At 38.5% G+C, this 57,671-nt stretch carries 50 protein-coding genes and 1 pseudogene (2 of these 51 cut by a window edge); 23 read left to right on the top strand and 28 right to left on the bottom strand.

All coding sequences use genetic code 11. The annotated features are described in order from the left end of the window. The 4 genes in view from F8M47_RS07820 to F8M47_RS12290 are tightly spaced (at most 38 nt apart) and all read left to right on the top strand, a layout consistent with a single transcriptional unit that may run on beyond the window. Window positions 1–420: the 3' portion of a YchE family NAAT transporter gene (locus tag F8M47_RS07820; RefSeq protein WP_150539556.1), read on the top strand. Its footprint begins 234 nt before the window's first position; only the last 420 of its 654 coding nucleotides appear in the window; the start codon falls outside the window, past its left edge; it ends in the stop codon at window positions 418–420. A 14-nt stretch (window positions 421–434) separates the two neighbouring features. Next, window positions 435–1,985 (top strand): peptide ABC transporter substrate-binding protein, encoded by a 1,551-nt coding sequence (locus F8M47_RS07815; protein WP_150539555.1) that lies wholly within the window; start codon window positions 435–437, stop codon window positions 1,983–1,985. Between the two features lie 3 nt (window positions 1,986–1,988). Further along, window positions 1,989–3,086: an iron-sulfur cluster carrier protein ApbC gene (apbC, locus tag F8M47_RS07810; protein WP_150539554.1), complete on the top strand. Its 1,098-nt coding sequence runs from the start codon at window positions 1,989–1,991 to the stop codon at window positions 3,084–3,086. A 38-nt stretch (window positions 3,087–3,124) separates the two neighbouring features. After that, on the top strand, window positions 3,125–3,691 hold the full coding sequence (locus F8M47_RS12290) for a hypothetical protein (protein WP_244298099.1): 567 nt from the start codon (window positions 3,125–3,127) through the stop codon (window positions 3,689–3,691). A gap of 109 nt (window positions 3,692–3,800) precedes the next feature. Here the strand turns inward: F8M47_RS12290 and F8M47_RS07800 are convergent, their stop codons facing one another. The 4 genes from F8M47_RS07800 to galT are packed head-to-tail and all read right to left on the bottom strand — an operon-like array spanning window position 3,801 to window position 10,089. Then, window positions 3,801–6,815, bottom strand: a complete 3,015-nt coding sequence (locus F8M47_RS07800; RefSeq protein WP_150539553.1) for a glycoside hydrolase family 2 TIM barrel-domain containing protein — start codon at window positions 6,813–6,815, stop codon at window positions 3,801–3,803. A gap of 24 nt (window positions 6,816–6,839) precedes the next feature. Next, window positions 6,840–7,808, bottom strand: a complete 969-nt coding sequence (locus F8M47_RS07795) for a galactose-1-epimerase (RefSeq protein WP_150539552.1) — start codon at window positions 7,806–7,808, stop codon at window positions 6,840–6,842. Window positions 7,809–7,864: 56 nt separating this feature from the next. Beyond that, complete coding sequence (galK, locus tag F8M47_RS07790) at window positions 7,865–9,019, bottom strand: galactokinase (protein WP_150539551.1); 1,155 nt, start codon at window positions 9,017–9,019, stop codon at window positions 7,865–7,867. A 20-nt stretch (window positions 9,020–9,039) separates the two neighbouring features. Further along, complete coding sequence (gene galT, locus F8M47_RS07785; RefSeq protein WP_150539550.1) at window positions 9,040–10,089, bottom strand: galactose-1-phosphate uridylyltransferase; 1,050 nt, start codon at window positions 10,087–10,089, stop codon at window positions 9,040–9,042. 323 nt (window positions 10,090–10,412) lie between these two features. Here galT and F8M47_RS07780 point away from each other — a divergent pair, with 323 nt between their 5' ends. Beyond that, window positions 10,413–11,564, top strand: a complete 1,152-nt coding sequence (locus tag F8M47_RS07780) for a calcium-binding protein (RefSeq protein WP_150539549.1) — start codon at window positions 10,413–10,415, stop codon at window positions 11,562–11,564. A 100-nt stretch (window positions 11,565–11,664) separates the two neighbouring features. Here the strand turns inward: F8M47_RS07780 and F8M47_RS07775 are convergent, their stop codons facing one another. The 5 genes from F8M47_RS07775 to tnpA all read right to left on the bottom strand — a co-directional run bounded on the left by F8M47_RS07775 (window position 11,665) and on the right by tnpA (window position 15,216). Next, window positions 11,665–13,059, bottom strand: coding sequence for an ATP-binding protein (locus tag F8M47_RS07775; protein WP_150539548.1), 1,395 nt, complete (start codon window positions 13,057–13,059; stop codon window positions 11,665–11,667). Further along, a complete protein-coding gene (locus F8M47_RS07770; protein ID WP_150539547.1) occupies window positions 13,052–13,717 on the bottom strand; it encodes a response regulator in 666 nt (221 codons plus the stop codon). The genes F8M47_RS07775 and F8M47_RS07770 overlap by 8 nt, the downstream gene beginning before the upstream one ends. 82 nt (window positions 13,718–13,799) lie before the next feature. Beyond that, complete coding sequence (locus F8M47_RS07765; RefSeq protein WP_150539546.1) at window positions 13,800–14,159, bottom strand: YgiW/YdeI family stress tolerance OB fold protein; 360 nt, start codon at window positions 14,157–14,159, stop codon at window positions 13,800–13,802. A 23-nt stretch (window positions 14,160–14,182) separates the two neighbouring features. After that, window positions 14,183–14,557, bottom strand: coding sequence for a YgiW/YdeI family stress tolerance OB fold protein (locus F8M47_RS07760; RefSeq protein WP_150539545.1), 375 nt, complete (start codon window positions 14,555–14,557; stop codon window positions 14,183–14,185). A 242-nt stretch (window positions 14,558–14,799) separates the two neighbouring features. Further along, window positions 14,800–15,216, bottom strand: coding sequence for an IS200/IS605 family transposase (gene tnpA / locus F8M47_RS07755; RefSeq protein ID WP_150539544.1), 417 nt, complete (start codon window positions 15,214–15,216; stop codon window positions 14,800–14,802). Window positions 15,217–15,260: 44 nt separating this feature from the next. Here tnpA and F8M47_RS07750 point away from each other — a divergent pair, with 44 nt between their 5' ends. After that, window positions 15,261–16,466 (top strand): RNA-guided endonuclease InsQ/TnpB family protein, encoded by a 1,206-nt coding sequence (locus F8M47_RS07750; RefSeq protein ID WP_150539543.1) that lies wholly within the window; start codon window positions 15,261–15,263, stop codon window positions 16,464–16,466. 33 nt (window positions 16,467–16,499) lie between these two features. Here F8M47_RS07750 and glyA read toward each other — a convergent pair whose 3' ends face one another. The 4 genes and pseudogenes from glyA to cas1f form a co-directional block, all read right to left on the bottom strand. Then, window positions 16,500–17,765, bottom strand: coding sequence for a serine hydroxymethyltransferase (gene glyA, locus F8M47_RS07745; protein ID WP_150539542.1), 1,266 nt, complete (start codon window positions 17,763–17,765; stop codon window positions 16,500–16,502). A gap of 220 nt (window positions 17,766–17,985) precedes the next feature. Next, window positions 17,986–18,873, bottom strand: coding sequence for an NAD(+) kinase (locus F8M47_RS07740; protein ID WP_150539541.1), 888 nt, complete (start codon window positions 18,871–18,873; stop codon window positions 17,986–17,988). An 88-nt stretch (window positions 18,874–18,961) separates the two neighbouring features. Beyond that, window positions 18,962–22,318, bottom strand: a pseudogene (cas3f, locus tag F8M47_RS07735) (type I-F CRISPR-associated helicase Cas3f). Beyond that, complete coding sequence (gene cas1f / locus F8M47_RS07730; protein ID WP_150539540.1) at window positions 22,315–23,271, bottom strand: type I-F CRISPR-associated endonuclease Cas1f; 957 nt, start codon at window positions 23,269–23,271, stop codon at window positions 22,315–22,317. The pseudogene cas3f and the gene cas1f overlap by 4 nt, the downstream one beginning before the upstream one ends. A gap of 327 nt (window positions 23,272–23,598) precedes the next feature. Here cas1f and thrS point away from each other — a divergent pair, with 327 nt between their 5' ends. The 9 genes from thrS (at window position 23,599) to F8M47_RS07685 (ending at window position 29,902) form a co-directional block, all read left to right on the top strand. Then, window positions 23,599–25,530: a threonine--tRNA ligase gene (gene thrS / locus F8M47_RS07725; RefSeq protein ID WP_150539539.1), complete on the top strand. Its 1,932-nt coding sequence runs from the start codon at window positions 23,599–23,601 to the stop codon at window positions 25,528–25,530. Window positions 25,531–25,664: 134 nt separating this feature from the next. Continuing rightward, window positions 25,665–26,339, top strand: a complete 675-nt coding sequence (locus tag F8M47_RS07720; RefSeq protein ID WP_150539538.1) for a CsgG/HfaB family protein — start codon at window positions 25,665–25,667, stop codon at window positions 26,337–26,339. A gap of 9 nt (window positions 26,340–26,348) precedes the next feature. Continuing rightward, window positions 26,349–26,696 (top strand): DUF4810 domain-containing protein, encoded by a 348-nt coding sequence (locus F8M47_RS07715; RefSeq protein ID WP_244298097.1) that lies wholly within the window; start codon window positions 26,349–26,351, stop codon window positions 26,694–26,696. Between the two features lie 11 nt (window positions 26,697–26,707). Then, entirely contained in the window at window positions 26,708–27,367 is a 660-nt protein-coding gene (locus F8M47_RS07710) for a DUF799 domain-containing protein (RefSeq protein ID WP_150539537.1), read from the top strand. 208 nt (window positions 27,368–27,575) lie between these two features. After that, window positions 27,576–28,118, top strand: a complete 543-nt coding sequence (gene infC, locus F8M47_RS07705) for a translation initiation factor IF-3 (protein ID WP_150539536.1) — start codon at window positions 27,576–27,578, stop codon at window positions 28,116–28,118. A 246-nt stretch (window positions 28,119–28,364) separates the two neighbouring features. After that, window positions 28,365–28,562 (top strand): 50S ribosomal protein L35, encoded by a 198-nt coding sequence (rpmI, locus tag F8M47_RS07700; RefSeq protein WP_005596065.1) that lies wholly within the window; start codon window positions 28,365–28,367, stop codon window positions 28,560–28,562. A gap of 69 nt (window positions 28,563–28,631) precedes the next feature. Beyond that, window positions 28,632–28,985, top strand: a complete 354-nt coding sequence (gene rplT / locus F8M47_RS07695; protein ID WP_005596075.1) for a 50S ribosomal protein L20 — start codon at window positions 28,632–28,634, stop codon at window positions 28,983–28,985. Window positions 28,986–29,030: 45 nt separating this feature from the next. Beyond that, the gene (locus tag F8M47_RS07690) at window positions 29,031–29,570 is read left to right on the top strand and encodes a recombinase RecA (RefSeq protein ID WP_244298095.1); all 540 of its coding nucleotides are present in this window, start codon (window positions 29,031–29,033) and stop codon (window positions 29,568–29,570) included. Window positions 29,571–29,602: 32 nt separating this feature from the next. Beyond that, the gene (locus tag F8M47_RS07685) at window positions 29,603–29,902 is read left to right on the top strand and encodes a hypothetical protein (protein ID WP_150539535.1); all 300 of its coding nucleotides are present in this window, start codon (window positions 29,603–29,605) and stop codon (window positions 29,900–29,902) included. 39 nt (window positions 29,903–29,941) lie between these two features. Here F8M47_RS07685 and paeA read toward each other — a convergent pair whose 3' ends face one another. Together paeA and F8M47_RS07675 are read right to left on the bottom strand one after the other, a co-directional pair. Beyond that, a complete protein-coding gene (gene paeA, locus F8M47_RS07680) occupies window positions 29,942–31,237 on the bottom strand; it encodes a polyamine export protein PaeA (protein WP_150539534.1) in 1,296 nt (431 codons plus the stop codon). A 24-nt stretch (window positions 31,238–31,261) separates the two neighbouring features. Continuing rightward, window positions 31,262–31,903: a TIGR01621 family pseudouridine synthase gene (locus tag F8M47_RS07675; protein ID WP_150539533.1), complete on the bottom strand. Its 642-nt coding sequence runs from the start codon at window positions 31,901–31,903 to the stop codon at window positions 31,262–31,264. Window positions 31,904–31,952: 49 nt separating this feature from the next. On the opposite strand from F8M47_RS07675, the gene F8M47_RS07670 reads away from it, so the two are divergent. After that, complete coding sequence (locus F8M47_RS07670) at window positions 31,953–32,585, top strand: histidine phosphatase family protein (RefSeq protein ID WP_150539532.1); 633 nt, start codon at window positions 31,953–31,955, stop codon at window positions 32,583–32,585. Window positions 32,586–32,636: 51 nt separating this feature from the next. On the opposite strand, the gene ruvX is transcribed toward F8M47_RS07670, so the two are convergent. The 3 genes from ruvX to rsmE are packed head-to-tail and all read right to left on the bottom strand — an operon-like array spanning window position 32,637 to window position 34,384. Next, window positions 32,637–33,050, bottom strand: coding sequence for a Holliday junction resolvase RuvX (gene ruvX / locus F8M47_RS07665; RefSeq protein ID WP_150539531.1), 414 nt, complete (start codon window positions 33,048–33,050; stop codon window positions 32,637–32,639). 41 nt (window positions 33,051–33,091) lie between these two features. Beyond that, window positions 33,092–33,652 carry a YqgE/AlgH family protein gene (locus tag F8M47_RS07660; protein ID WP_150539530.1) on the bottom strand — a complete coding sequence of 187 codons (561 nt, stop codon included), beginning with the start codon at window positions 33,650–33,652 and terminating at the stop codon, window positions 33,092–33,094. Then, window positions 33,653–34,384 carry a 16S rRNA (uracil(1498)-N(3))-methyltransferase gene (gene rsmE / locus F8M47_RS07655; RefSeq protein ID WP_150539529.1) on the bottom strand — a complete coding sequence of 244 codons (732 nt, stop codon included), beginning with the start codon at window positions 34,382–34,384 and terminating at the stop codon, window positions 33,653–33,655. It abuts the gene before it with no gap. A 141-nt stretch (window positions 34,385–34,525) separates the two neighbouring features. Here rsmE and F8M47_RS07650 point away from each other — a divergent pair, with 141 nt between their 5' ends. Then, window positions 34,526–35,959 (top strand): SPFH domain-containing protein, encoded by a 1,434-nt coding sequence (locus F8M47_RS07650; RefSeq protein WP_150539528.1) that lies wholly within the window; start codon window positions 34,526–34,528, stop codon window positions 35,957–35,959. A 342-nt stretch (window positions 35,960–36,301) separates the two neighbouring features. On the opposite strand, the gene F8M47_RS07645 is transcribed toward F8M47_RS07650, so the two are convergent. The 5 genes from F8M47_RS07645 to F8M47_RS07625 all read right to left on the bottom strand — a co-directional run bounded on the left by F8M47_RS07645 (window position 36,302) and on the right by F8M47_RS07625 (window position 44,126). Beyond that, complete coding sequence (locus F8M47_RS07645; RefSeq protein WP_244298093.1) at window positions 36,302–37,417, bottom strand: MBL fold metallo-hydrolase; 1,116 nt, start codon at window positions 37,415–37,417, stop codon at window positions 36,302–36,304. Window positions 37,418–37,599: 182 nt separating this feature from the next. After that, window positions 37,600–38,730, bottom strand: coding sequence for a class Ia ribonucleoside-diphosphate reductase subunit beta (gene nrdB / locus F8M47_RS07640; protein WP_150539527.1), 1,131 nt, complete (start codon window positions 38,728–38,730; stop codon window positions 37,600–37,602). Window positions 38,731–38,820: 90 nt separating this feature from the next. After that, the gene (nrdA, locus tag F8M47_RS07635; RefSeq protein ID WP_150539526.1) at window positions 38,821–41,091 is read right to left on the bottom strand and encodes a class 1a ribonucleoside-diphosphate reductase subunit alpha; all 2,271 of its coding nucleotides are present in this window, start codon (window positions 41,089–41,091) and stop codon (window positions 38,821–38,823) included. Between the two features lie 217 nt (window positions 41,092–41,308). Further along, a complete protein-coding gene (locus F8M47_RS07630; protein ID WP_150539525.1) occupies window positions 41,309–42,388 on the bottom strand; it encodes a metallophosphoesterase in 1,080 nt (359 codons plus the stop codon). 205 nt (window positions 42,389–42,593) lie between these two features. After that, on the bottom strand, window positions 42,594–44,126 hold the full coding sequence (locus F8M47_RS07625; protein ID WP_150539524.1) for a catalase: 1,533 nt from the start codon (window positions 44,124–44,126) through the stop codon (window positions 42,594–42,596). Between the two features lie 235 nt (window positions 44,127–44,361). On the opposite strand from F8M47_RS07625, the gene htpG reads away from it, so the two are divergent. Beyond that, the gene (htpG, locus tag F8M47_RS07620; RefSeq protein WP_150539523.1) at window positions 44,362–46,239 is read left to right on the top strand and encodes a molecular chaperone HtpG; all 1,878 of its coding nucleotides are present in this window, start codon (window positions 44,362–44,364) and stop codon (window positions 46,237–46,239) included. A gap of 128 nt (window positions 46,240–46,367) precedes the next feature. Here the strand turns inward: htpG and metC are convergent, their stop codons facing one another. The 3 genes from metC to nhaB form a co-directional block, all read right to left on the bottom strand. Further along, window positions 46,368–47,558 (bottom strand): cystathionine beta-lyase, encoded by a 1,191-nt coding sequence (metC, locus tag F8M47_RS07615; protein WP_150539522.1) that lies wholly within the window; start codon window positions 47,556–47,558, stop codon window positions 46,368–46,370. Between the two features lie 75 nt (window positions 47,559–47,633). Further along, a complete protein-coding gene (gene dsbB / locus F8M47_RS07610; protein WP_150539521.1) occupies window positions 47,634–48,173 on the bottom strand; it encodes a disulfide bond formation protein DsbB in 540 nt (179 codons plus the stop codon). Window positions 48,174–48,286: 113 nt separating this feature from the next. Further along, window positions 48,287–49,828 (bottom strand): sodium/proton antiporter NhaB, encoded by a 1,542-nt coding sequence (gene nhaB, locus F8M47_RS07605; RefSeq protein ID WP_150539520.1) that lies wholly within the window; start codon window positions 49,826–49,828, stop codon window positions 48,287–48,289. 173 nt (window positions 49,829–50,001) lie between these two features. Here nhaB and fadR point away from each other — a divergent pair, with 173 nt between their 5' ends. Together fadR and F8M47_RS07595 are read left to right on the top strand one after the other, a co-directional pair. Beyond that, on the top strand, window positions 50,002–50,730 hold the full coding sequence (gene fadR, locus F8M47_RS07600) for a fatty acid metabolism transcriptional regulator FadR (protein WP_150539613.1): 729 nt from the start codon (window positions 50,002–50,004) through the stop codon (window positions 50,728–50,730). Window positions 50,731–50,738: 8 nt separating this feature from the next. After that, entirely contained in the window at window positions 50,739–51,809 is a 1,071-nt protein-coding gene (locus tag F8M47_RS07595; RefSeq protein ID WP_150539519.1) for a PhoH family protein, read from the top strand. A 101-nt stretch (window positions 51,810–51,910) separates the two neighbouring features. Here F8M47_RS07595 and tkt read toward each other — a convergent pair whose 3' ends face one another. Next, the gene (gene tkt, locus F8M47_RS07590; RefSeq protein ID WP_150539518.1) at window positions 51,911–53,917 is read right to left on the bottom strand and encodes a transketolase; all 2,007 of its coding nucleotides are present in this window, start codon (window positions 53,915–53,917) and stop codon (window positions 51,911–51,913) included. Window positions 53,918–54,306: 389 nt separating this feature from the next. On the opposite strand from tkt, the gene rpmE reads away from it, so the two are divergent. Next, window positions 54,307–54,519, top strand: coding sequence for a 50S ribosomal protein L31 (gene rpmE / locus F8M47_RS07585; protein ID WP_005597698.1), 213 nt, complete (start codon window positions 54,307–54,309; stop codon window positions 54,517–54,519). A gap of 276 nt (window positions 54,520–54,795) precedes the next feature. On the opposite strand, the gene F8M47_RS07580 is transcribed toward rpmE, so the two are convergent. Beyond that, complete coding sequence (locus F8M47_RS07580; RefSeq protein WP_150539517.1) at window positions 54,796–55,827, bottom strand: glycosyltransferase family 9 protein; 1,032 nt, start codon at window positions 55,825–55,827, stop codon at window positions 54,796–54,798. Between the two features lie 55 nt (window positions 55,828–55,882). Between F8M47_RS07580 and F8M47_RS07575 the strand changes: the two genes are divergently transcribed. Both F8M47_RS07575 and ilvY read left to right on the top strand, forming a co-directional pair. Beyond that, window positions 55,883–56,920 carry a glycosyltransferase family 9 protein gene (locus F8M47_RS07575; RefSeq protein WP_150539516.1) on the top strand — a complete coding sequence of 346 codons (1,038 nt, stop codon included), beginning with the start codon at window positions 55,883–55,885 and terminating at the stop codon, window positions 56,918–56,920. Continuing rightward, a protein-coding gene (ilvY, locus tag F8M47_RS07570; protein ID WP_150539515.1) for an HTH-type transcriptional activator IlvY crosses the window boundary here: on the top strand, window positions 56,921–57,671 show its 5' portion. Its footprint extends 134 nt past the window's final position; the window shows 751 of its 885 coding nt (coding positions 1–751); its start codon is at window positions 56,921–56,923; its stop codon lies off the right edge, out of view.

Here is a 57,671-nt window from a genome sequence, read left to right as displayed (position 1 = left end):
CGAGTGGCGGGCGGTTTTTTGATTGTGAGTATCGCAATGACGATGATTAGCGGTAAATTGGGTGAACATAAGCAAAATAAAGAAGAGAAAAACGCTGATGTCAGTGAATATGAAAATATCGCAGTAGTGCCGTTGGCAATGCCAATTATGGCGGGTCCTGGTGCAATAGGTTCAACGATTGTTTGGGGAACGCGTTACAATCACTGGATTGATTACCTTGGATTTAGTCTTGCCATCGTCGCATTTGCAGCGGTTTGTTATATTTTATTCCGTTTCTCTGCACCATTAGTAAAAAGATTAGGTAAAACAGGCTCTAATGTGGTAACACGTATTATGGGCTTGATTTTAATGGCATTAGGGATTGAAATCATTGTGGCAGGTTTAAGTAATCTATTTCCTGGTTTAACATCAATTCATTAATTAAGGTTATACAGATGCTTTTTCTTAAACAAGCGGTCAAATTTGGGCGATTTTTTGCAATTTGTGCAGTAGGCGTAGGCTTACTGTCTGCTTGTGATCAAAAAAAGACACACATATCATCCGCAAAAAATGCACCATTAGAAATACCTATTATTGATAAGAGCGTATTAAAGCGAGCGGTATATAGTAAACAATTAAATGTAGATACGCACTTTATTCAAACTGCCGAAGAAGCCGCGCTAGCACGTGATATCTTTGCGGGATTAGTTGAGTTTAATGAAAAAGGTCAGATTGTGCCTGCACTTGCCAAAAGCTGGTTTAGTGAAAATAATCAGGATTGGTTATTTATCTTAGATGATAATGCCAAATGGTCAAACGGTGAAAGTGTAACTGCAGAGGACGTGGTTGCAAGCTGGCAACGCTTAGCTGATCCCAAAAATGCTTCGCCTTTAGCGCCTTATCTAACTTATATGGCAATCGAGAATGTGAAAGAGATTGCCGAAGGCAAAAAGCCAGTGAGTGAGCTTGGGGTTAAAGCGTTAAACCCGCATACCTTACAAATTAGGTTAACTAAAAACAATTCGCAGTTTGTGAAAATGCTTGGACATTCAGCCTTGTTACCAAGCTTTAAAGGCGAAGTTCCAAGTCTTAGCAATTTGATTAGCAGTGGTGAATATCGAGTGGTAAGTGCGAATGATAAGTTAGTTAAACTAGAAGCGGTCAAAAATGGCTTAGATTTTGCAAATGTAGAACACCACGCGATAGAAGAATTACAAGCGATCAAACAATTTGATGTGTTGGAAAATCCGCTACAAAGCCAACAGCATAACATTTGGGAATTTCCACGTTTGTGCACCTATTACTATGAGTTTAATTTTGCCGATCCGCAGTTAAAGAAAAAAGAAGTGCGTCAGGCGCTTAAAGCGATTGTGCTTTCGGCGCGTATTCCACATTTATATGGTGTAGCCAATTTTTCGGTGTTACCGATAAATATGCAAACAGAAGTGACACGCCAATGGGCGCCAGTGGTGGTAGAACCATTACTGGCAAAAGCGGGGATTAATTTACAAAACCCACTGAAGCTTAGCTTGCTATATGATGATCATGGCAGACATAGTGTGATTGCTAACCAAATGGTACGCACGTTAGGGGAATCAGATTTACTACAAATCCAACCAAGAGGGGTAAACTGGGAGCAATTTCTTGCCCTGCGTGAGCAAAAAGATTTCCAATTAAGCCGTGCTGGTTGGTGTGCGGAATATGCAGATCCGCTACCGTTCTTATTACATTTCCATTCACAAAGCCCTGATAATAAAAGCAATTATGTGAATACAATGGTGGATAAGCAATTAGAACAATTGCAAGCAGAAAATTTATCGGAGACGCAGCGTAAGCAATTAATTCAAAATATCGTTCAGCAACTAGAGCAGGATGTGGCAATTTTGCCAATGTTCCAATATCATCGCAAAATTGCGTTAGACTCCACCATTTTAGGTATTGATCTAAATAACGATAGCGAAGTAATTTATAGTAAACATTTATATCGAATGAAGCCCAAGGATTAATCGATGAATCAACTTAACGAACAGCAATTAAGTGAAATTAAATTTGTACTTCAAAATTTCACTCACCCTACTTTACAAAAAGATTTAATCGCCCTGAATACCCTTAAAAAGGCCGAGCTAGGTGCGGGTATTTTGCGTTTAGAACTCACTATGCCTTTCGCTTGGAATAGTGGTTTTGAAGCGCTAAAAGCAGAAACTGAGGCAAAACTCAAACAAGTGACTGGCGCAAGCGAAGTGAAGTGGGTATTAAATTACCAAATTGCGACTTTAAAACGTGCCAATAATCACCCTGCAGTAAACGGCGTGAAAAATATTATTGCGGTAACTTCAGGCAAAGGTGGGGTAGGTAAATCCACTACTTCGGTAAACCTTGCTTTAGCATTAAAAGCGCAAGGTGCGAAAGTGGGGATTTTAGATGCGGATATTTATGGTCCTTCTATTCCACATATGTTAGGTGCACAAGATCAGCGTCCAACGTCGCCTGATAATAAACACATTACTCCGATTGAAGTTTATGGTATTCAATCAAATTCTATCGGCTATTTAATGGCGGAAGATAATGCAACCATTTGGCGTGGTCCAATGGCAAGTTCTGCATTAAGCCAACTATTGAACGAAACATGGTGGACGGAATTAGATTATCTTGTGATCGATATGCCACCAGGTACAGGTGATATTCAGCTTACCCTTTCACAGCAAATTCCTGTAACAGGAGCGGTAGTGGTGACTACTCCGCAAGATATTGCGTTATTAGATGCGATCAAAGGGATTTCTATGTTCCAAAAAGTATCGGTGCCGGTATTGGGCATTATTGAAAATATGAGCGTGCATATTTGCCAAAATTGTGGTCATCATGAGGATATTTTTGGCACAGGTGGAGCAGATAAAGTGGCGAAAAAATATGGTACAAAAGTGTTAGGACAAATGCCATTACATATTCGTTTACGCCAAGATTTGGATGCAGGTACACCAACAGTGGTTGCCGCACCTGAGCATGAAACCAGCCAAGCCTATATCGAATTAGCGGCAAAAGTGGCTTCGGAATTATATTGGCAAGGTTCGGTTATCCCGTCTGAAATTATGATTCGTGAAGTGAAATAAGAGGGGCTTACCAACAACTACATAAAATAAAACAAGCGGTGGGATTTGCGAAAAAATTTGCAAATCCTACCGCTTTTTTATTCGTACTATTTAATATTGGACAGATATCTGATATTGTCAGATATTTTTTTATAGCAAAAGATTCATTAATTAATTTAAGTCCTCAAGCTCGTATCTTAGTAGATTTAAAACCGGGTAAATATTCTAAAGCGCAGATATTAGAAATACTAGGTTATACTAAAAACGGTGCAAATATAAAATTTGCAGGTGAGATACAAGCTTTAGGCTTTTATGATGATAATAAAGGTGACTTATTGGCACAGGCTTACCTTTGGAATACTACAGGGTTTAAAATTCGGGATAATGTAAAGGGGCAATCTGGACGAGATTTATATTTTGTCATTGAAAAATCAGGAAAACGCTATATTGAGAATTTTGGAATTGAACCGCTCAACAAAGAGGAAGATTTTGATTTTAAAGGTGGTTTTTGGTCAAACCTAGTTAATTTAGGCTTGGAAAGTATTATTGATCCGTCTGGAATTGGTAAAACAGTAGGTATTGATTTTATTGGTGAGGTCGATACTTATACTTTAGATGAAGTTTAGTTAGAATAAACTGGCACAATTTTAATAGATTGTGCCAGTTTATTTTTTTTACAAGAATTTGTTATTTAGAAAATCTACACATTTTGTATATGTGAATAATATAAACAGGTTAAATATGATAACCCATCACCAAATCAAATCTCACGCTAAATTTCTCTTCCATTAAACGATATTGATCTTTTAGATTTGGACCACATGAATTAGAGCCGATACCACTCATTTTGTAATCGACACACAATACGTTGTAAGTGGATTCTTGTAAGTCGTAGCAATGTGTTTTTTCGGTCAATTCTTCTTGGGTATATGGCGAAAAATTAAAGCTGAATGGCTGATTTGCTCGCACAAATAAATTTTCCAATTTCAAATATTCACAACCGAAATGGCTACCATTTTCCTGCGGTTTAACATATTCCACATGGTTTTGGTGGGCAGTGGTGTGGTAAATGCCCAATTTAGCGAGGTTATGTTTATCTACATAGCTTTCCTGTTCGCCATAACCAAAATATTCCACTGTATTTTCTGCTTTTTCGAGGAAGAAGCGCAGACCAAAGCGTGGTAAATACGGCAATTCAGTTGGACGGAGCGCATTAATTTCAACCGAAACTTGTCCGTCATTGAAAATTCGATATAACACATCAAGGGTTAAAATGCGTCCTCTTGAAATCGAAACAATTGCAGATTTTACTGAAATTTCAACCGCTTGTTTCGTTTGTTGCCATGCAATATCGTAGGCTCTAGTGTAAGCATTATTATAGCCTGCACTTTGCCATGCGGCACGAATTAAGCGGTCATTATCGGTTGGGGCTCGCCAAATAGTGAAGTCCAGCGGTTGCTGAATAATCGCTTTCCCTGATTTTTCAATACGGCTGAAAATCCCTTTTTGTTTATCTAATTGATAGCTAAATTGACCGTTTTGCACTCGAATTTTTGTACGATCTTCTTGCACGTCAAAGGCACTATTCTCAATGCTAAAGGTTGGCAATGCTAGTCGGTTTTCGCTAAATAAATTGAGTTGATCGAAACCGAGTTCGTGTTCTGCTGCCAATAATGCCTCTTCTACTTTAAGGCGATAGTGTAGGTTTAATAGCCATAAATGCCCGTTATTTTGCGGTAATTCAATTGGTAATACGGTATCGCTATGAGGCTTGCAATCTATTGATAAACTTCCACCGCTTGTTACCATGCCATTTTCAACAAATTCGTAATCAATGGTTAAATAATCTTGTAAATTGCTGAAATCGAGATAGTTATGAATAACTATTTGATTATCAAGTAATTTTGCACGTACAGGGCGATTCACATTTTTCAGCTCTAATAAGCTGGTGTGCGGAATACGGTCGGGTGAAACTAAACCATCCATACAGAAATTACCATCGTGTGGCGTTTCGCCGAAATCACCGCCATAACCGAATTGCCCGTTTGCACGATAAGGTGCATGATCGCACCATTCCCATACAAAGCCACCACAAGCTTGTGGATGACGTTGGAAGGTTTGCCAGTAATCTTCAGCATCACCACAAGAGTTACCCATTGCGTGAGTATATTCGCATAATAAGAATGGTCGGTCTTTTCGGGATTCACAATAACGATCAATATCTTCGGTTGAACCGTACATTTCGCTGTAGAAATCTAAATTTGATAGATCATTTTTGCCCGCAGAATGTTGATAAATAGAACTTTCATAATGCACTAAGCGAGACTTATCACGTTGTTTAATCCAAGCCGCCGCTTCTTCAAAATTTGCACCATAGCCAGACTCATTGCCTAACGACCAAACAATAATTGCGGTGCGGTTTTTATCTCGTTCTACGTTCGCTTGTTGGCGATCTAAAATTGCTTTTTTGAATAGCGGATCACGGGCAAAGTAACAGAAATTATCAATTGTATCTTGGCGGATACGTGCAGTTTCTAGATCGTTTTCATGATTTAAGAAAATACTTGGCTCAGGTGTTTTTACAGTAAGCATTGAAGCGCCATGCGATTCCACATCACTTTCACCAATCAGATAAAAACCGTACTGATCGCATAATTCACTAAACCACGGCGCATTTGGATAGTGTGCAGTACGAATCGCATTGATATTGTGTTGTTTCATCAATTGCAAATCTTTATACGCCTGAGCGTAGCTAATCGCATAACCTGTTTTTGGATCGCTGTCGTGGCGGTTTACCCCTTTGAATTTGATCGGCTGGTGATTGAATAACAAAATACCGTCTTTGATTTCCACTTTTCTAAAACCAATTTTTTGCACAATCACTTCTTCAGTCGTGCGTAAAATAAGCGTGTAAAGCTGTGGTTGCTCGGCATTCCATAATTGGATTTCTTCCAAATCAACATTCAAATTAGCACTGGTTTGATTGAAAACAGTAAAGCCATTTGGATCGAGTAGCTGATATTCTACCGCTTGTGTTTGGTTGCGGAATGTGGTTTCTACTTTTAAATTGGCATGGCGTAATTCATCGTCCAATTCATATTGAATAAAGAAATCTTGTAAGTAATTTTGTTCACGTTCAAGTAGATAAACATCACGGAAAATTCCTGACATTCTGAATTTGTCTTGATCTTCTAAATAGCTACCATCACACCATTTCAATACCACAACGGTTAAATGGTTTGTGCCAATTTGTAAATAATCGCTAATATCAAATTCTGAAGTGCTATGGCTAATTTGGCTATAACCAGCAAATTGTTTATTTACATAAAGGAAAATACAGGAATCCACCCCTTCAAAATTAAGTAAATAACGCTTATTGCTTTTTGGCGTTAGCTGGAAGGTACGGTGATAAACACCACATGGATTTTGATGCGGTACAAATGGCGGATCAAATGGGAATGGATAATTAATATTGGTGTAATGGTGGTGATCAAAACCGTGATTTTGCCAGTTAGACGGCACTGGGATTTTGTGTTCAAAAGCTGAATCTAGGAAATTGTCAGGCAGATCATGATAACTTTGATAGTAATTAAAATCCCATTGACCATTGAGCAACGTAAAGTAATCAGACTGTTCACGCACACCAGCTAAAGCTGTTTCGCTTTGTTTGTGTGGAATAAAATAAGCGTGATGATTTGTGGTATTTACATGTAACGTATTTGGATCTTGAAAGTAATTTGGCAATATCATTTTAATTTCCTCGAGTTTTATAAATTAAAAATGAAAAGTGTAACGAATATGGTGTTGATAGGCTTCGCCCGCTTTGCTGATTCCTCCAAATTGTGCCAATTCAGCTTGATTTGGGGCATCGGGGAAAAATTCAGGCTCTAGCGCAATGCCAGCGTAATCTGAATAATAGGAACCGTTGAGATCAGGTTGCCCTGCAAGCCAATTTCCTGAATAGAGTTGAAGTGCGGGCATTGAGGTATTTAGCTCCAATGCAAGGTCTTCTACACTTAAATAAGCGGTCGGATTTTCATTATTTTTAACAAGTTTGAAAGCATGATCGTAGCCCTTTACTAATTGCTGATCGCTATCTTTTAGCAAATCTTGCCCGATTGTTTTGGGTGTCGAGAAATCAAAGCCTGTTTGCTCCACTGTTTTAAACGGCAAAACAGGAATACCGTCAGCAGCGACGGGCAAATACTCCTGCGCATTAATGGTTAATTGATGTGACAGTACATTACCACCACCAAGTAAATTAAAATAGGCGTGATTGGTTAAACTTAATGGTGTGTCTTGGTTAGCAATCGCATCAAATTGAATCTCAAGCTGCTTTTCGTGTAAACGATAAGTCACAGTTGCGTTCACTTCGCCACCAAAACCCTCTTCGCCATCTGCAAAAATTCGGCTAAATTTGACCGCTTGTGGGCCAATTGGCTCGGCTTGCCAAATCTGTTTGTCTGCTCCCTGAATGCCTCCGTGCAAATTATTTTCGCCATTATTTTTGGCAAGCAAATAGCTTTTGCCGTTTAGCTGATATTGGGCATTGGCAATTCGATTCGTAAAACGCCCACAGGTTGCTCCAAAGTAAGCGGTCTGATTTTGCCAATTTTTGACAGAAGTGCTTACTAAGACTTCACGTTCGCCTTTCGGGTGTTTCACTACACAAGAAAGCCAGCTTGCGCCAAAATCTGAGAGTGTGATTTTTAGAAAGGCATTTTCAAGGGTAAATGTTTGCATAGCTCATATTCCCAAGTGAGGCAATCACGGGAGTTCGTGATTGCCATATCTGATGATTAAACGAGATGAACTCCGTCACAAGCGGTACAGAGATGGAAGGTTTCTTTAATGCCCGTTTGTTTTTCGTAATTTTCTGCAATGATTTGGCGTAAATGCTCCACTTTGTCGTTTGGCACTAAACAAACGATACAACCACCAAAACCACCGCCCGTCATACGTGCACCACCATTTTTACTAATCGCAACTTGCGCCAGTTCCACCAGATAATCAATTTCTGGAATGGTAATTTCAAAATCATCACGCATGGAGTTGTGTGATTCTGCCATTAACTGACCGAGTTTTTGCATATCATTAGCTTTTAGTGCTTTCACCGCTTCGAGTACACGATGATTTTCACTGATAACGTGTTTTGCTCGTTGGTAAGCAAGTTGGTTTTCTCTTTGCAACTCGTGCGCCCGTTCAATAAATTGTTCAGGCGTAACATCACGTAAAGCTTTTACACCAAAGAATTGGGCAGCAAATTCGCATTCTTTACGGCGACTGTTATATTCGCCTGTTACTAAATCATGTTTGACATTGGAGTTAATAATCGCAATCGAATAACCTTGTGGCACAGGCGTTGGAGTAATCGCTAACGAGCGACAATCAATCATAATTAATTGATCTTTTTGCCCAAGTGCCGAGGTTAGTTGATCCATATTGCCGCAATTCGCACCCACAAATTTGTTTTCCGCTTCTTGTCCAATTAAGGCAATTTCTGTCAAATTAAGTGGTAATTCACCCAAAAGTTGGGCAGTTTTTCCAATCGAAATCTCTAATGCAGCCGAAGAGCTTAACCCTGAAGACATTGGTACATCGCTGGCCATCGCTAAATCTGCGCCTTGTTTAAATTCAGGATATTTAGCTTGAATATATTTCACTACACCACGCACATAATTCGCCCATTTGTGCTTAGAAGGTTCAATGGGTTGGCTAAGATCAAATTCATCGTGCTGTTCAATATCAATTGCATACACTCGCCAAATCGAATCATCACGCTTGCTAAAACTTACTGCCATTCCATAATTAATGGCGCATGGCATAACAAAGCCGTCATTGTAGTCGGTATGTTCACCAATAATATTGACTCGCCCTGGTGCGAATACGGTTTGCGATGCTTGATAGCCGTAATGTTCGGCAAATTTTTGAGTAGAAATTTGTTGTGGTTTCATATGTTGTTCCTTATTACTTGCTATCGATCTTTATAGTGAGTGCTATCGCTTACGGCATTCAGTTTCTCTGCAGCTTGCTCTGGGGTGAGATCACGCTGACTTTCTGCCAGCATTTCATAGCCAACCATAAATTTACGCACTGTTGCAGAGCGAAGCAATGGTGGATAGAAATGAGCGTGCAATTGCCAATGTGCATTATCATTTCCATTAAATGGCGCAAAGTGGAAGCCCATTGAATATGGGAAACTGATATTAAATAAGTTATCGTAACGAGTTGTTAGTTTTTTCAGTGCCAAGGCTAAATCTTCTCGTTCTGTCTCATTTAAATCGGTGATTTGTTTGAAATGTTTGCGTTTGGGCAATAAGAGCGTTTCAAACGGCCAGCTTGCCCAATAAGGCACAACTGCTATCCAATCTTCGGTTTCTACGACAATGCGTTCTTTTTTAGAAAGTTCACGCTCGGCATAATCAAGCAGTAGCGGGCGACCGTATTGCGCAAAATAATTGGCTTGGCATTCATCTTCAATCGCAATTTCATTTGGTAAGAAATTACTTGCCCAAATTTGCCCGTGCGGATGAGGGTTAGAACAACCCATCATGGCGCCTTTATTTTCAAAAATTTGTACCCACTGATAGCGTGCTTTTAATTCATTGGCTTGTTCTTGCCAAACTTGTACCACCTGCTCAATTTCTGTAACTGAAAGTTGTGGTAAGGTTTTGCTGTGATCGGGCGAAAAGCAAATTACACGACTTTCACCTTGCGTATGTGAAATTTGAAAGAGCGGATCTTGATTCGCTTCTGGCGCTGGGGTGTCGGGCAATAACGCCGAGAAATCGTTTTTAAACACAAAAGGTTTGGTATAGGCAGGATTTTGCTCGCCTGTAATACGTTTATTGCTCGGGCAGAGATAACAAGTCGGATCATAGCTTGGTTTATCGTCCGCGACATTTTCTTCTTGCTGACCTTGCCATGGGCGTTTTGCTCGATGAGGAGAAACTAGAATCCATTGGTTTTTCAATGGGTTAAAACGGCGATGCGGGTGATCGTTTAGGATAAATGGTTCACTCATTATGAATTACTCCAATTTAAGTTCTATCAGAGGATTACCGATAATTTTGTAATCATAGAAGTTTTCTGTTTTTTGCAGAATACTTGAATGTTAACGTTACCAATTTGCTTTTAAAAGCAAAATATCTAAAAAATGTGAACGAGATCACGATTTTTTTGTGGTTAATAAATGTTGTGTAAATTATAGAGAGTAATTTATCAGGCTGTAGCAAAATTGCTCCGAACCTGAACAGGATCTAGCCGTGCCTGTTGTGGTCAGGCTGGTTTTTTGAGCATAAGTTTTATATTGTTCAATTTCCTTCCACTTTACATAAGGAATATATTATGGCTTTTGACAATTTTAATTTTGGGAATGAGGGTTACAATTTATACCATGGGGGAAATAATGGATCTAACCCATTATCACTAACCCCTGCATCCAGTATTCCTGTCCAAATTCTGCGACAAGTTGTGATTGATGATGATCAAGCCACATTAGTATTAATTAATCATTGGGTATCTCCTCCAAGTTATAAAGACCGTATTGTGTTTGATGACATTAGTGGCGGACGTTTATTGCTTGTTAGCAATGATGGCAATTATCGTGAGATTAATGATTCAAACAATAACAGCTGGGTATATAGCGAGTTAAGAAATACGGAACATAGCCGTCTTTATTTCTTACCAAATTCACCAGATGCTGTGGATGCTAGAATTCATGTGAAATTCCACGTTGAAGCAAATGGCATGAGTAGTTCACCTATTTATACTGATAAGTACACCATTCATTTTGATGTACAAGATTTAACTTCAAGCAATCGCATTATATTCGGTACAGATGGTGCGGATAGTCTGTTTGGTACTTATGCAGATGATACGATTCATGGTTTAAATGGTAATGACTTTATCAGCGGTGGGTATGGTAATGATACGCTTAATGGTGGAGCAGGTAATGACCGATTATTAGGAGGGGATGGCGATGATACGCTATATGGTTCAACGGGAGCAGATTGGCTAAATGGCGGTAATGGCAATGATGCTTTATATGGCGGTGAGGGTAACGACACCTATTACTTCTATAAAGGTGCTGGTCAAGACCATATTTTCGATTCACAAGGCGAAAATACTCTGCAATTTGGTAATGGTATTCGTCCCGAAGATTTAAAAGTTTATATTACGGAAAATGATCTCGGGAATACGACTTGGGAAATCCATGTGGATGATACCGATCATTTCATTATTATTCATGATCAGTATTCAAATAATGGTGAGACTACTGCGATTTCAAAATTTGTGTTTGGAACAGGTTTTTCACAAGTTTATAGCGTAGAAGATTTATCTGAATTACTAAATTTACCGCCTGCAATGCCAATTGATAAAGGTACACAAATTCCTGATGTGATTATTGAGCCTTCTGGTTACAATGATCTGCTTGTGCCAATATCAGAAATTTCAACCGTAACTTATCCAGAATACAGTAACGCATTTGTATTCTAATTTGTGGTTTAACGGCTAATGAAAAGCGGTCAAATTCTTCTTGTTTTTTGTAAGTTACACATTGCAAGAACGGCAGGAAATTTGACCGCTTGTTGTTTCACTAGAACAAAATTTCAACTTTTAAACCACCTAATTCGCTACGAGAAAGTTTTAAATCAAAATGGTGTAGTGCAACGATACGTTTAATAATTGAAATGCCAAGCCCACTGCCTTTTTCATCTTGAGCTGAAGCCGTTGAATGTGTCACGGGTCTCTCTGTTGGACGGTAGAAAGGCTGCCCGAGTTTTGCCAAATCTTCATCGCTCACGCCATTACCGTTATCTTCAATCGTTAAACTTTTCTCTGATAGTGTTAGCTGAATAGTACTGCCAGCAGGTGTGTAATTTAGTGCATTATCAAGTAAATTACGCAACACTAAATTGAGCAAGAGACTTTTTCCGAGCTGTTTTTTCGGTTCATTTTGCAAATTTACAATGATTTTTGACCGCTTGTTTTCTGCGAGTGAGTAGAACTGATTCAAATTATTTTCTATTAATGTTCGCCAATTAATTGGTTCTAACTCATTTAGTTCAGCGAGACTCTCTAGTCGTGAAAGCGTGAGCAATTGCTCAATTAACTGCGAAATACGATCGATGCTGCCTGTGATATTTTGCAACGCTTTGTGATGTGCGATCGGATCATCCGCTGTCATTTGTGCAATTTCAGTTTGGATGCGCAAGCCAGCAATCGGACTACGTAATTCGTGTGCAGCATCAGAAGTAAAACGACGTTCCCGATTAAACATAGTTTGGGTGCGTTCAAAATAGTGATTGAGATTATTTACTAGTGGTATGATTTCGCTTGGTAATTGTGAAGTGCTAATCGCTTTTAATTCATCAGGTCTGCGCTGTGCAACTTCATTTTCTAATCGCTTAAGACTTGCTAACTCACGATGAATAATCCATAAAATGGCTAAAATTGTCATTGGAAAACCAAATAGCCAGCTCCACGATTGTGAAATCACGGCTTTATTGATGAGTTCGTCTCTATAATTGATTTCTTGCCCCACCGCAATATAAGCATTATTTCCTTTTAGCCAATAAATACGCCAAATATCAATATCTTGTTCATCGTCATCATCTTCATCATCGGTTTCAATTAAACGGATATTTTGAAAGCCTTCGGTAGGTGTGAAAGTAAAGAATTGTCCGTTACGACCATCGTTAATAATTTGTTCACCTTTATCGGTAAAAATCGCAAAAGCTAGCGCATCATCATCCACATCAGCTTGGTAAAAATTACTTTTGTTTTGTACATTGTGAAAGCCTTCAGCGATATTAGATGAAGCTAGTCGTTCGGCAAAGAAAATTTGTTGTGAATCAAATAATTCATTAATTTCTTTATGTAACACTCGCCATTCAATAAGAGCGGAAATTAGCCAAATCAGTAATGAAATACCTGATAATGCTACGATAAGACGGTAGCGAAGGCTGTGCTTGTTAAAGCTTTTAATCATATTCATTCCCTAAACGATAGCCGACTCCATGTACGGTTTTAATCCAGCTTTTTCCAAGTTTTTTGCGTAAATTATGAATATAAACCTCAAGCGTATTACTACCCACATCGTTATCCCAGCTATATAATTTCTCTTCAATAGATGAGCGGGTTAAGACTTTATCCTTATTGCTTACAAATAGCTGTAATAATTGAAATTCTTTAGCAGTTAAAATCACGGCTTTATCAGCCAAAGTTACGCTGTGCGTGTTGTTATCAATGTGTAAATTGCCGATAACAATTTCGCTGGAGCTTTGTCGGTAACGACGGCGGATCAGTGCTTGTAAGCGTACTACTACTTCCATTAATGCAAAAGGTTTACACAAATAATCATCCGCCCCCGAATTAAAGCCGAGAATACGTTCGTCTAACGTATCACGGGCAGTGAGAATCAGTACGGGAATATCCTGATTTTCTTTGCGCCAGCGTTTCAATATATCTAAGCCATCCATTTTTGGCAGGCTGAGATCTAAAACGACTGCATCATATTGTGTAACAAATAACGCTTCAAAGCCTTGTTTGCCGTCTTGAAACCAATCGACTACAAATTGCTGTTTAGTTAAGCCAAGTTTTAAACCTTCACCTATTAATCGGTCGTCTTCAATAAGCAATATGCGCATTTTTATCCTTTCATTAAAACAAATAAGCGGTCGATTTTTGCAAAAATTTTGCAGAATTCAACCGCTTGTGAGAGAGGAGAGATTATTGTACTTTTTCGATCGTGTAGACATCAATTGATGAATGGAAGGTTTCTTTATCTAATTTACCTTGAATACGAATGTTATCATTTGGTGTTACGTTTAAACCATTCCAAACGTGATCATCAATTTCGATTTTAATATCGCCTGTGCTATCTGCAAAAATATATTCATCATGATCTACTTGGCGCAGAATTTTGCCTTCTAAGCTTACACGGCTATCGTCATGTAACGATTTTGCTTGTGCAACTGTTACAGCATTGGTGCGATTAGCCCCGAAAGTTTGATTTTGAACAGGTGGGGTAGAGCAAGCTACTAATAAGGTTGTTGCGATTAATGTTGAGATAATTGTTAGTTTTTTCATCTTAAACTCCCAGAAAACTAAAATTATTTTTTAATGTGATATACGTCGATTGTTGATTTACCCGAATCGTTTTTATCCACTTTGCCTTGGATAGTTATTTTATCTTTTGGAGTGATGTTTTGCCCATTCCAAGCGTGATCTTCTACTTCGATTTTGATCTCTCCTGTAGCATCTTTGAAATAGAATTCATCATGATCAATTTGCTTCGTAATATAACCCGTGAGAGTTACTGGCGTATCGTCCCACGCTTTGTGGGCTTGTGCAACGGTTGTCGGAGCTGTTTTTGCTCCTTTGCCACTAAAGCCACCTTGATTTGCTGTTGCATTGTTATCTTGAAAACCAGCGAATACTGGCGCTGAGAGGAATAAAATAGTGCTTAAAATAGCTGATTTTTTCATAAATTTGCTCCGAATAAAAAGTCGTTAAATAAAAAATAAAATAGTTTGGCATTGTTTGCCAACGTATGCATTATATCAAAAAAAGATTAATCAAATCTTAAGAAGTGAAAAGCTCAAATTGAATATTGTAAAAGATAAAGCAGAAAAAGAAGCCCTAAGCAGGACTTCTTGATTAAGATAGGTTTTATCAATCTCCGCCATAAAACCCTGCCGTTTAGGGCAGGGATATAAGGCGGCTCTAACTAATCAGGTGTTTTTTGCTGTTCGATGTATTGGCGAATAATTGAGATAGGAGCACCACCGCAACTTCCTGCAAAGTAAGATGGAGACCACAGAGCATTTCCCCATAATTTTTGCTTAATTGTGGGATAATTCTTCTGTCTAATCATTCGACTTGAAACACCTTTCAGACTATTCACCAAATTTGAAATAGCGACTTTGGGAGGGTAATTCACAAGCAAATGAACGTGATCGTCTTCTCCGTCAAACTCGACAAGTTCAGCTTCAAAATCACGACAAACATTCTCAAAAATCAGTTTTAAATCATCAAGAATGGCTTTTGTGAAAACGTGTCTGCGATATTTGGTAACGAAGACTAAGTGAACATGTAAATTAAAAACAACGTGGCGACCACGTCTAATATCCATTTCTTTTTCCATAGACCAAGTGTATAATTGTTGAAAATTTGAATTATCGGATACCTATGCTCATTCGTAAAGCCTTTAAATTTGAAATTAGACCAAATGGAGAACAGCAACGCAAAATTGCACAATTTTGTGGTTGTTCTCGTTTTGTGTTTAATAAGGCGTTGGATTGGCAAAAACAGGCGTACGAACAAGATCCGAAAATCAAATTTAGCTACACCAAATTAGCGAACTTTTTGCCTCAATGGAAAAAAGAATTTGAGTGGTTGAAAGCCTGCCATAGCCAAGTGTTGCAACAGTCTCTTAAAGATTTAGAAAGTGCTTACCGTAACTTTTTCAGCAAGCGATCAGACTTTCCTAAATTCAAGAAAAAAGGCGTAAAAGACAGTTTTCGCTATCCGCAAGGTTGCAAAATTGAGCAGACAAATGACCGCTTGTATCTACCAAAAATCGGTTGGGTTCGCTATCGTAATAGCCGTGAAATTGTAGGTGAAGTTAAAAATGTAACCGTAAGCAAAAAATGCGGTAAATTTTTTGTGAGCATTCAAACGGAATTTGAACAGGAAATACCGCAACATCAGGGTTCAGAAATCGGCATAGATATGGGCGTGGCACGTTTTGCGACACTCTCCAATGGCAAATTTTTTGAACCGTTAAACAGTTTCAAAAAACATCAAGAAAGCCTAAGAAAGGCACAACAATCATTAAGCCGAAAAGTGAAATTTAGCCAAAACTGGCTGAAACAGAAAGCAAAAGTCAGCAAAATCCATCACAAAATCCGCAATGCTCGTCAGGACTACTTGCATAAAATCTCAACAGAAATCAGCAAAAACCACGCAATGATCTTCATTGAAGATTTGCAGGTGGTGAATATGAGCAAATCAGCCAAAGGAACAGCCGAGCAACAGGGCAAAAATGTTGCCCCAAAATCGGGATTAAACCGTTCGATTTTAGATCAGGGTTGGTTTGAGTTCCGCCGTCAGTTGGAATACAAATCCGCTTGGCAGGGTGGTTATTTAGTTGCGGTTAATCCGAAAAATACCAGTCGCACTTGCCCGAGTTGTGGGCATATTGCCAAAGAAAATCGCCAAACACAGGCGAAATTTGAATGTGTGGAATGTGGCTGGCGTGAAAATGCGGACGTGGTTGGAGCAATGAATGTATTAAGGGCGGGACACGTCCAGTTAGCTTGTGAAGTGAATGGCATTAGCCATCAGCAACAAGAACCCACCGAGAGTAGCCCACGACAAAGTCGTGGGAGCTAGTAGGAATCCCCTGCCTTTAAGCAGGGGAGGATGTCAATTTGGATAAACCGGTAAACGTGCGCAAATTGCTAACACTTTTTCTTTGGTTTTGGCGATGACGCTTTCTTCGTTTTCTGTACCCATTGCATCTAGTACATCACACATCCAGCCTGCTAATTCACGCACGTCCGCTTCATTAAAGCCACGACGAGTGACAGATGGGGTACCGACACGAATACCAGAAGTGATAAATGGTTTTTGAGGATCGTTTGGCACCGCATTTTTATTTACTGTGATATTCGCTTTACCTAATGCTGCATCAGCAGCTTTGCCTGTTTTGCCTTGTTTAATAAAGCTGACTAAGAATAAATGGTTTTCAGTACCGTTAGATACCACGTCATAGCCACGTTGTTTAAATACTTCCACCATTGCTTTAGCATTTTTAATCACATTTTGCTGATACACTTTATATTCAGGCTCTAATGCTTCTTTAAAACAAACTGCTTTTGCTGCAATAATATGTACTAACGGGCCACCTTGATTCGCTGGGAATACTGATGATTGTAGTTTCTTATAAATTTCTTCATCGCCACAAGCTGAAAGAATTAAACCGCCACGAGGGCCTCCTAATGTTTTGTGGGTTGTTGTGGTAACAACGTGCGCATGTGGTAATGGATTGGGGTATAAACCTGCTGCAATTAGACCTGCAACGTGCGCCATATCTACAAATAAGTAAGCACCAACTTCATCGGCGATTTCACGCATTTTTGCCCAATCTACGATTTGTGAATACGCAGAGAAGCCCGCCACAATCATTTTGGGTTTACATTCAAGCGCTTTTTGGCGCACGTCTTCATAATCAATTAAGCCTTCAGCCGTAATACCGTATAGCACAGAATTATAAATTTTGCCTGAAAAACTTACTTTTGCACCATGTGTTAAGTGACCACCGTGCGCTAAATCCATACCTAAAATGGTATCATTTGGCTGAATTAATGCACCATATACGGCAGCATTAGCTTGTGAGCCAGAGTGTGGCTGCACATTCACATAATCTGCACCAAATAGTTGTTTCGCTCGATCAATTGCTAATTGCTCAACGACATCAGCATATTCACAACCGCCATAATAACGTTTGCCTGGATAGCCTTCAGCGTATTTATTAGTAAATTGTGAACCTTGCGCTTGCATCACTCGAGGACTTGCATAGTTTTCTGACGCAATTAACTCAATATGCTCTTCTTGGCGACGATTCTCGTCTTCAATTGCTTGCCATAAAATAGGGTCGTAGTCTTGAATATTCATGTTTGCTGTAAACATATGAAGGTCCTCTGTGTGCTAGTAAATAAAATTGCGCAAACGTTTGCGCAATAGAGAATGTAAGCATTCTACACATTTATTGTGTACTAAGATAGTCTTTTTTTATCACAACTATTGCATATTAATTTGTGCTAATCATGAAAAAGATTTATCGAACCAACAAGCGGTTAAATTTTCCTTAACTTCTACAAAATTTAACCGCTTGGTATGAATGCGATATTTAAAATAGTTTGCTAGACCAACCTAGTTTAGAGCCTAGCACGGTGAAATAGTTATAATCTTTTAGATGCAATAAATGTAGTGGGTCAGGGCTTTTGGTGACGATGATACGATCTTCAGGTGTAAACGGCATATCGTATTGACCATCACAACTCACTTCTAGGCTAGGTTGATTATGTTGAGCAAAGCGCAAAGAAATTTGGCTATCGCCATCAATAACTAGCGGTCGAGAAGAAAGCGTGTGGGGATGCATTGGCACCAGTGCGATTGCATTCATATTTGGCGTTAAAATTGGTCCGCCAGCAGATAATGAATAAGCAGTTGAACCCGTTGGCGTGCTAATAATTAGCCCGTCTGAACGTTGTGAAAAAGCAAATTTGCCATCAATATAAACTTCAAATTCAATAATTCTCGCTACTTGTGAGGGATGAATCACCACTTCATTTAGCGCATTATTGCTCGCAATAATTTTACCGTTACGTTCAATACGGGCTTCAAGCAAGAAACGTTCTTCAATTACATATTCACCACGCTCAATACAATTGTGCAACTGTTCGAAAGCAGATTGTGGTGCAATATCGGTCAGGAAACCTAAATTTCCACGATTAATACCAATCAGTGGAATACGATATTTAGCCAATTGGCGCGCCATTCCAAGCATATTTCCGTCACCGCCTATCACAATTACTAAATTAGCCTGCTGACCAATTTCATCTAAAGTTTTGCCATCAGGGAGGTTTAGTTGTTGGGCGATATTTTTTTCTAATAATACGCTGTAATGGCGATCTTTTAGCCAATTATAAACTGCCAAATGTGTCTCTAAGGCAATATCATGGCGAGGTTTACCTACAATCGCAATACATTCAAAAAATCGTTTTGGGGATTTCATCTTTCTACTCACAAAATAACAACTTCAGAATTCTATCCTTTTTTTTATCGATAAGATATGCAAAATTTTAAGCAAATGTGACCGCTTACTACTCCTGCCAAAAGCCTAAGCTTTCATTAAATCGCCAAATAGGTAATTCTTTACCGTAATGTTGGAGCGAAATTGTTGCAAAACGTAGTGCGACCTGAATGAGATCCTGTTCGTCAAGTTGTTCCCCTAGTTGGGTAAGTGCTTGATTTAAAGGTGTTGTAAGCCATGGTGTGACCCATGGAGAGCGATTTTCCAGTTTTTGGTAGCGGATTTCAGGTAAATAATTACTTTCGTCATTCGGGTTTTCCCAAGCTTTTTCTTTCGTTTTAAAGATAAATCCCCATTCATTTTGTTCACTTGGCAAGCACACTATATCTGTTTGCCATTGTCCTTCATTTCTCCTAAACGGAGTGATAAGTGGCAAATTAGCATTTATCCTATTGGTTAAATCGTCTTTCCAATAGGCATTTACTCGATTAATTTCTTTATTGTTTAATAAATCTGCAATAACGTTATGTTCTAAATCCGCCAAATTGTTTTGTGGCTGTAATCTCTCTGCTTTTATGATGCGAGGAATGGCATTTATCTGATCTAAATGCTCAGGATGAATTAAATCAACAGTTTTGTGACTTGCTAATTTGTTATTCTTATCTTCAAAACCTGGGCGATAAAAAATAGGATCCAAACCCTTATTTCGATTTTTTAGCCCTTTCCAATTGGTTGGTAATAGGAAAATATTAGCTTGGTTTGCGATTTTTTCTGAACGATGTCGCCATACCCGCCCTGCAAGTTGAATGATAGATCGCATAGAAGAAGGATCAACGATCGCCCAATCATAATCGTGATCTCTACCAACTTCTGTTACAGGGCTGCCTAATACAATAAAGATATGATGAGTAGCCTGATCTTGCATAAGTGCGCTAGCAATTTCTGGTTGAGAAAAAAGCAAGTTAGGGTCATTACGATTTAAGATTCTATCTAGCTTTTCTTCTAGTTCAGAGCGTAGCATTAGTAGCTGACGAGAGTGGTAGCAACATAAATGTATTTTATACTGGCTAAATTGACTATTTAAAGGCAGGTTAAATAATCTTTTAGCTAAAGGGATCATCGGTCTAATATTTGAAAAGCGGATAAGACCAATACTCACATATTTTTGAGAAACCGAATCTTGTTGGGCATATCTATGGTGTAAAGTGATGGCGTGCTCAAGTAATGTGTTTCCGAGTGTAGTGTAATCCAGCCCTTGATTTTCTATAGACGAAAGTGCAGGGAGCTGGATAATTTCAGCTCTATGGCGTACAGGAGCTTGTGCCAATTTTTCTGCTCGTGCGAGGGTAAATTGGTGATGTAGCTGTTCGAAATCATTGGCGGTAGCGCATTGCTGTTGTTGCTGTTTATACTCATCAAACCAAGCGCAACAGATAGCCGATTCGGTGTTAATAGCTTGATGACGATTATAAATTTTTCGCCCTGCTTGATAAGCATTAAACAGCCCAATAATCAGATCGGGTGTGAGTGTGGCGGAAGACAATAAGACCTTGCTACCAAACATACCCGCTAAATGTACTAAACGGCTGAGAGCAGGTAGATCATTTTGGCTAAAATCATCGGGTTCATCTAATACAAGATCTAACGTGAGTAAACGTAAAGTAGGGACAATATGTTTACCTCCTCGAATGGTTTCACTTGCTTGAACCAAATGATCTAAGGTACAGCTTACAATGGGAGCGTAGAGGAGTTATTGAGCCTTCTTATCGACTAAGATTGTACCAAATGCATTTTTATCTATTCCATTTTCAGTAAAATTCATGCCATAAATTTCATTTTCATTTAACCAAGCTTGAGCGCTTTCACTGCCATACGTTGCCATTTCAGCTTCATGTTGTAATTCAAATAATTCCCTATTAGCTGCTCCCCCAACTAAAACGGCAAGTTGTTCGGATGACAGCATGAGCTTTTGTCGAAGCGAGATACCTGTTTGTAGGGTTAATACACGTAAACCAAGTGCAATAGTGAAGCGAGCGCCTTTTTTAGGGGCTGTTAATCCATACATGATTTTTGCGTTAGCGAGCGTTTTGCCTCGCCCTGTACTTGCCATATTTACCCCGAAAAAGCCTGCTTGGTCACTTTCAACTTGTAACGTTTGAGCTAATTCAAATGCTTTATTTTGCCATTTAAAACGCTCAACATTTGTCCGTTTCATAAACGGACGATGTTGCTGAACAGTTGGTAATGCTTTCGATAATTTAGGTAACAAGCGGGCAAATTTTGCACTGGTTTTACAAACGCCAAGTAAGTGTTCATCAAGTGCTTGTTTTGGATGTTTCGTTTTTCTATCGGTATTTGCAATTAATTTTTCAAAAAAAAGCATATCACCTAACTGGCGATCAGCTGGCACAGAAGAGTAATGATGATCGCCAACAATTAAGCACAAACGTGATAAAAGTAGTAGAAAAGGATCGTTAATTGTTTGGTTCAGTAAAGATAGGTCACGCAACGGTGCATGATTAAGCGCCTTATTCGCCCAACGTTGCATTGCTTTTTGCCAAGATTTGCTTTCCATCGGTAATGTTGCAAATTGCCAAAAATTTTCTGGATGAGGATGCTCGCTATAATTCATCACCCAATGTTCTACAGGTGCTAAAAAGCAATAGAAGGGAACTACTGCGGTCTTGGTTATAAAATGTTCCCTTAGAATATGTTCTTGATCACGATGGCAATTGAGCGTTTTTTGAGTAAAAGGCAATTTGTGATGTGAAAGAATAAGCCACAAAATCGCTTTTGCAAGCGGTGGAAAATGAGAAAAATTATGCAGAAAATCATGTTTGTCGGCATTTAATGTGAGGTTTGGTAGCCAATGAGGATTAGATTCAACATAGCCTTGCCAATTTGCTAAACGGGTGAGCCATTGTTCATCTGTTGTACAACCTGCAATCATCGCTTCGAATAAGCGAGCAGAAATCCATTCATGTCGATAACAATCAGGGAAAAATTTCGCTTTAGGTTTTAATTTTTGCTGGAAGGCGAGATTCGCTTTGCCAATATCATGTAGCAATGCCGCAATAGCGGTCAAGATTTGGATAGAATATGCACTTAACCAACCGTTTTCATCCTCGGTACGCAAGATATTCCGCTTAGTTCGATTAGTTGGCACTCGCCCTTCGGTATTAAATTGGCTTTTATCGCCAACAATCCACAATAATTCAGTTAAGTTTTTGCCATGTGTCCAATAGCACGCCACAGCAGTATTTTTGCGCGCGGTTTGACGTAACATCGAATGAAGGGTTTCTAATCCAACTTGGGTAATTGCCGTTTGCCAACAGCGTTCACCACAACGCTCGGCAAATTGATCTAATATACGTCTTGTTTCAGTAAGTGCATTTTTATGACATTGGCTAATCAATAAAATATTCATGAGTTGGCGCCTTCAGCAGCTAATTGTTTAAGCGTATTGATGATAATATCTAGTGCTTCAAACCGAAGTAGATTATTAATACAAGTTTGACGAAATTGTTTTTCATTATCTCCATTTTGGGCAGAGATAAATGCTTGAAGTAGAATCATAGCATCTTTAATAATATCTGCCGCATCAAATACTAATCCTCCGCGACGCGTTTTTCCATGTAATACCGCTAATCCATGCGATAAACCTAATACCCAACAAGCTGTTGCACCGAGTCCGTAAGCTAAATAATTTCCATGATCTAAAAATTGATTTGCACCTTCTTTTCCACTTTCTCTTTTAAAATCTTCGTCATTAACTGTTGCCTGATTGGCTAATGCATATAACTTAGCGGTTAAACGCCCTTCTGCGGCTAATAGCGATTGACTATCTTTTGCTTGAGTAAATTCTGCTTGATATTGCTGTACTAGCTCCGTAAGTTTTGTTTGAGAATATTCCCAATCAAATTTATTCCATGTACGGAGCAGTAATTGTAAACGAAGTAATTGCAATGTTTTTGCCGAATTTAACCGCTTATCGTTATCAAACCAAAATTGACACCATTGCTGTAGGTATTCGACAGGACGATATTCACTTTGAAGGCTAAAAAAATCACAACCAATTTCGGCTTCTGTGCTATTGAATAGTGGTGTACCTCCGCCGCTACAAAAGCCAACCATCACTCCTGCTTTGGATAATTCACGCATAGCTGCTTGCGTGACAGATGTTCCGCTTCCTAATAGCAGACAAGTAGTATTTGCAATAGGAATATTCCAATAAAGTGACTCGCTTCCCTGATCTGTAACATATTCAACTCGCCCCCCGTTCAACAAGATTCGACAATGTTCTAAATAATAAATATTTGCACGTTTAGAATGTAAAATTGTTTTTAAATCTGAAGAAGGAATATAAGGTGTTTTTTTCATACAAGCTCCTTGTCATTTATAATTTAAATTGCCACTATGGTAATGAAAGGGCAAGCGCACCGAAATAAATTAGTTTTTTTTTCTCGAAGCTGCCTATACGGCAGTGAAGCCTAAATTTTTATAGAAATTTTGCAAATTAGCGGATAAATAAGACCGCTTATTGAGAATTTGTGATAAAATTCACTCGTTTTGCGATTCATCCATGGTTGGGGTGATGTAAAACAAATTGTAAAAAACGATTCAAATTAGACCGCTTGTAAGCGGTTTTTATTTTTAAACCAACAAGTCACCTCTCGTATGGGTGACCACTGTAACAAGGATATAAAAATGCCTATTATCACTTTACCAGACGGCTCACAACGCCAATTTGATAATCCTGTTTCTGTCATGGAAGTAGCTCTTTCAATCGGTGCAGGGCTTGCAAAAGCAACCATCGCAGGGCGTGTAAATGGCGAACGCCGTGATGCGTGCGACCTCATTTCTGAAGATAGCTCACTTGAAATTATTACGGCAAAAGACGAAGACGGTTTAGAGATCATTCGTCACTCATGTGCGCACTTATTAGGTCATGCGATCAAACAATTATTCCCAGATGTAAAAATGGCGATTGGTCCGACAATCGACAATGGTTTCTATTATGACGTAGATTTAGATCGCTCACTCACACAAGAAGATTTAGATGCGATCGAAAAACGTATGCTTGAACTGGCTAAAACGAATTATGACGTTGTAAAAAAACGCGTTAGCTGGCAAGAAGCACGTGATACGTTTGAAAAACGTGGCGAACCATACAAAATGGCGATTTTAGATGAAAATATTGAACGCACTGCAACGCCAGCGTTATATCATCACCAAGAATATATTGATATGTGTCGTGGTCCTCACGTGCCAAATATGCGTTTCTGCCATCACTTTAAATTACAAAAAGTAGCGGGTGCATATTGGCGTGGCGATAGCAAAAATAAAATGTTACAACGTATTTACGGCACAGCGTGGGCAGATAAAAAACAATTAAGCGAATATTTAACTCGTTTAGAAGAAGCGGCAAAACGTGACCACCGCCGTATTGGTAAAGCATTAGATTTATATCATATGCAAGAAGAAGCACCAGGTATGGTGTTCTGGCACAACGATGGTTGGACAATCTTCCGTGAACTTGAAACTTTCGTGCGTACCAAATTAAAAGAGTACGATTACCAAGAAGTAAAAGGTCCGTTTATGATGGATCGAGTGCTTTGGGAACGTACAGGTCACTGGCAAAACTATGCAGATTTAATGTTCACCACTCAATCTGAAAACCGTGAATATGCAATTAAACCGATGAACTGCCCAGGTCACGTGCAAATCTTTAACCAAGGTTTAAAATCGTACCGTGATTTACCAATTCGTATGGCAGAATTTGGTTCGTGCCACCGTAACGAACCATCAGGTTCATTACACGGCTTAATGCGAGTGCGTGGTTTTACCCAAGATGATGCGCATATTTTCTGTACTGAAGATCAAATTGAATCTGAAGTAACCAGCTGTATCAAAATGGTGTACGACATTTACAGCACGTTTGGCTTTAGTAATATTCAAGTAAAACTTTCGACCCGTCCTGAAAATCGTATCGGTGAAGATACAATGTGGGATCGTGCGGAAGACGGTTTAGCGAAAGCGTTAACTGCGAACGGTTTAAGTTATGAAATTCAAGAAGGTGAAGGCGCATTCTATGGTCCGAAAATTGAGTTCGCATTACGTGACTGTTTAGATCGTGAATGGCAATGCGGTACGATTCAGTTAGACTTCGCATTACCAGGTCGCTTAGATGCCTCTTATGTTGCAGAAGATAATGGTCGTCGTACACCAGTGATGATTCACCGTGCGATTTTAGGTTCAATCGAACGCTTTATCGGTATTATTACTGAAGAGTACGCTGGTTTCTTCCCAACATGGTTAGCACCGACACAAGCGGTGGTGATGAATATTACAGATAGCCAAGCGGATTATGTACAAAAAGTGACAAAAGCACTTTCAGATGCAGGTATCCGAGCGAAATCAGACTTACGTAACGAAAAAGTGGGCTTTAAAGTACGTGAACATACCTTACGCCGCGTGCCGTATATGTTAGTTTGTGGCGATAAAGAAATCGAAGCGGGCAAAGTATCGGTACGTACTCGTAAAGGTGCGGATTTAGGCACATTCACTATTGAAGAATTTGTTGAAATTCTAAAAAACCAAGTGAAGGCTCGTGAACTTAAATTATTAGGCGAAGAGTAGTTTCATTATTTGTAAAAAAGCGGTCAAATTTGACCGCTTTTTTGTTTATTTAAGTCAAGGTTTGTATATTTAAAAGCATTTTTCGATATGCTAGAATCCCAAGTGAGTTTCTATCTAACTAAAAGGAGTTATAAATGAAAAAATTACTAATGACTACATTATGTGTTGCAACACTTAGTTTAATGGGATGTGCAACTGAAGGATCTAGAACTATTGCACCAACGGTAACACAGGTTGCAAGTACTGCTGCAAATTATCACGGTGTAAAATCGGCTATTTCAATTGGTAAGTTTGATAATAAATCCAGTTTTCAAAATGGTGTGTTTTCAGATGGACAAGATCAGCTGGGCAATCAATCAAAAACAATTTTAGTTTCCCATTTACAGCAAACGGGGCGTTTTTCTGTACTTGACCGAACAAATATGAGTGAAGCGGCGGTTGAAGCTAAAATCAAAGGGCAACAACAAAAACTTAAGGGTGCTAGTTATGTTATTACAGGAGATGTAACAGAATTCGGCCGTAAAACGGTGGGTGATCATCAATTATTTGGTATTTTAGGCCGTGGAAAAGAGCAAGTCGCCTACGCAAAAGTGACGCTTAATGTGGTGAATGTAAATACTTCGGAAGTGGTTTATTCGGTACAAGGTGCGGGCGAATATAACTTATCAAATCGAGAAGTTTTAGGTTTTGGCGGTACAGCGGGTTATGATTCAACCTTAAATGGCAAAGTACTTGATCTAGCAATTAGAGAAGCGGTAAATAATCTCGTAAATGGTATTGAAACTGGGCGCTGGAATCCAACTAACTAAGGAGTAAGCATGAACAAGATTTATGCAGGTGTATTTGTTGCTATTACGATGATGTTAGCAGGTTGCTTGTCTAAATCGGTTGATACCGATATATATTATTGGGGAAATTATTCGGATGTCGTTTACAGTTATTACAATGAACCGAATGATTTTGCAAAACAAGCAGATAGTTTGAATAATATTATTCAAACCGCAAAGGAAAAAAATAAACCTGTCGCACCAGGCGTGTATGGACATTTGGGACTTGCTTTATTAAAGCAGGGGAAAACTCTCGAGGCACAAAATGCATTCCAGCAAGAACAGCAATTATTTCCTGAAAGTAAAGTCTTTATGCAACATTTACAACGTAAAAGATAAGGATAAGTAGAATGAGAAAATTATTGCTCTTAATTACAAGTGCTATTCTATTATCAGCTTGTGTACAAAAAACGGCTCCTACGTATGATTATAGTGCCTTAAAAGAGAGTAAGCCAAAATCTATTTTGGTTGTCATGCCAACAAATAACTCTGTAGATGTAAAGGCTGATAGTAGTGTACTTGCTCGTGCTAGCTATCCTTTAGCTGAGAAAGGATATTATGTTTTTCCTGTATCTCTAGTTGATGAGATGTTTAAGCAAAATGGCTTAACAGATAGCAATGCAATTCGTAGTGCGAACATTAAAAAAGTCTATGATATCTTCGGCGCAGATAGTATTTTATATATTAATGTCAATGAATATGGCACAAGCTATAAAGTTTTTGATAGCGTTACAGAGGTAAAATTAGAAGGAAAACTAGTAGATCTAAAAACGGGTAAAACCTTGTGGGAGGGAACGGGAGCTTATGCTCAAGGCTCAACACATCAAAATGATGGTGCTTTGACTGCTCTAGTTAAAGCGGCAATTAGCCAAGTTGTAGACACCACAAAAGATAAGGGTTATGAAGTTTCAGCATCTGCAATGAGTAATCTTGTTTATATCGGTAAATCGGGCGGTTTATTAGTTGGTCCTCGCCATCCGTTTTATGGAAAAGAAGAGGCAAAGAAATAGCCTATTTAGAAAATGGTAGCCATGCAAAGCTTGTATGGCTATTTTTGTTTGAAACGAACAGTAAAATATTGTAGAGGCTTGCTTAAAATAAATAATTCAAGTAGAATCATGCTGTTTTTGTTTTGCCTTTGTGGCGTAGAATAAATGACCACTATTTTTTGCAACCAAGGTTGCAAAACACCAAGTAACTATCTAGAGGAATAATACTATTAAACCTGTAAAACGTGTTCAGTCAAATCGCACACATCGTTTAAATGATGAAATTCGTGGCGTGAAAGAAGTTCGCTTAACTGATGAAAATGGCGAACAAGTTGGAATTGTGTCAATTCAAGATGCTTTGGCGAGAGCGGAAGATGCTGAATTAGATTTGGTTGAAATCAGCCCTAATGCGGAACCGCCAGTTTGTCGTATTATGAACTATGGTAAGTTCATCTACGAAAAAGAAAAGGCGGCAAAAGAGCAGAAGAAAAAGCAAAAAGTCGTACAAATTAAGGAAATTAAGTTCCGTCCAGGTACAGATGAAGGCGATTACCAAATCAAATTACGTAGTATCTTACGTTTCTTAGAAGATGGCGATAAAGTAAAAATTACTGTTCGTTTCCGTGGTCGTGAAATGGCACACCAAGATATCGGTTTGGATGTTTTAGAGCGTGTGAAAACAGATACCGCTGAAGTTGCAGTAGTTGAATCAGCACCAGGTAAACTGGAAGGTCGTCAAGCTGTGATGGTTATTGCACCGAAGAAAAAATAATTTATTCTTGCATAAAGCGGGCGGATCCTATAAAATCCGTCCGCTTTCTCTTTTGTAAAAAGAGGAGTAAAGCAATCTACAGGCACATTTCGCAGCCTGATTTGCTTTTTAAGCTGTATAAGCTTACGAGCGGTAACGCTCCATTCGAGATAATCAGTGCTTCCAAGTAAAAGTACGCTTAGCAATAAGCGAATTTTTCGCCTGATTATTATGTATTTGATAAAACAATGCGGAGTTTATTAAACAATGCCTAAAATTAAAACAGTACGTGGTGCTGCTAAGCGTTTCAAGAAAACAGCTTCAGGCGGTTTCAAACGTAAACAATCTCACTTACGTCATATTTTGACTAAGAAAACCACTAAACGTAAACGTCACTTACGCCACAAATCAATGGTAGCGAAAGCAGACCAAGTATTAGTAGTAGCGTGCTTACCATACGCATAAGCGTTGAGTCAAGTTAAAACGTACTTTAGTGAATTTTAGTTCAATTTATTACATTTAGGAGATTAAATAATGGCTCGTGTAAAACGTGGTGTTATTGCAAGAGCACGCCATAAGAAAGTTCTTAAGGCTGCTAAAGGTTATTATGGTGCGCGTTCACGTGTTTATCGCGTTGCGTTCCAAGCTGTAATTAAAGCTGGTCAATATGCTTACCGTGACCGTCGTCAACGTAAACGTCAATTCCGTCAATTATGGATTGCACGTATCAACGCTGCAGCACGTCAAAACGGTTTATCTTACAGCAAATTCATCAACGGCTTGAAAAAAGCTTCTGTTGAAATCGACCGTAAGATTTTAGCTGACATCGCTGTATTCGACAAAGTTGCATTTGCAGCTTTAGTTGAAAAAGCAAAATCTGCTCTTTAATTTTAAAGAATAGAGATTAGGACGCCTTCGGGCGTCCTTTTTTATATGATGAAAAAATTGATTATTATTCGTGGGCATTCTGGTTCGGGAAAATCGACCTTTGCTCAACAGCAAATTGAAGCGTTTAAGCGCCAATTTCCAATGGCAGAAATTTTTCATATTGAAAATGACCAATTTCTATACCAAAATGGGCGGTATATTTGGACAAAAGAGCGCTTTCAATTAGCGAAAAAACTGGCTGAACAAAAATTAGAGGAGGCATGGGCATTTGTTAAAAAATATCCGCAAAAGTCCGTGCTAATTGTGATCAGTAATGTGAATGTGAGCCTACAAGCGGTCGAAAATTACCAAAGAATTGCACATAAATTACAACTTCAAATTGAAATATATCGCTTAATGAATTTCTTTAAAAATCAACACCAAGTTGATGTTTATACGGTGCTGAATATGTATTTAGCGTTAGAAAACCAGTTACTAGCAGATGAAATTATCATTGAGCCGATCAAAAAAATGCCTGATTTTATGAGTAAAATTTTGGAAAAAATGCGTAGTAAACAGGATAAAAAATCAATGAAAGCGGTCTAATTTCCGCTTATTTTGACAAAGAGGAAAAAATCATGAAACGTTTAACCTTCATTGCTTTGTCTTTAGTGGTGGCAGCTTGTGCTACACCGCCACAACAAAGCAGTGTGCCGTTAGATATGAAAACGGTAGCGGAATATCAACAGCGAGTGGCAAGTGGTAACACGGTTTCTGCAAAACAAAAGCAACGTGTAGCACAGCAAGTGGAGGCAGATGAACCATTGAATCAAAGCGACAAGCGCCCGAAAGTGGTGAGACAGGTGGTAAGAGAGCCTGTGATTTATCCGAGTATCGGCATTGGCTACGGCTACCACAGACATCGTCATCATTGGTAATAAAAAGGCTCCAGTTGATTTGGAGCCTTTTTACAATGTTTAGTTTTGAAGGTCTTTTCGGAAAGAAACCATTAGTTGGTCGATTTTAAAATTCTCGGTGTCGATAATTTCAAATTTATATTGATCGTACAGTACAAAATCGGTTTTTTTCGGGATTTTGCGTAGCATATACATCATAAAGCCGCCGATAGTTTCATAATTTTCTGCATTAGGAAAGCTTTCAATCTCGAGCGCTTTCATTACGTCCTCAAGCGGAGTTGCGCCGTCAATTAACCATGAGTCTTCATCTCGGCGAACAATTTGTTCTTCTTCCGTTGAAACTAATTCTCCCATTACAATGCTCATTACGTCATTGAGTGTTAAAATCCCAACAACCAGCGCATATTCATTCACGATCACGGCAAAATCTTCACCAGCAGATTTAAACAGTTCCAACACTTCATAAAGTGATAACGTATCGGGAATAAACAATGATTTTTTCAGTAATTTCGTATCCGTTAGCGATACGTTATCGTTTTTTAGATATTGAGTAAGCAAATCGTGGGTTTCGATATAGCCTAAAATTTTGTCTAAACCGTCATCACAAATCAATACTTTTGAATAAGGATCTTCACCCAGTGTCTCTAATACTTTTTCTCGATTATCGGTGCGGTTTAAAAACACAATATTTTCACGGGTAGTCATGGTTGAAGTGACACGACGTTCTTGCATTTCAAATACATTTTCGATTAAATAATGTTCCTGTGCTTTTAAGATCCCTGCTTTAGCTCCTGCATCTACCACAGCAACAATATCTTCTGAGGTCATATTGTCTTGGCGTACAGTTGAAACGTGAAAGAGTTTGAATAAAGCATTCGCAATCCAATCAAAAAACAGCACTAGCGGTTTAAATAATGCGATACAAAATGTCATAACTCCGATAGTACGCACCGCAATTTTTTCTGGATAGGTCATCGCAATACGTTTTGGCATTAAGTCGGCAAATAGCACAAAGGCAGAGGTCACCATAATAAAAGCGATCCAAGAAGCTGCACTGTCGACCCATTCTGCTTGCGTATATTGCGCTAATAAGTGGCTGAAATAGGGATTGATCGCACTTTCGCCCACCACACCGCCCAAAATAGCCACCATATTTAAGCCAATTTGTACGACGGTGATAAAGCGACCAGGTTGTTCTTGCAATTTTAGTACTTTTTCAGCACGCAGATCACCTTCATTAATCATCGCTTGCAGCTTCAGTTTTCTAGCGCCAGCCAATGAAATTTCTGCGGAAGAAATGATCGCACTGGCAATAATTAACAACAAAATAATTAAACTTGCCTCAAATAAGCTCATAATATCCTCTATTTAATATCAATTTTATATGTTTTTAGTTTTACAAATTTTAGCCCAAATTTGACCGCTTGTAGGCAGAGTTTGGATGCAAAAAGATTCACCTTGATAATCAAATTTTAGTTGATAAGCGTGCAAATAAACACGATCCGCTGTTGTGCCAGCGTATAAACTATCCCCTAAAATCGGGCTACCCAAGCTTTTCATTGCGACTCTTAATTGGTGGGTTTTACCTGTTTTCGGCCGTAAGATAAAATGGCGTAAATTAGGTTCAACCGAATATGAACTGAATTGGGTAACAGCAGGATTTTGTTTGCTATGACATAATTTCCATGCACCGTTACGGCTTTTTTGCATATCGCCAACAATTTTGCCCTGTTTCTTTTTGGGTTTTTGATCGCTGAGTGCCCAATAGGTTTTCTCAATTTTATGCTGTTCAAATAAGTGGTAAAAATTTGCTGCAGCTTGTTTGTTTAGTGCAAAAATCAGTAAGCCTGAAGTGGTTTTGTCTAAACGATGTACAAGCCAAACTTGCTTCACTTGTAATTGTTTTGCTAATTTTTCGGTTAATCCGACCGCTTCCTCATCTTTGTGTACGCTGATACCAGCAGGTTTATCAATTACGACAAAGTCATGATGTTGCAAGCAAATAGTCAATTTTTCAGTCATTTTTTGCTATACTCCGAATAATTTTAATTATTTTAACAGGGAATTGAATATGGCACTCAACATTTATTTAGTCCGTCATGGTAAAACCGTTTGGAATTTAGAAGGGCGTTTGCAAGGCTCGGGCGATTCACCGCTCGTTGAAGAGGGAATTGAAGGGGCAAAACAAGCAGGCAGAGCTTTAAAAGCAGTTAAATTTTCTGCCGCTTATTCAAGTATGCAAAAACGTGCGCAAGATACCGCAAATTATATTTTGGCGGAAAATGATGATAAAAATGTCCCGCACTTTCATCATTTCGGTTTAAATGAGTTTGATTTTGGGCTTTGGGAAGGTACAAAATCTGTTGATTTACATACGCATGATGAATATTGGACGATGAAAAAAACACCCGCAGAATATCGTGCTGAAACTAATGGCGGAGAAACTTACGAAGAGCTTTATAATCGAGTTATCAAAGTGTTCAACCAAATTGCACAATTACATCAAGATAATGAAAACGTGTTAATTGTGGCACATGGTATGACGCTAACCGTATTGACTGCAGTATTGCGTGGCTTGCATTGGTCGGAATGTCGTGATGAAACCAAACACAGTTTTGTGATTAACACAGCGATTAATCGAGCGGTAGTTGAAAATGGTAAAGTGGAATTAGTCGAGTTTAATAGTATAGATCATTTGGTATAATACTTACAAAAAATCGCAAAAATTAGACCGCTTGTCAGCGGTCTTTTGTTTTTATTGGGTTTCAAACCAGCTTTCTAAAATTAAGCAGGCGGAAATTGAATCGACTTTATCTTTTTTTAACGCACGATAGCCACCTCGTTCAAAGATTTCCGCTTTAGCTGAAACAGTGGTTAAGCGTTCATCTTGTAGCTCAACGGGTAAATTAAAACGCCCATTTAAGCGATTAGCAAATTTCTTTGCACGTTGGGTGAGTGGCTGTTCCGTGCCGTCCATATTTAATGGCAAGCCTACCACTAAGCGTTCAGGTTGCCATTCTTTAATCACTTTTTCAATTTGTTCCCAATTGGGAATGCCGTTTTGTGCTTTGAAGGAGGGTAAGCCTTGTGCTGTGCCAGTAATATCTTGCCCCACCGCACACCCAATGCTGTAAGTACCAAAATCAAATGCGAGAATTGTTCTTGCCATGCTTTTCCTATTGCAAAAAATGATGAAAATTAGACCGCTTGTTAGGCTCTGCCTGAACGAGCCAATACGCCAGAAATGCCAAGCATTTCATTTGCTTCAACCCAGCGTTCTAAATAACCTGTTTCGAATAATGTTTTTTCATTCGCTTCTGAAATCAGCCAGTAATTACGAGCAATTTCGTGTTCAAGCTGTTCAGGTTTCCAAGTGGCACAACCTAAACAAACAATAAATTTTTCTGGTGCTTCTGGTTTACCGAGGCTATCTAATACATCGCCAGATGTCGTTAGGAAAATATTATCGGTCACGCGGTAGCTGTGTAAAAATTCATGTGCGGTTTTGGTGTGAACGATAAAACCTCTGTCTTGGCTGACAGGCCCCCCGCTCAACACCATTTGATCTTTATGATAATTGCGTTGATTCGCCATTTGGAAATCCATACGTGTAATCAACTCTAAAACAGATAAATCAGTTGGGGTGTTAATCACCAGCCCCATTGCACCGTTGCTATTGTGTTCACAAATATAAATCACAGTTCGATCAAAATAATCGTCATCGATTTCGGGCGTTGCAATTAGAAATTTGCCTTGTAGGTTTTCTAACATCTAAATATCTCCAAAACATACTTGCAGTGCAGTAATGGCTGCGAGTGAAGCAGTTTCTGTTCTTAATACTCGTTTGCCAAGTAACACTTCGGTGAAACCCTGGGTTTCAGTCATCACAATTTCTTCTGCAGAAAGTCCGCCTTCTGAACCAATTAATAAACGAACCCCTGCTTCAGGGACATGAGGTAATTGGCGAATAGTGTATTTTGCACGAGGGTGCAAGTTCAATTTCAACATATCGTCTTGCTCTTTACACCAATCAGTTAGCTTCATAATTGGGCGAATTTCAGGAATTTCATTACGACCACATTGCTCACAAGCAGCAATCGCAATTTTTTGCCATTGCTGTAATTTTTTGTCTTGGCGTTCATCATTAAGTTTCACACCACAACGTTCAGACCAAAGTGGGGTAATGGTTTTAACGCCTAATTCAACCGATTTTTGGATAGTAAATTCCATGCGATCACCACGAGAAATTACTTGTCCTAAATGAATCGGTAAATTAGATTCACGATTATCTAATTCACTTGAATCAATTTTTGCAATAATTTGCTTTTTTTCGACCGCTTGTAATGTGGCATGAAAGATATGATTTGAGCCATCAAATAAGGTAATTTGATCGCCTACGTTCATTCGTAATACTCGACCAACGTGGTTGGTGGCATCTTCACTTAAAATACATTGAGTTTGATTGGCTAAGGGTTCTGGATGATAAATTCTAGGAATACGCATAATTTGTTCTTTAATAAATAGTCATTGCGCTATTGTAATGGAAATTGCGAGTTAAATAAATTTTTGCAAAATTTTGCTAGAATTTAACCGCTTGATCGCGTAAATTGGAAAAGATTCATTCTTTCAAAAGGAGGCTAAAGTATGGATTTTATTTATATTGCTACTGGTAGTTTATTGGTTGCAATTATCGTGCTTTCATTGGTGATTGCCTTGCTGTTTCGCCGTGTGGTGAAAACCAATGAGGTGCATATTGTACAATCGGGTGGTAAAACGACTTCTTATGGTAAAGATACTGGTAATGGCAACGTTTATTATGCGTTTCCGTCGTGGTTACCTGTAATCGGGGTGAGTACGATTGTGCTACCTGTTTCAGTGTTCTCAATCAAAATTGATAACTATGAGGCGTACGATTTAGAACGTTTGCCGTTTGTAGTCGATATTACCGCGTTCTTCCGTGTGTCAGACTCAAATCTTGCGGCGCAACGTGTATCAGATTTCCATGACATGAATATTCAATTGGTGGATATTATTCAAGGTTCGGTGCGTTCGATTTTATCTAGCCGTAATTTAAACGATATTTTACAAGTGCGCTCAGAACTCGGCGATGATTTTACTCAAGCGGTTAAAGAGCAATTGAAAAATTGGGGTATTGAGCCTGTTAAAAATATTGAGCTCATGGATATTCGTGATAGCGGTAATTCAAAGGTTATTTTCAATATTATGGAAATTAAAAAATCCTTTATTGAAAAAGAAAGTCGAGTAGAAGTGGCTCGCAATCAGAAAGAAGCGCAAATTGCAGAAATTGAAGCGAAAAAAGAGGCTGATGTAAAACGTCAAGAAGCAGAGAAAGAAGTTGGCTTGAAAACGGTAGAAAATCAACGAGAGGTTGCGGTTTCTAACGAGCAGGCGCAACAATTGGTGAAAGAACAAGAAAAAATCACGAAAGAACGTGAGATGGAAGTTAAACGTGTCGCTGAAGTGAAACAGGCTGAAATTGCCAAAGATGTGGAAATCGTAAAAGCTGATCAAGAAAAACGTACGCAGGAAATTAAAGCTGAGGCAAATAAAAATGCGTTAATTATTGATTCTGAGGCAGAAAAACAACATCAAATTTTAGTGGCAGAAGGGGAAAAACAAAAAGCATTCTTAGCTGCCGAAGCTTTGCTTGAAACCAAAGACAAAGAGGCGCAAGGTATTGCGAAAATCGGTTCTGCGGAAGCAGAAGCGAAGCAAAAACTTGAGATTTCATTAGTGTCTGGTCAAATTGAACTTGCGAAAGAAATTGGCGGAAACGAAGGCTATCAAAGCTACTTAATCAGCATTCGTCAAATTGAAGCAAATCAAGCAATTGGCATCGAACAAGCGAAAGCGCTTTCAAATTCAGATATGAAATTTATTATTAATGATGAGAAAGTCGATAAAGGTATCCAGCGTGTAGGCGAATTATTTAGCTCAACAGGCGGTACCAAAATTGCCGCAACCTTAGAAGGCTTAAATCAATCAGAATTAGGTAAAGCGCTGATTGGTAAGTTTTTAGGTTCAAACAATTCAGAACCAAAAGCTTCTGATAACTAATGTCATAAGCGGTTATTTTAGCCACTGGACCTCACTTTTTTTACGTTAGGCACAGTGGCTAAGTTATTGAAACAGGCTAGCTTTTGTATATTAGTAGCTGCTTATAATAAATTTAATTAGCTCCAAATGCTGAGGGTATTGTCCAATTTTAGCTTGTAGTTAATAAACTAGGATGTTTTAACAAGTTTTTATAGTGATAACCATAAATGTAATGGTGGAAATTACTTGTTTTATGCCTAAAATAAAAAAACGTCCATGACTAATAAACAGAAATGTTAATAGTAATGAACGCTTTTATTATTTGCTACGTCTTTGAAAGTCCAGCTTAGTAAGGTTAGATTTTTATTTTACGTTATCCCACCACTTACTAAAGTGTTGATTATCTTCAGAAAAATAAAACACTTCGCCAATCATTGGGGTAAATAGCGGTAGTTTTTCTTGTTGAGAATGCTGGTAAAGCTGTTCGAGAGGTTCTTTCCAAGAATGTTTCGCTAAGGCAAATTTAGAATTATGTACGCCAAGCAATTTTTTCGGCTTAAGCGTTTTGATTGCTTGCACCAACTCATGGGGTTGAATGTGAACATTCGCCCAATTCACATTGTATTGACCATTTTCCATAATTGCTAAGCTAATATTTGGGAAGTGTTTAGCAATATCTTGGTAGAAACGATCGTAGCCACTGTCGCCCCCGATATAAATGGTTTCAGTTGCAGATTGCAGCATAAATGAAGCCCAAAGCGTTTTATTACCTGTGATGCCTCGTCCTGAAAAATGGCGGGCGGGTAACGCAGTAATGTTAAGTTGAGCGGCTAATGGATTTTGTTGAAACCAATCTAATTCAGTGATTTTTTTCGGATCATATCCCCAATATTCAAGATGCGAACCTACCCCGAGTGTGGTGATAACGTGCTTCACTTTTGGCATTAGCTGACTGACTGTTTCGTAATCTAAATGATCCCAGTGATCATGGGTGATAATCAGATAATCAATCTCTGGCATTTCATCAGGTGAGTAAGGATTCGAACCAGCAAACATTTTATTGATAAATGAAAGGGGTGAACCTGCGACCAATACAGGATCGATTAAAAAACGCTTGCCATCTAATTGGATCAAATAAGAAGAATGCCCAAACCAGACAAAGAAATTACGATCGGTAGGTAATGCTTTTAGGTTGATTTCTACCGTTGGCAATGGCGCTGGCGGAGTGAGATGTTCAATGCGATCAAATACAAAATCGTAAAATACTCGCCAACGGCTTTTGTTGCCAGTAGATAAAATAGTTGGCGATAGGTTTTTAAATTCGCCGTTTAAATAATGCTGTGATTGCTGAATGCGGGTTAAATGTTCGCCACTCGGCAATTTACCAAAAGGCTTAGTTTGCATAAACAGATAAGCGGACAAAGCCAATACGCAGGCAATAATCACGATGCCTAAAAATATGTTTCGTAATAAAATCATTGCTTTCCTAATAAATTATAGATGAGAATCTATTATAGCTTATTTGGCGAGAGAATTATGGATAATTTGGAGAGAGGTGCGAGGAAGACCGCGATGCGGTAGCAGAGTAGCTTTATGCACGACTTTATTCAATATAGGGCGAACTGCTATTCGCCCAAAACGAGAAAAATCAATTAGATATTTTATAATTCAAAGCTATCGAAATCACTAGTATCGACTTTAGCATCAATTTGCCCAACCAAATAAGAACTTACTTCTACTTCTTGTGGTGCAACTTGTACATTATCCGAAACTAACCAAGCGTTGATCCACGGAATTGGATTTGAAGCCGTTGCAAAAGGGCGAGGTAATCCGACCGCTTGCATCCGAATATTGGTAATATATTCGACATATTTCACTAAAATATCTTCATTTAAGCCAATCATTGAGCCGTCTTTAAATAAATAAGCCGCCCATTCTTTTTCTTGCTCGGCAGCAGCTACAAACAAGTCGTAGGCTTCTTGTTTACACTCTTCGGCAATTTCCGCCATTTCAGGATCGTCTTGTCCTGAAGCCATAATATTCAACATATTTTGTGTGCCAGTAAGATGTAGATATTCATCACGTGCGATAAATTTAATAATTTTGGCGTTACCTTCCATTAATTGGCGTTCGGCAAAAGCAAAAGAACAAGCAAATGAAACATAAAAGCGAATCGCTTCTAATACATTTACGCTCATTAAACATAAATAGAGCTGACGTTTTAAATTACGTAAAGTAACTTGGCATTGTTTACCATCTACAGTGTAACAGCCTTCCCCATACAACGTGTAAAGTTGTGAATCTCGAATTAAATCATCGTAATAACAAGAAATATCACGCGCACGTTTAATGATCTCTTCATTTGTAACAATATCGTCGAACACAATTGACGGATCATTCACAATATTGCGAATAATATGCGTATAAGAACGAGAATGAATTGTTTCAGAAAATGTCCATGTTTCAATCCAAGTTTCTAACTCTGGAATAGAAACCAGTGGTAAAAAAGCGACATTTGGGCTACGGCCCTGAATCGAATCTAATAACGTTTGGTATTTTAAGTTGCTGATAAAAATATGCTTTTCATGTTCTGGTAGCGCTTGATAGTCAATGCGGTCTTGCGATACGTCCACTTCTTCTGGACGCCAGAAAAATGAAAGTTGCTTCTCAATCAGCTTTTCAAATAATTCATATTTTTGTTGATCGTAGCGGGCGACATTCACATTCTGCCCGAAAAACATAGGTTCTTTTAATTGGTCATTTTTGTTTTGTGAGAAAGTGGTATAAGCCATATTGTCCCCCTCTTTAATTTTTTTATTGGTAAGGGCAAAACTATGTTTGCCCTTGCTATTTTTTTAGAAAATTTTACCGCTTATTTGAGGTTAAATTTTGCAAGCACCGCCTGCGCAACCATCATTTAAATCTTCTTGAGCGTCTTCTGCACCATCTCTAGTATTTTGGTAATACAAGGTTTTTAAACCGTATTTATAAGCAGTGAGTAAATCAGCGAGTAAACGCTTCATTGGCACTTTACCGTCTTCAAATCGTTGCGGGTCATAATTGGTATTAGCGGAAATTGCCTGATCAACGAATTTCTGCATGATGCCAACTAATTGCAAATAACCGCTCATATCGGGAATATCCCATAGCAATTCATATTGTCCACGCAGTTTTTCGTATTCAGGCACAACCTGTTTTAAGATACCGTCTTTTGAGGCTTTAATGCTTACATAACCACGAGGAGGCTCAATACCATTGGTTGCATTTGAAATTTGCGATGAAGTTTCTGATGGCATTAACGAACTAAGTGTGGAATTTCGTAAACCAAATTGTTTAATTTCTGCACGCAAAGTTTCCCAATCGTAATGTAGAGGCTCTTGGATTAGGTTATCTAACTCTTTTTTGTAGCTATCAATCGGCAAAATACCTTGCGCATAGCTAGTTTCATTAAAACGAGCGCAAGCACCTTGTTCTTTGGCTAAATTCATTGAAGCTTTTAACAAATAATATTGCATTGCTTCAAAAGTGCGATGTGTGAGCGCATTTGCTGAACCATCTGAATAGCGCACGCCATTTTTGGCTAAATAATAGGCGTAATTAATCACACCAATGCCGAGTGAACGGCGAGCGAGTGCAGGATATTTAGCGGCTTTCACAGGGTAATCTTGATAGTCCAATAAAGCATCCAGCGCTCTTACCACTAAATCGGCAAGCGGTTCAAATTCATCTAAATTTTGCAAGGTGCCTAAGTTAAACGCCGAAAGCGTACAGAGCGCAATTTCACCATTTTCATCATTAATATCGTTAAGCGGTTTAGTTGGCAATGCAATTTCTAAGCACAAATTTGATTGTCTAATTGGTGCAACTTGTGGATTAAATGGTGAATGCGTGTTGCAGTGATCGACATTTTGAATATAAATACGACCCGTTGACGCACGTTCTTGCATTAATAACGAAAATAATTCGACTGCTTTTACGCTACGTTTGCGAATGGTTGGGTCTTGCTCATATTGTAAATAAAGTTGCTCAAATTTTTGTTGATCGGCAAAAAATGCTTCATATAAACCTTCTACATCCGATGGGCTAAATAAGGTAATTTCGCCACCTTTGATTAAGCGTTGATACATCAGCTTATTGATTTGCACACCATAATCCATATGGCGACAACGGTTATCTTCAACCCCTCTGTTATTTTTCAACACTAATAAACTTTCAACTTCTAAATGCCATAGTGGATAGTAAACGGTTGCTGCACCACCTCGTACACCGCCTTGCGAACAAGATTTCACTGCGGTTTGGAAATGTTTGTAGAACGGAATACAACCTGTGTGGAACGCTTCGCCTTGGCGAATTGGACTACCTAACGCACGGATCGCACCTGCATTAATGCCAATGCCTGCCCGTTGTGAAACGTATTTGATAATTGCAGCCGAAGTCGCATTTATTGAATCTAAACTATCTCCGCACTCAATTAGTACACAAGAACTAAATTGCCGTGTTGGGGTGCGAACGCCAGCCATAATTGGAGTTGGCAAAGAAATTTTGAAAGTTGAAGTCGCATCGTAAAAGCGTTTTACATAATCTAAACGAGTGGCTTTCGGATATTTAGAAAATAAGCAAGCAGCAACTAACAGATATAAAAATTGAGCAGATTCATAAATTTCACCCGTTACTCGGTTCTGTACCAAATATTTTCCTTCGAGCTGTTTTACCGCAGCATAAGAAAAATCCATATCTCGACTGTGAACTAAAAATTCATTCATCAATTGCCATTCTTGTTCACTATAATCGGTAAGCAAGCTTTTATCGTATTTACCAAGTTCAACTAGCTTTTTTACATGGCTGAATAAATGTGGTGGAGTGAAATCGCCATAAGCTTTTTTACGCAGATGAAATACTGCTAAACGGGCAGCAAGATATTGATAATCAGGCGTTTCTTTACTGATTAAATCCGCCGCAGCTTTGATGATCGTTTCATGAATATCGGCAGTGCGAATGCCTTGATAGAATTGAATATGTGCACTCAATTCCACTTGTGAAACCGATACATTTTGTAAACCTTCTGCCGCCCAAGTGATCACTCGATGGATTTTATCCAAATCAAAAGCTTCTTGTTGTCCATTACGTTTGGTCACCATCAATGTTTTCTGCATAAAAATTGTCTCCTTTTACCCTCAACATAAAAACACTATATATTGTGCTTTCAAATCTTTTATATACAAGATATTGATTTATTGAAGGGTGTGCAAGCGGAAAGTTTTGTAAAGAGATATTGACAAAAGCTAAGTGATTGAAGCTGTGGTACATTTGAGAAATATAAAAAATAAACCCCTGAAAATCAATTCAGGGGTTTGCATAAAAAAACTCAGGCTATTTACCTGTTACATCAATAATAAACACTTCTGATTGAGTACCCAATCGCATTGGAACCCCCCAAAAGCCGTAACCTGAAGTGACAAAATAATGACCTAATCCGATTTTCTCATAGCCATAATCTAAGCGATAGATCATTTTGGTGATTAAATTTGCTGGGAAAATTTGACCTCTATGAGAGTGTCCAGATACCTGTAAATCAATCGGTAGAACTGCGTGTTTTTCGATTTCTGTTGGACGGTGATCAAGCAAAAATACAGGTAGATTGCTATTCACTTTACTGAGTAATTGCTCGGCAGTTGGGCGCTTTTTAACTAAATCATCGTTGCGTCCAATAATGGTTAATGTGCCATTAATTTCGACCGCTTGATCCCATAAAACGTGAATACCCGCCTGCTCAATTTCATTAGCGATGGCTAGCTGGTGACCAAAGAAATCATGATTACCCAATGTTGCATATACGCCGAGTGGCGCCTTCAATTTTGCGAAATGTGGACGCATATTTTCTGCCAAATAAGCATCGGTATTATCGTCCATAATATCGCCAGGTAATAAAATTAGATCGACTTTTTGTTGATCAAAAATATTCGCTAACTGATCTAATTGTTTCGCACCAAACCATTGCCCTAAATGTAGATCGCTTGCTACACCAATTCGCACTGGTTGGCTTAGGGGCTTATCTAATTGTACAGAATAATGTACTACTTTCGGTGTATAGGCGTTATATAACGCTAATCCAACAAGACCGAAAAATGCAAAAGGATAGGCAATTTTTAGCGCAAAATTGACCGCTTGTTTACCTTTAAATAGGTGATAAATCACCGCACAAGTGAGGCTAACAAATAAGGCAAATAGTAATAAAGCTAATATTAGCGCAGTGATTCTAAAGCCGTTAAACGTACGTGTTACAGTTAGAACTGCTAAACCATTTGCGGCTAAATAGCTTATAAATGTGACGATCTTACGAGGTTTTGCAGATAAATTAAATAACCAAGCTAAGGTGCGTGACAAATTAAAAATCAAACATTGCAATACAATAATCACAATTGTTGTAGTAATGTAATAACGATATTCCAAAAGTTTTCCTTTGATTGAGAGAGGATAGATTGTGATGAATAGCGATTGTAACTTAGATCGTTTAGTTAGACAAAAGAAAAGCCCTATCATCGTGACGATAGAGCTTTGATAAGGCAAATGCCATTATGTAAGGAGGACTATTGTGCGATTTCTCGCAGGTTTTGAAAAGTCGGCATTTGCAAATACGGTACTTCTAGCGATTAAATTAGAGGTTTGGTTTTAATAAACCTGGTTGACCCATTGCTGGATCTGTATTGTATGCTTCCATTGCATCAGCTACAGTCATGCCTAATGCTTTTGCTACACCTTCACCGTACGCTGGGTCACAGAAGTAACAGTTACGAATATGACGGTATTTAATGAAATCTAACGCATCACCCATACCTGCTGCAGTATTATTAAATAATGATTCTTTTTCTGAATCAGTCATATTGTTGAATAATACGCGTGGTTGGCTGAAGTAGTCAGCATCGTCTTGGCGATAATCCCAATGTGCTGCATCACCGTTGATTTTGAGTGGTGGTTCAGCAAACTGTGATTGTTCTTGCCATTGACCAAAACTATTTGGCTCATAATGTAACGTTGAACCATAGTTACCATCTACACGACCTTGACCGTCACGCGCATTGCTGTGCACAGGGCAACGAGGTGCATTTACTGGGATTTGGTGATGGTTTACGCCTAAACGGTAGCGTTGTGCATCTGCATAGTTAAATAAACGAGCTTGTAACATACGGTCTGGCGATACACTGATACCTGGTACTAAATTGCTCGGTGCAAATGCAGATTGTTCCACATCAGCAAAGAAGTTTGCTGGGTTGCGGTTTAATTCCATTACGCCCACTTCAATTAATGGGTAATCTTTTTTCGACCAAACTTTAGTTAAGTCGAACGGGTGGAAGTTTACTTTTTCTGCATCCGCTTCAGGCATTACTTGAATGTAAAGTGTCCATTTCGGGAAATCGCCTTTTTCGATTGATTCGTATAAATCACGTTGGTGTGATTCACGATCTTTAGCAATAATTGCCGCCGCTTCTTCGTTCGTTAAGTTTTTAATGCCTTGTTGCGTGCGGAAATGGAATTTCACCCAGAAACGCTCATTGTTCGCATTAATTAAGCTATAAGTGTGTGAACCAAAACCGTGCATATGGCGGTAAGATGCTGGAATACCACGTTCAGACATTACGATGGTTACTTGGTGGAATGCCTCTGGTAATAATGTCCAAAAATCCCAGTTATTGGTTGCACTACGCATATTGGTGCGAGGGTCACGTTTAACGGCTTTGTTTAAGTCTGGGAATTTACGTGGATCACGTAAGAAGAATACAGGTGTGTTGTTACCCACTAAATCCCAGTTACCTTGCTCGGTGTAGAATTTCACTGCAAAGCCACGAATATCACGCTCAGCATCTGCCGCACCACGTTCTCCTGCCACTGTTGTGAAACGTGCAAATAATTCGGTTTCTTTACCAACTTGGCTGAAGATTGCAGCTTTAGTGTATTGAGTAATATCGTGCGTCACAGTAAATTTACCGAATGCGCCAGAACCTTTTGCGTGCATACGACGCTCTGGGATCACTTCACGTACGAAGTTTGCTAATTTTTCGTTTAACCATAAATCTTGAGCAAGCAGTGGGCCACGAGCGCCAGCAGTTAAACTATTTTGGTTATCAACAACAGGAGCACCGTTGTTCATCGTTAATGATGTGTGATGAAATGGACATTTCTGTTCAGACATAATAAAAGTTCCTTCAAAAGTTATCATAGGTATAATCAATGGATATATTATTATTGATTGTTGTATTCTTTGTAAAACTATCAGTTTAATAAAATTTAACGATTAAATTAGATTTTTTAATAGAAAATAACTTTGAAATTACTGCTTGAAAAACGTTGATTATTCCCCATCTACTAAGGCGTTTTTAAAAGCGGTTTGATTCCGCTTATTTTTTGCAAATTAAAAGAGGATAAAAATGAGTACTAATCAAGAAACACGAGGCTTTCAATCAGAAGTAAAACAACTACTTCAATTAATGATCCATTCACTTTATTCAAATAAAGAAATTTTCTTACGTGAATTAATCTCAAATGCTTCAGATGCGGCAGACAAACTGCGTTTTAAAGCATTATCGAATCCTGCGCTTTATGAAGGCGATGGCGAACTACGTGTACGAGTGAGTTTTGATGAAACGCTAGGCACACTCACCATCAGCGATAACGGTATCGGGATGAACCGTGAACAAGTGATTGATCACTTAGGCACGATTGCAAAATCTGGTACTAAAGAATTTTTAAATGCATTAGGTGCTGATCAAATTAAAGATAGCCAATTAATCGGTCAATTCGGTGTTGGTTTTTATTCGGCGTTTATTGTGGCGGACAAAGTTACCGTTAAAAGCCGTGCTGCAGGCGAAACGCAAGGTGTACTTTGGGAGTCGGCGGGTGAAGGCGATTACACTGTTGCAGATATTGAAAAAGCAAGTCGTGGTACCGATGTGATTTTGCATTTACGTGAAGAAGAAAAAGAATTTTTAAACGAGTGGCGTTTGCGTGAAATTATTGGAAAATATTCCGATCACATTGGCTTACCTGTCGAAATTCAAACCACAGAATATGATGAGGAAGGCAAAGTAAGCGGTCAAAAATGGGAAAAAATTAACAAAGCACAAGCGCTTTGGATACGTGCAAAAACTGAAATTTCTGATGAAGAATATCAAGAATTTTATAAGCATTTAAGCCACGATTATAACGATGCACTTATCTGGGCACACAATAAAGTGGAAGGTAAACAGGAATACACCAGTTTACTTTATGTGCCTGCGAAAGCACCTTTTGATCTGTTTAATCGAGAACAAAAACATGGCTTAAAACTTTATGTTCAGCGTGTGTTTATTATGGATGATGCAGAAGTGTTTATGCCAAATTATCTGCGTTTTATGCGAGGTTTATTAGACACAAACGACTTACCGCTTAATGTTTCTCGTGAAATTTTACAAGAGAACAAAGTTACCGCTTCACTGCGTTCAGCATTAACTAAACGTGCGTTACAGCTATTAGAAAAATTAGCCAAAGACGATCAAGCCAAATATCAAAACTTCTGGAACGAATTTGGTTTAGTGTTAAAAGAAGGCGTGGGCGAAGACTTTGCTAATAAGCAACAAGTGGCTTCATTATTCCATTTTGCTTCAACCCACAATGATTCGAATGAACAGACTGTAAGTTTGGCGGATTATGTTAGCAGAATGCAAGCAGGGCAGAAAGCGATCTATTTCTTAACGGCAGATAGTTATCTGGCAGCAAAAAATAGCCCACACCTTGAATTATTCAATAAAAAAGGCATTGAAGTGCTGTTATTGTCTGATCGTATTGACGAATGGGTAGTAGGACATTTAACTGAATTTGACGGTAAACCGTTGCAAAGCATCACCAAATCAGATTTAGATTTGGGCGACTTAGCGGATAAAGCACAAGAGGAAGAGCAAAAAGCGCAACAAGCGGAATTTGGATCTTTTATTGAACGTGCACAGAACTATTTTGGTGACCGTGTGAAAAAAGTGGTATTAACTCATCGTTTAACCGATACACCTGCGATTGTTTCAACTGATTCAGATGAAATGACGACTCAAATGGCAAAACTGTTTGCAGCAATGGGGCAGAAAGTACCTGAAGTGAAATATACATTTGAGCTAAACCCTGATCACAAAATGGTTAAGAAAATTGCAGATGTAGCAGACGAAGCAGAGTTTAATGATTGGATCGAATTATTGTTTGAACAAGCATTGCTGGCAGAGCGTGGCTCACTGGAAAATCCAACCGCATTTATCAAACGTATGAATAAATTATTGGGCTAATCTATTTTTACCCACTAAAAAGGCTATCGAAAGATAGCCTTTTGTTTGTGCTTTGTCGGTTGGGACAAGCGGTTAAATTTCACTGATTTTTTACAAAAAATATGGCAAAGTTACCCGCTTATAAAGCTTTATTTTAAGCGTTCAAAACCTTGTTCTAAATCAGCGATTAAATCTTCAACGGCTTCTAAGCCGACATGGATTCGAACCAATGTGCCATTTAATTTTCTGTTAATAGCAGGGCGAATTCGGGCAATTTCTTCTGGTTGGTTAGCGAGAATCAGTGATTCAAACCCTCCCCAAGAATATGCCATGGTAAATAATTCAAAATGATCTAAAAAGTTTGAAAGTTGTTCATCGGTTAATTTTTGGCAAAGTTCAAACGAAAATAGACCGCTTGAACCTTTGAAATCTCTTTTGAAAAATTCATGACCAGGGCAACTTTCGAGCGCTGGGTGGAATACTGCTTTTACTTCAGGACGTTGTGCCAACCATTGTGCCACTTGAATTGAGCGCTCTTGATGCTCTTTTAAACGAATACCAAGCGTGCGTAAGCCTCGTGCGGTGGTATAAGCGGAATCGGCATCCACCATTTGCCCCATTAAGTATGAGCGTTCACGGAGTTGATCCCAACAACGTGCATTAGCAACTGCCGTGCCAATCATTACATCGGAATGCCCGACTAAATATTTTGTGCCAGCTTGAATTGAAATATCAATGTCAAATTCAAGCGCAGGGAATAACACACCAGCCGCCCAAGTGTTATCAATCATAATCACAATCTCTGGATTTTGCTCACGGGCTACACGCACTAAAGTTGGAATATCAGGTACTTCCATCGTGAGTGAGCTTGGTGATTCTAAAAATAACACTTTAGTATTCGGCTGAATTAACGCTCGGATACCTTCACCAATGAGTGGATCGTAATATGTGGTACTCACGCCAATATTTTTTAAGATCACATTACAGAAATCTTGGGTTGGTTCATAAGCCGCGCCCGTCATCAATACATGATCACCTTGTGTAACAAAAGCGAGAATAGAATGCGTTACGGCAGCTGCGCCACATGGGTAAAGGTAGCAACCCGCTCCACCTTCTAATTCACACATTGCATCTTGTAAAGCAAAGTGGGTGAGAGTGCCTCGTCGTCCATAAAATAATTCACCTTTATAACGGTTGCGAGTGGCGTGTTTTTTTTGAGCAACGGATTCAAATACTAAAGAAGACGCTCGTTGTACAACAGGACTAACTGAACCTTGGGTATAACGAGGTTTTCGCCCTGCATGGACAAATTTGGTTTCAAGTTGAGATGAATTTGACATTGTGTTTCCTTGTTCTAGTTATGCGAAAGCGGTCGGATTCCAGCAAAATTTTGCAAAAATTCGACCGCTTGTAAATTATCTGAATACGCTACGGTATTGTGGTTTAGCTCGTTTGAATTGGCTAATTAATACGATTACGAATGCGAGAAAGAAGATTGCAAAAGCGACAATCAACCATTCAGGCATACCAAAGCCTAACATTTCCCATTGTTTTTCACCGCAATTTACAGGGCCTGAAGCAAAAATACTTGGGAACCATTGATCAAATGGCATCGTTTGTGGAAATTCTGGTTTAAATTCACATTGATTCCAAGGAGAGGGATTCGCTTGATAATCGTAGTGTTTAATTGCTAGCGCTAAGCCTTTAAAAGCGCTAAATCCCCAAATCAATAAAGCAAACCAGCGCATGAGGAAAAAGCGAGGTGCTAACGCTCCAATTAAACCCGCAAAAATCAGCCCTAAAATAGCTAGACGTTCGTAAACGCACATCACGCAAGGCACTAGCCCCATTCCATATTGGAAATAAATACCCGTTGCTTCAAGGGCAAAAGCAATAAAAGCCAATAAAAGCCATGCCGTGCGATTTAATGAAAGTTGTTTGAAATAATTGAGCATAAGCGTTCCTTTAGTTTGAATAGTTTAGCTACGGTTTAGCAGAGGTATTGTACCTGATTTTATCTCGCTTTCGTAAAAAAAATCTCCTCAATTAGGAGGAGATTTTTATTAAATTAACGAGTAATGAGCCAGGCCCAATGGGTCATTAATTCTGTAAGTGGTGGTAGTAAAAACTCTAAAGTAAGGAACCCTACCAAGGACAGCACAATAGTATAAGGCAATGCCATATATAACATTTTACCGTATGAAAGTCGGATAAGCGGTGCAAAGGGTGAAGTGAGCAAGAATAAGAATGCTGCTTGACCATTTGGCGTTGCAACTGAAGGTAAGTTTGTGCCAGTGTTGATTGCAACAGCTAATAAATCAAATTGTTCACGACTAATAATACCTGAGGTTAATGCGCTCTTCGCTTCATTAATGTAAACGGTACCAACGAATACGTTATCTGAAACCATTGAAAGCAAGCCGTTAAAAATATAAAACAGCGCTAATTGAGAGTGTGAATCGGCCGAAAGCACAAATTGGATAATTGGTTCAAATAATTTGAGATCAACAATGATCGCAACAATAGTAAAGAACACTACAATTAATGCGGTAAACGGCATCGGTTCTTGGAATGAACGACCAATAACGTGTTCATCAGTAATCCCACAAAATGCAGTACAAATAATGATAATGGTTAAGCCAATAATGCCCACATCAGCTAAATGGAGAGCTAAACCGACAATCAACCAAATACCAGTAAGCGCTTGAATGGTCATTTTTACTCGGTCTTGCTTGGTCATGCGTTGTTCTTTTAATAAGTTATAACGAGCAAGCACACCCCATACTCGGCGAGGTAAACGTTCGCCATAGCCAAATAATTTAAAGTGTTCTAGCAATAAACAAGTTACGATACCACAGAATAAAACGGGTAAACTAGTTGGCGCAACACGTAAGAAAAATTCAACGAATCCCCATTCAGCTTGACCTGCAATAATTAAATTTTGCGGTTCGCCCACCATAGTCATTACACCGCCTAAGGCACTACCGACTGCTGCATGCATTAATAAGCTACGTAAGAACGCACGAAATTGCTCAAGAATTTGTTTATTGGTGATGATTTTTTCATCGTTGCTGATATCGGTTGAATCTTCAAAATTGTTACCAGAGGCAACTTTATGATAGACGCCATAGAAACCTGTACCAACACTAATGATAACTGCAATTACCGTTAGCGCATCAAGAAAGGCAGATAAGAAAGCTGCATTTAAGCAAAAGGCAAGAGAGAGAAGTTTTTTTGAATGAATAGAGATGAGCAATTTTGTAAAAAGATATAATAACAATTGCTTCATAAAATAAATACCAGCCACCATAAACATCAGTAATAAAATAACGTCAAAATTTGCCATTATTTCTTCTTTGACGTGATATGGACTGGTCATACCAATAACAACTGCTTCAATTGCTAATAAACCGCCAGGTTGGAGTGGATAGCATTTCAACGCCATTGATAAGGTGAAAATAAATTCAGCAACTAACACCCAACCCGCGACAAATGGGCTGATAAAGAAGAAAATAAGCGGGTTAATCACTAAAAAAGCTAAAATAGCAAGTTTATACCATTCTGGCGCTTTACCTAAAAAGCTTTTGAATATAGCGTTTTGGCTATTCATTAAGGATCTCCTTGTAAATAAAAAATATAAGCTAATTGTAATCTAGTTTAGATTAAAGGATAATAGTAATTCCCCCGTATTCTGGGAATGTTTTTGATTTTGGATAAAAATCGTTTCTTTTATATTTATTTTTGCGCACATTTCGCAAGCCATGTTATGGAGGCATAAAAATGATGGACAGATCTTATATTTTAAAAGCTCAGAGTCCAGCTGCTCTTGCAGAAGAATATATTGTTAGGAGTATTTGGGATAAAAAATTTCCTGCAGGAACAGATTTACCCGCAGAGCGAGAGCTAGCGGATCGTATTGGGGTAACACGAACAACGCTACGAGAAGTATTACAGCGTTTAGCTCGTGATGGTTGGTTACATATTCAGCATGGTAAACCAACACGTGTAAATGATGTTTGGGAAACCGCAGGTCCAAATATTATTAGTACGATTATTAAATTAGATAAATCGTATTTACCCGTCATTATTGCTAACGTGGTTTCACTGCGTACCCGTATGGCAGAATCTTATATCCCCGAAGCAGTTAAATTAGATCCAGAAGAATGTGTACAGTATTTTGCACAATTGGATTCCTTACAAGATTCAGCAGAAGCATTTGCTAAATTCGACTATACCTTATTTAGACAATTCACTTTTACGGCGAATAAGCCTGTATATGCCTTAATTTTAAATAGCTTCAAAGGAATGTATCACCAAGTTGCGAGTATTTTCTTTGCAGATCCAGCTTGTCGCCAATTGACATTAGCTTTCTACCAAGAATTATTAAATGCTTGTTTAGAGAAGGATGCAGAGAAAGCAGCGAGAGCCATGATGCAGAATCGCCAATCTAGCAGCGAAATTTGGGGGAAGCTTTTACAAAATATTCCAGAAACTTTCGGTGAACATAAATAGGATGTATTTTGAACGAAATTCTCTTAACTTTAGAACCTCAAGATAACGCTCGTTTGCAATCACTGTGTGGTGCATTTGATGAACATTTAACTTTAATTGAAAAAAGTTTTAATCTTATTATTGCACGTAATGGATTTTCTTTTTCCATCCAATCTAATGATGAAAACCATTATTCGGTGTCGTTAATTCAAAATGCAGCAAAGTTGCTCAAACAGCTTTATGCCGATACCGCACCGATTAAAGGAAAAATTAAAGAATTGGATTTAGAAGATATTCATTTGGCCATTCAAGAAAGTCGAATGTTACTTCAAAGCCAGTGGACATCTGGGGTTCAAGGAGAAATTTCAATCAAAACTAAGCGAGGTGTGATTAAGCCTCGCGGTGAACATCAGCAAGCCTACCTAAGAAATATTCTCAGTCATGATATTAGTTTTGGTATCGGTCCTGCGGGGACAGGGAAAACATTTCTTGCTGTAGCGGCGGCGGTAGAATCACTCGAACGACAAGAGATTCGCAGAATATTACTGACTCGCCCTGCTGTTGAAGCGGGCGAAAAACTTGGTTTTTTACCTGGTGATCTCGGGCAAAAAATTGAGCCATATTTAAGACCTTTGTATGATGCTTTATTCGAAATGTTAGGATTTGAAAAAGCACAAAAGTTAATGGAGCGAAATGTTATTGAAATTGCACCGCTTGCTTATATGCGTGGTCGCACATTAAATGATGCTTTTATCATTTTAGATGAAAGCCAAAATACCACGATAGAACAAATGAAAATGTTCTTAACTCGTATTGGTTTTAATTCAAAGGCAGTAATTACGGGCGATATTACTCAAGTGGATTTACCTCGTAGTCAAAAATCGGGTTTAAAACATGCAATGGAAGTTTTAAAAGAAGTACCTGATTTAAGTTTTAATTATTTTGATAGCCATGATATTGTACGTCACCCCGTGGTGGCAAAAATTGTACAGGCTTATGATGTTTGGGAAGCTGAGGACGAGCAACGTTGTGAACAACGTCGTTTAGAAAAATTGGCTTTAGAGCAACAAAAAATTTTAGAACAAGCAGAGCAGTTATAGCTAAACAAGCGGGTGAATTTGCAAAAGATTTTACAAATCTGACCGCTTGCTGAAGATGAAAAAGGCGAGAATATATCTCGCCTTTTGTGTGTTTAGAGAAATTATAGAATTTCTTTTGCTTTTGCTACTACGTTTTCAACAGTGAAGCCGAATAGTTTAAATAATTGGTCAGCTGGCGCTGATTCACCAAAGCTATTCATGCCAACAATTCGACCTTCAAAGCCAACGTATTTATACCAGAAATCGGATAATTGTGCTTCGATAGCAACACGTTTTGTTACTGTGCTCGGTAATACGCTTTCACGATATGCCGCATCTTGTTTGTCGAATACATTCGTGCTTGGCATTGATACAACGCGTACTTTCACACCTTCTGCATCTAAAACATCAGCCGCTTTCATCGCTAAATCCACTTCAGAACCTGTTGCAATAAGGATTAAATCAGGACAACCACCTTTTTCACAACATTCACGTAAGATATAACCACCACGAGCTACGTTAGCTAATTGCTCTGCAGTACGTTCTTGTTGAGCTAGGTTTTGACGAGTAAAGATTAATGCGCTAGGACCATCTTTACGCTCAACAGCTGCTTTCCATGCTACTGCAGACTCAACTTGGTCTGCTGGTCGCCAAGTTTCTAAATTTGGAATAAAACGCAATGAGGCGGTTTGTTCTACTGGTTGGTGAGTTGGGCCGTCTTCACCTAAACCGATAGAGTCGTGTGTATAAACAAATAATGCACGTTGTTTCATTAATGCCGCCATACGTACTGCGTTATGTGCGTATTCGTAGAACATTAAGAAGGTTGCACCGTAAGGAATGAAACCGCCGTGTAATGCAATACCGTTCATAATTGCAGACATACCAAATTCGCGAACACCGTAGTTGATATAGTTGCCATCTACATTGTGATCAGCACGGATTGGTTTTGAGCCAGACCATAAGGTTAAGTTAGAACTTGCTAAGTCTGCAGAACCACCTAAGAATTCAGGTAAAATGTGTGCATAAGCTTCAATTGCATTTTGTGATGCTTTACGACTTGCGATAGCAGCTGGATTTGCTTGTAATTTTTCAATAAATGCTTTGCTTTCTGTTTCCCAGTTTGCTGGTAAATCGCCAGCCATACGGCGTTTAAATTCTGCCGCTAATTCAGGATATGCCGCTTCATAAGCTGCAAATTTAGCATTCCATTCTTTTTCTGCTACAGAGCCTTGTGCTTTAGCATCCCAATCTGCATAAATTTCAGCTGGAATTTCAAATGGTGCATATTCCCAGTTAAGCGCTTGGCGAGTTAATGCAATTTCATCATTACCTAATGGTGCGCCGTGACAATCGTGTGACGCAGATTTGTTTGGAGAACCATAACCAATAATGGTTTTACAGATAATTAATGTTGGGCGTTCGGTTTCTGCTTTTGCATTTTCAATCGCAAATTTAATTTGTTCTGCATCATGACCATCTACATTACGAATTACTTGCCAACCGTATGCTTCAAAGCGTTGTGCTGTATCATCTGAGAACCAGCCATCAACATGTCCATCAATTGAGATATTGTTGTCGTCATAGAATGCGATTAATTTGCCTAAGCCTAAGGTTCCTGCTAATGAACAAGCTTCGTGCGAAATACCTTCCATTAAACAACCGTCACCTAAGAAAGCATAAGTATAGTGATCAACAATTTTGTGACCTTCACGGTTAAATTGTGCTGCTAATGTTTTTTCAGCAATCGCCATACCAACTGCATTAGTAATGCCTTGACCTAATGGACCAGTAGTGGTTTCTACACCAGGAGCATAACCATATTCAGGGTGACCTGGCGTTTTAGAATGTAATTGGCGGAATTGTTTTAAATCTTCGATTGAAAGATCGTAGCCAGTTAAATGTAAAAGGCTATAAATAAGCATAGAGCCATGGCCATTGGACAGAACAAAACGGTCGCGATCAGCCCATTTAGGATTGGTTGGATTATGTTTTAGAAAATCACGCCATAACACTTCTGCAATGTCTGCCATACCCATTGGCGCTCCTGGGTGACCAGAATTGGCTTTTTGCACTGCGTCCATACTTAAAAAACGAATTGCATTCGCTAATACTCTACGTTCTGCCATGTGTTTACTCCTAGACAAGAAAATGACAAATATTCTATAAAATAATAGATTCAATAATGAAATTCATTCTACACTATTTTTGAAGTAATACTCAAAAAATCTCAGGAAAATCTGTGATCATCTTCACAAAACATGAGAAAAACTTGATTAAAAATGATTTGTTTTGATTGCCTGTTGCTTTGGGGATATTTTGTGGAAAATTCAGTGAATAATGTAGAGCGAGTATTGATCTTGATAGATAAATACCCTAGAATACGCACTCTTTTTGGCGTCGAGTAATTACTCGGCATATTTTTTATCACATATGGTACTTATCAGCGGATATACCAGCATTATAATGTAGGGTATAACAAGATAAGTGGCGATATGGCTTCATTAGAGGTTTTCCAATGAAACAAGGTATTCACCCAGAATATACAGAAATTACTGCAACATGTTCATGCGGTAACGTAATCAAAACTCGCTCAACAGTGGGTAAAAACTTAAATCTTGATGTGTGCGGTAACTGCCACCCATTCTATACTGGTAAACAACGTGTTGTTGATACTGGTGGTCGTGTTGAACGTTTCAACAAACGTTTCTCAATCCCAAGCACAAAATAATTTCCGAATTATTGACGAAACCTCGCAATTGCGAGGTTTTGTTTTATAGGCTTTAGAGAGATAAAAGGAACGTTAGATAAAATAAAAAACGATTGATAAAATTTACTTAGCTTTTTCCAAAGATTATTTTTGGCGCTAGAACTATAGTAGATACTGATACTGTTCGTTAAATATTAGAAATGTTTAGATAGCGGGAAAGAAAATTTTGGATCAAAAAATTGGTATTTACGAGATAAAGAATAATATAACGCTCCCTATTTAAAGGGAGCTTTTTAGTTATAAATGTTTTTTTATTTGATTATTTAGCCATTCGGAAGCAGCTTGAATATCAAAGTTATAGGTTTCACTGGCATTATTAGCTAAATTTTTACCCACTAATAGTAATGAATCCCCCCCTTTTTTAGTGATAGGAGCCCACATATTTGTCAGTTTAGGATTATTAGCATAGAACGCCAATAACGGTTTTGCACAGGCACAAGCCACATGAACGCCGCCACCATCTACAGCAATAACAATATCGGCAGAATTTACAAAAGCAAAATATTCTAAAATAGTCGTTTTAGGGCTTAATTTTAAATTTATGCCTAAGCGATTAATATATTCTTGAGCACCATGAGTATTAGTGAGTAAAAACTCAATCTTTTCAACATAATGTTGAGGAATATTATCCATTAATTGTTTTAATTCTGCTGGCGGTATTTCATTTTTACTACCCTGAGGATTTAATAAAATACGTAATGATTTATTTTTATTCCAAAATTTTTCAACTTTTTCAACCTGTTCTGAATTGAATGGAACGATATATTCGGCATCAGATTTAATATTATCTTTTATAATCGAGCAATTTAAATAGTTTTTGATATGTGTGTATTTGGGAATATGAGTTGAAAAATCATAATTTTTTACAGTGTTTAAATTATAATGTTTTTTCTCTTTTTTTCCGAAGTTTATACTAAATTTAGGTGCTAATAACCAATCGCAAAAAATACTTTTGCTGGTAAAAGACGGCATAAAATCGAGATATAAATCCCATTTGGCGTGTTCTTGTATATAAGTTGAGACAGACTCATCTAAAATAGCATCAATAAATCCTGCATGTTGGTAGATTAACTTATTTCGCTCAGTAACTAAAACACCGAGTTTGATATGTGGATTCGCTTCTTTAATTTGCCTTAAATGAGAAGTATGTACGATGGCATCACCAACGGCATCACCAATGGGTTTGAGTAAAATGGATTGAATATTGGCAAAATAAAACTGTTTTTTATGTTTTTTTGTTCCAAAAAATTTTATCACTAAAGATTTCATCTCTATAATATATTCCGTGTGAGCCTCTAAAAATTTCGCATAATGGTATGTAAAAATGAATATGAAAGCAATGTTAAGAAAGATTAGATTATCGTTAGGTAAGCTGTTTTTAGATAAAAAGATCAAAAATCCTGCCAGCAGCAAACCTTTTCCACTAAAAAAAATCCTATTCCTCCGTCAAGATGGAAAAATTGGCGATTATATCGTCAGTTCATTTGTGTTTCGAGAGATCAAAAAGCAATCTCCTGAAATTCATATTGGCGTAGTGTGTTCGTATAAAAATGCTTATTTATTTGAGGATAACCCTTATATAGATCAATTATATTTAGTGAAAACCAAAAGCATTGCGGATTATCTTCAATGCGGCCAACAATTGGCACGTGAACAATATGATCTATTGATTGATCCTACCGTAACGTTGCGGAATAGAGATTTATTATTTTTACGAACAATTAAGGCGAAATGCTATATCGGCTATGAAAAGTCACACTATAAGTTGTTTAGTTTAAATGTTAAAAATGAGCAACAGCATTTTGCACAGATCTATAAACAAGCGCTAGAACTGGCGGGGTTTAGCAATATTGATACCAGCTATGAAGTGCCACAAAATCAAGCAAGCGCTAACGCAATTAACACTTATTTAGCGGAAAATCAGCTTAACCATTTTATCGCGCTAAACTTATTCGGAGCAGGTTCGGCACGTCGTTTTAGCGATAGTAAAATTATAGAACTGCTTACTTATTTGAGAAAACATAGCGTGAAACCTATTGTTTTACTCACTTTTCCTGAAGTAACTGCAAAACTAAAACAGCTTGCGAGCCAATTTGAACATGTTTTTGTGTATGAAAATACTAAAACGGTGTTTGATACAATTGAATTAATTCGCCATGCAGATGTTTTAATTTCTCCCGATACTTCGACGGTGCATATCGCTTCAGGGCTATCTAAGAAAATTATTGGTTTTTATAGCTCGGATCAGCAAAATTTTATTCACTGGCACCCGAATAATCAGGCGGAAACGCATATTTTACGTTTTCAGCAAAGTGTTAATGAGTTAGATTTTAGTCAGATCAAAACTGAATGGGTCAACTAAATGGAATTCCAATCACTTAAATTGTTTTTAGATATTGCCCAAACACGCAGTTTTATTCGTTCGGCTGAAAATAATTATATGAGCGCTTCGACCCTCACGCGCCATATTCAACGCATTGAAGAGGAATTGGGGCAACCGTTATTGATTAGAGATAATCGCCAGGTACGTTTAACAGAAGCGGGCGAAAAATTTCTGATTTTTGCAACACAAAGTTGGTCGGAATGGCAACAACTACAGCGTCAGCTTTCACCTACCCAGGGAGAATTAGAAGGGGAACTGAAAGTATTTTGTTCGGTAACGGCAGCATATAGTCATTTGCCGCAAATTTTAGAGCGTTTTCGACAAGCTTATCCTAAGGTAGAAATTAAACTTAGCACGGGGGATCCTGCCCAAGCAGTGAATACGGTACATGCTTTTGAAGCAGATATTTCTTTAACGGGTAAACCCGAGCATTTACCAAATAGTGTTGTTTTTCATTATATTGATGATATTCATCTTTCGGTGATTGCGCCTCGCGTAGCTTGCATGGCAACGCAATGTTTACAGCAACAGCCAATTGATTGGCAAAATGTACCGTTTATTCTGCCTGTTGATGGGCCTGTTCGAAAGCGGATTGACCGTTGGTTCAAAGAGCAAAAAATCAAAGAGCCGCATATTTATGCCACGGTTACAGGCCATGAGGCGATTGTACCGATGGTAGCGTTAGGTTGTGGCGTGGCATTATTGCCCGATGTGGTGATTAAGCACAGCC

The sequence above is a fragment of the Actinobacillus vicugnae genome (assembly GCF_901687125.1).
Taxonomy (GTDB): Bacteria; Pseudomonadota; Gammaproteobacteria; order Enterobacterales; family Pasteurellaceae; genus Actinobacillus; species Actinobacillus vicugnae.
The sequence above is the reverse complement of the archived record's forward strand: the minus strand, read 5'-3'. Positions and strand labels throughout refer to the sequence as shown.

What these genes read in the sequence shown, in the direction of transcription:
- F8M47_RS07770 (WP_150539547.1), bottom strand. Translation starts at nt 13,717, where the DNA reads ATGCGCATATTGCTTATTGAAGACGACCGATTAATAGGTGAAGGTTTA.
- thrS (WP_150539539.1), top strand. Translation starts at nt 23,599, where the DNA reads ATGCCTATTATCACTTTACCAGACGGCTCACAACGCCAATTTGATAAT.
- F8M47_RS07575 (WP_150539516.1), top strand. Translation starts at nt 55,883, where the DNA reads ATGAATATGAAAGCAATGTTAAGAAAGATTAGATTATCGTTAGGTAAG.
- ruvX (WP_150539531.1), bottom strand. Translation starts at nt 33,050, where the DNA reads ATGGCAAGAACAATTCTCGCATTTGATTTTGGTACTTACAGCATTGGG.
- galK (WP_150539551.1), bottom strand. Translation starts at nt 9,019, where the DNA reads ATGAAACCACAACAAATTTCTACTCAAAAATTTGCCGAACATTACGGC.
- nrdA (WP_150539526.1), bottom strand. Translation starts at nt 41,091, where the DNA reads ATGCAGAAAACATTGATGGTGACCAAACGTAATGGACAACAAGAAGCT.
- cas1f (WP_150539540.1), bottom strand. Translation starts at nt 23,271, where the DNA reads ATGAAAAAAACACCTTATATTCCTTCTTCAGATTTAAAAACAATTTTA.
- glyA (WP_150539542.1), bottom strand. Translation starts at nt 17,765, where the DNA reads ATGTTTACAGCAAACATGAATATTCAAGACTACGACCCTATTTTATGG.
- htpG (WP_150539523.1), top strand. Translation starts at nt 44,362, where the DNA reads ATGAGTACTAATCAAGAAACACGAGGCTTTCAATCAGAAGTAAAACAA.
- F8M47_RS07650 (WP_150539528.1), top strand. Translation starts at nt 34,526, where the DNA reads ATGGATTTTATTTATATTGCTACTGGTAGTTTATTGGTTGCAATTATC.
- F8M47_RS07580 (WP_150539517.1), bottom strand. Translation starts at nt 55,827, where the DNA reads ATGAAATCTTTAGTGATAAAATTTTTTGGAACAAAAAAACATAAAAAA.
- F8M47_RS07795 (WP_150539552.1), bottom strand. Translation starts at nt 7,808, where the DNA reads ATGCAAACATTTACCCTTGAAAATGCCTTTCTAAAAATCACACTCTCA.
- F8M47_RS07715 (WP_244298097.1), top strand. Translation starts at nt 26,349, where the DNA reads ATGAACAAGATTTATGCAGGTGTATTTGTTGCTATTACGATGATGTTA.
- F8M47_RS07750 (WP_150539543.1), top strand. Translation starts at nt 15,261, where the DNA reads ATGCTCATTCGTAAAGCCTTTAAATTTGAAATTAGACCAAATGGAGAA.
- F8M47_RS07815 (WP_150539555.1), top strand. Translation starts at nt 435, where the DNA reads ATGCTTTTTCTTAAACAAGCGGTCAAATTTGGGCGATTTTTTGCAATT.
- tkt (WP_150539518.1), bottom strand. Translation starts at nt 53,917, where the DNA reads ATGGCAGAACGTAGAGTATTAGCGAATGCAATTCGTTTTTTAAGTATG.
- rsmE (WP_150539529.1), bottom strand. Translation starts at nt 34,384, where the DNA reads ATGCGTATTCCTAGAATTTATCATCCAGAACCCTTAGCCAATCAAACT.
- F8M47_RS07670 (WP_150539532.1), top strand. Translation starts at nt 31,953, where the DNA reads ATGGCACTCAACATTTATTTAGTCCGTCATGGTAAAACCGTTTGGAAT.
- rplT (WP_005596075.1), top strand. Translation starts at nt 28,632, where the DNA reads ATGGCTCGTGTAAAACGTGGTGTTATTGCAAGAGCACGCCATAAGAAA.
- rpmE (WP_005597698.1), top strand. Translation starts at nt 54,307, where the DNA reads ATGAAACAAGGTATTCACCCAGAATATACAGAAATTACTGCAACATGT.
- F8M47_RS07710 (WP_150539537.1), top strand. Translation starts at nt 26,708, where the DNA reads ATGAGAAAATTATTGCTCTTAATTACAAGTGCTATTCTATTATCAGCT.
- F8M47_RS07685 (WP_150539535.1), top strand. Translation starts at nt 29,603, where the DNA reads ATGAAACGTTTAACCTTCATTGCTTTGTCTTTAGTGGTGGCAGCTTGT.
- tnpA (WP_150539544.1), bottom strand. Translation starts at nt 15,216, where the DNA reads ATGGAAAAAGAAATGGATATTAGACGTGGTCGCCACGTTGTTTTTAAT.
- F8M47_RS07690 (WP_244298095.1), top strand. Translation starts at nt 29,031, where the DNA reads ATGATGAAAAAATTGATTATTATTCGTGGGCATTCTGGTTCGGGAAAA.
- F8M47_RS07740 (WP_150539541.1), bottom strand. Translation starts at nt 18,873, where the DNA reads ATGAAATCCCCAAAACGATTTTTTGAATGTATTGCGATTGTAGGTAAA.
- F8M47_RS07675 (WP_150539533.1), bottom strand. Translation starts at nt 31,903, where the DNA reads ATGACTGAAAAATTGACTATTTGCTTGCAACATCATGACTTTGTCGTA.
- F8M47_RS07775 (WP_150539548.1), bottom strand. Translation starts at nt 13,059, where the DNA reads ATGATTAAAAGCTTTAACAAGCACAGCCTTCGCTACCGTCTTATCGTA.
- paeA (WP_150539534.1), bottom strand. Translation starts at nt 31,237, where the DNA reads ATGAGCTTATTTGAGGCAAGTTTAATTATTTTGTTGTTAATTATTGCC.
- F8M47_RS07660 (WP_150539530.1), bottom strand. Translation starts at nt 33,652, where the DNA reads ATGTTAGAAAACCTACAAGGCAAATTTCTAATTGCAACGCCCGAAATC.
- apbC (WP_150539554.1), top strand. Translation starts at nt 1,989, where the DNA reads ATGAATCAACTTAACGAACAGCAATTAAGTGAAATTAAATTTGTACTT.
- F8M47_RS07625 (WP_150539524.1), bottom strand. Translation starts at nt 44,126, where the DNA reads ATGTCTGAACAGAAATGTCCATTTCATCACACATCATTAACGATGAAC.
- F8M47_RS07780 (WP_150539549.1), top strand. Translation starts at nt 10,413, where the DNA reads ATGGCTTTTGACAATTTTAATTTTGGGAATGAGGGTTACAATTTATAC.
- nhaB (WP_150539520.1), bottom strand. Translation starts at nt 49,828, where the DNA reads ATGAATAGCCAAAACGCTATATTCAAAAGCTTTTTAGGTAAAGCGCCA.
- galT (WP_150539550.1), bottom strand. Translation starts at nt 10,089, where the DNA reads ATGAGTGAACCATTTATCCTAAACGATCACCCGCATCGCCGTTTTAAC.
- metC (WP_150539522.1), bottom strand. Translation starts at nt 47,558, where the DNA reads ATGTCAAATTCATCTCAACTTGAAACCAAATTTGTCCATGCAGGGCGA.
- nrdB (WP_150539527.1), bottom strand. Translation starts at nt 38,730, where the DNA reads ATGGCTTATACCACTTTCTCACAAAACAAAAATGACCAATTAAAAGAA.
- F8M47_RS07720 (WP_150539538.1), top strand. Translation starts at nt 25,665, where the DNA reads ATGAAAAAATTACTAATGACTACATTATGTGTTGCAACACTTAGTTTA.
- F8M47_RS07800 (WP_150539553.1), bottom strand. Translation starts at nt 6,815, where the DNA reads ATGATATTGCCAAATTACTTTCAAGATCCAAATACGTTACATGTAAAT.
- F8M47_RS07760 (WP_150539545.1), bottom strand. Translation starts at nt 14,557, where the DNA reads ATGAAAAAATCAGCTATTTTAAGCACTATTTTATTCCTCTCAGCGCCA.
- F8M47_RS07765 (WP_150539546.1), bottom strand. Translation starts at nt 14,159, where the DNA reads ATGAAAAAACTAACAATTATCTCAACATTAATCGCAACAACCTTATTA.
- F8M47_RS07645 (WP_244298093.1), bottom strand. Translation starts at nt 37,417, where the DNA reads ATGATTTTATTACGAAACATATTTTTAGGCATCGTGATTATTGCCTGC.
- rpmI (WP_005596065.1), top strand. Translation starts at nt 28,365, where the DNA reads ATGCCTAAAATTAAAACAGTACGTGGTGCTGCTAAGCGTTTCAAGAAA.
- dsbB (WP_150539521.1), bottom strand. Translation starts at nt 48,173, where the DNA reads ATGCTCAATTATTTCAAACAACTTTCATTAAATCGCACGGCATGGCTT.
- fadR (WP_150539613.1), top strand. Translation starts at nt 50,002, where the DNA reads ATGGACAGATCTTATATTTTAAAAGCTCAGAGTCCAGCTGCTCTTGCA.